A 57,671-nucleotide genomic window follows, 5' to 3' on the forward strand; every position below is an offset into this window, starting at 1 on the left:
CCCACGGATTTCCCGGTCCTCCCGGGCGCGGTCCCGGCGGCGGACTCCATGGACGGCGCTCCTGCGCGGTCAGATTCGGCTCATCCGCCTCCCACACCATATATCCAGCGTTTCCGCCCTTCTGTTCGCCCCGAAGTGGTCCATACCATACATCATTTCCAGGAAGATGCGGCTGTATGCTGGTTCCCGCCAGATTCTCTTCTCTTTCTCCACCAGGAGAATCTATTTTCAGGGAATTTTCCACCATCGCCGTTCCTTCTTCTGTGGATACGGTGCCCACGTCCGCCGCCTTTATATAGTTCGTCAGTGTATCCGTCCTTTCCGTTCCAGCCGGATAAACCTTCTGCCATTTTTCCAGTGCCCGTTTTGTCAGTTTTTCCAGAAAGATCCGATCCGGATATTCATCATAGATGGGACTCCCCTCATACTCCAGCTCATCACAGACCGCTTCCACGCAAAGCTGCATCTGCTTACATGCAGCCGGATAAAGACTCTTAAAATATGCAAAATCCTGCATCGGACTGCCATTCCCCCTTAATTCAAGGCTTACATGGTATCCTATGCAGGATTTATGCGTATCATGTTATTCTCACGTACCGTTTTTCACGTTATCCTCTGCACAGCCGAATCAGCTGCACCATTTCGCAGTATCGTTCTCATGATGTTTTATCTTTTCAAATAATTCTGTTTCTTTAAACTGTTCCTCAAATTATCAAAACAGTTTTTCCGGGTACACGCCATCACGGATCAGCGCCCGGATCGACTCCGTCACGCTCTCCTTATCCTCACGGTAGGTCACACCAAACCAGCAGTCGTGCGTCTCCAGAAGTTTCACCCTTGCGCGCCCGTCGTGGATCATCTGATCGATAATCGTCGGAAGCAGGTACTCCGACTTCACGTCGCCCTCTTTCAGCCCCGCAAGAAACTCTGGAAATCCTTTTTCCAGCTCCTCCACAAAGCCCGGTGTGAGTCCCCACATATTCATCGATACATGCTGGTTCTCCTGAACCGAAACCGGATTCCCCTCTTTGTCCGTCGCCGTCATGCCGTCCGCTGTCTTCTGGATATTGTAGGTTTCGGTTACGCGTTTTAAAATCTCTCCCTCGCCCACCTCACAGACGCCGCGTGTCACGCCGCCGTTCTCGCTGAGCGTATTTGCCAGAATAAAGCCGCCCATGCAGATATCATACACCGGTGCGTTCACGTCCATCTGTTCCACCATGTATGTATGAATCTTTCGGAACACTTCTTTTCCATAATAATCATCCGCATTGATCACCAGAAATGGCTCTTCGACCAGTCCGCGAATGCTCAAAATCGCCTGTCCAGTTCCCCACGGTTTTTTCCGGTCTGCCGGGACACTGAATCCCTCCGGTACATCCGAAAGCTCCTGGAATGCGTATGTCACCGGCGCAATCTTCTCAATCCGGTTCCCGATCACTTCTTTGAAGTCCTCCTCCAAATCATGACGGATCACAAAGATAATCCGGTCAAATCCAGCTTCCAGCGCGTCATGGATAGAGTAATCCATAATGATCTCCCCATTCGGACCCACCGACTCCAGCTGTTTGATCCCTCCGCCAAAACGGCTTCCGATTCCGGCTGCCATAATGACAAGTGCTGTTTTTTTCATCTTCCCTCTCCTCGTCCGTATATTTGCTGCCATCTGAACATTATGTAAACAACAACATTTTTACTGCAATCGTATGTCCAGTATAGCACAGAACCCCTGTGGTTGCAATCATCCACAGGGGTTTCCATTTCCCCAACAAGGTATCATGGTTACCGTTCACGGGTAGGCACTTTGGGAACCGAAAGTGCCGTAAGAAAACGTGGTGGCAGCAGGAATTTGCCGTATTTAAATGCGAAGCCACGGCAAATTCCGTTACTGGGCACGTATGCGTGAACAGTAACTATCTGGGAGCACTTAATGGAACAGCGCCGTCACATTCGCCACTTCCTCCGCTGCCGCCGCACGCGTCAGGGACGATAAATCATAGAAGCAGTAACCGCTCACCTGTCCGGTTGCCCGTCCAGCCTGCACCTCGCGCTTCATGATATCATGATACCGCTGCCACTCCGGCACCTCGTTGCCGTCCACTGCATCTGTTCCGGTCTTATAGAGCGCCAGACCGACATACAGCTTCACATTGCCCTTCTTTTTCAGCGTCACCCACTCATTCAGGCAGTTTGCAAACGCATAGCCCGCTGCCTGGCCGTTCTGCTTCGCCTCAAATCCCCAGTAAATCTGCGGCATCAGGTAATCCACATAGCCGCTCTGGGTCATCCACGCATCCACATCTGTAAACTGGCGGGTATCTTTTCGGAGGTTCTGTAAATATCCCTCCGGGCTGATACCGAACAATGCCTGCGGACGGATCGACTTGACCGCACTATAAACGCCCCTTACCAGCTCATTGACATTATTCCGTCTCCACGCCGCCACACTCAGCGATGTGCCGCCCGCCTGGTACTCTGGATAATCAAACCATGTTTCCGCCTTGCTGTCATCGAGATTCGGATAGAATAATCATCAAAATGGATGCCGTCCACCTCATAATTCGTCACGATCTCTTTCACACCGTCAATAATCAGCTGGCGCACCTGCGGAATCGCCGGATTGTAATAATACTCACCATTCTGGCACAATACCCACCGGTCATTCGAACTGTCCCCGTCCTTCGCCCACGCGATCGCCGGATTTGACGCACACAGATCCGAATAACGGTTCAGATACCCCGTGATCCGGTACGGATTGATCCACGCATGAAGCTGCAAGCCCCGCTGATGCGCCGCCTGCACCGCATATGCCAGCGGATCATACCCCGGATTCTTTCCCTGTTTTCCAGAGGCAAATTTCGACCACGGGAAATACTGTGACGGATACATCGCATCTCCATCCGGGCGAACCTGTAGGAAAACCGCATTTAACCCCTTCTGTACACAGAGGTCCAGTGTCTGATCCATCGCCTTCTTATATCCAGCCTCATCCTTCGCCCATCCATTCCAGTCCAGATACGAAACCCAGACACCTCTCATCTCTCCACTTCCAGGACTGCCGCCCGATACCGGACCCGCATACGCCTTCGAAACCGGCAGGAACAACATCCCCACCGCCAAAAGAAATGCTGCCACCCAGCCGATCGCCCTCTGTACCTGCTTTGCCATGCAAAATTCCTCCCCTCATTTCCTCCTATTCTACCAAATATTTCCAATAAATACTTTACTTTTTTCTGTCTCTTTTATTTTTCCAATACACAGGGACGAGCCCGCGAGGTCCGAACCGCCTTTCATATATCTTTGTACGCATCTTGAACACAGGTGTCCGAACAGGGCGGACGCAGTCCGTCATGGGCGAACATCTGTAGTGAAAGCAAGCGAACAAAGGTATATCGAAAGGGCGGTTCGAACCTCGTGGGCTCGTCCCGTCATTTTCACAACTATGTGCAAAAAAACCTCCCCTGACAGCCCTAAAGCCGCCAGAAGAGGCATTTTCATCATCACGAACAAAGCTCCCGCTTCTCCTTATAATGATGCTTCTCCTCCAGCATCATATCCTTTACCTTCATCAGGCGGATCTGCGTGCTTCTCTCATTTTCATCCAGCTTCATCGTGATATATTTGATATTTTTGCGCGCCTCCGGAATAATTACGTGCTCCAGCGCATTGACTCTCCGGCGCGTTTTCTCGATCTCGGCTGCCATGAGCTGGCAGGCTTTCTCTGTCTCGGACAGCCGCAGCATATCCGGCAGAATGTCCGCCAGCGACTTGACTGCCCCGTCCAGATCGCTCGAAGTAAACGCAAATCCATACGAGTAAATATCGTTCTCATCCGCCGTCCGGGTCTTATAATGGAACACCGGAATATCGACGCTCATTACGTTTTTCTTGTCTGCTTCCAGATAAACCGCCTGTTTCGGCGCGGCAAGCGCGGTATTTAACGCCTGCTCGGACATCCCGGCTTTAGCGATGACGAAATTCACATTCGCACTCCGGATGCCCGCCTCCACTTTCTGGCGCAGCGCCATATTTCCCGGACCAGATCCAGGAACTGCGCATCAGCTCATCCCGCTTATCCTTCAGCAGTTTATGTCCCCGCGTGGCTGTCGCCAGCTTCTTTTTCAGCCTCGTAAGCTCCATTCGGGTCGGGTTGACCTGTGTCGATGCCATGCGTACCACCTCTCTCCTGCAATCACTTTGTCACAACAGATCCGCCAGCTCCCGCAGCCGCGTTATGACACGCCGCTTTCGTTTTCAAGCGCATCCGCCATGCACAGGCATTTTTACTCTTTCCCATAATACAGATCCAGATACTTCTCATCGATACGTTTCAGCTCGCTTCTCGGCAGGATGGAAAGCAGTTTCCAGCCAATCCGCAGCGTCTCCTCGATATCGCGGTCCGTATTGTAGCCCTGGGAAACATATTCTTTTTCAAAGGCGTCCGCAAATTTTGCATAGATTAAGTCAACATCGGACAATGCCGCCTCGCCCAGGATCACCATGAGTTCCTTTGCTTCCTTGCCGCGCGCATACGCCGCAAAGAGCTGGTTTAAGGTGTTCGAATGGTCGGCACGCGTCTTGCCCTCGCCAATTCCCTTATCTTTCAGACGGGACAGCGACGGAAGTACGTCAATCGGCGGTGTGATGCCCTTGCGGTACAGATCACGGCTTAAGATAATCTGTCCCTCGGTAATATATCCGGTTAAGTCCGGAATCGGGTGCGTCTTGTCATCCTCCGGCATGGTTAAGATCGGAATCATCGTGATCGAACCATTCTTGCCTCTCTGGCGTCCGGCTCTCTCATACAGGGATGCAAGATCCGTGTACATATAACCCGGATAACCACGACGTCCCGGAACTTCCTTGCGGGCAGCCGAAATCTCTCGCAGCGCATCCGCGTAGTTTGTGATATCCGTCAGGATAACGAGAACGTGCATATTTTTCTCAAATGCCAGATACTCGGCAGCCGTCAGCGCCATACGCGGGGTCGCGATACGCTCAACCGCCGGATCGTTTGCCAGGTTGATAAACAGGACGGTACGGTCGATCGCGCCCGTCTCCTTAAAGCTCTCGGTAAAGAAATGCGCTTCCTCAAAGGTGATACCCATCGCCGCGAAGACAACGGCAAACGGTTCGTCCGTGCCGCGCACCTTCGCCTGTCTCGCAATCTGGGCTGCCAGATTCGCATGCGGCAGACCGGACGCCGAGAAAATCGGCAATTTCTGACCGCGAACCAGTGTATTCAGACCATCGATCGCGGAAACACCCGTCTGGATAAACTCCTGCGGATAGCTTCTCGCCGCCGGGTTCATCGGCAGACCATTGATATCGCGGCGTTCCTCCGGCAGGATCTCCGGACCGCCGTCGATTGGATTGCCCAGACCGTCAAAGACGCGTCCCAGCATATCCTCCGATACGCCAAGTTCCATCGTTCTGCCTAAAAAACGCACCTTACTATTTGAAAGGTTGATACCCGTGGAACTCTCAAAAAGCTGTACCAGCGCATTGCCGCCGTCGATCTCCAGCACCTTGCAGCGTCTCTTTTCGCCGCTCGCCAGCTCGATCTCACCCAACTCGTCATAGGTAACATTTTCCACGCCCTGCACCAGCATCAGAGGACCTGCAACCTCCTGTATGGTTCTATATTCTTTCGGCATTTAGAATGCCCCCTTTCCAGCCGCATCGGCAACCTCTTTCGCAAGTTCATCGAGGACCGCCTGATACTCTTTCTCCACGTCTTCTGCTTTCGTATATTTAAAACGTCCGATCTGCTCGCGCACCGGCATCTTGATGAGATTCTGGATGGAAGCGCCGCCTTCCAGCGCTTTCTTCGACTGCTCATAGAACGCCAGCACCAGCTTCATCATGCGGAACTGTTTCTGCAATGGTGTATACGTGTCAATCTCATGGAAGGAGTTCTGATGCAGGAAATCCTCACGGATCGAGCGCGCCGCTTCCATTTTCAGGCGGTCGATCGGGGATAATGCATCCATGCCGACCATCTTTACGATCTCCTCCAGCTCTGCCTCTTCCTGCAGAAGGCTCATAAGACCCTGGCGGCAGCTCATCCACTCATCCGATACATTCTCATCAAACCATTTTCCCAGATTGTCCACATACAGGGAATAGCTGGTCAGCCAGTTGATCGCCGGGAAATGGCGCTTGTATGCCAGCGCTGAATCGAGTCCCCAGAATACCTTGACGATACGCAGCGTCGCTTGGGAAACCGGCTCGGAAATATCGCCGCCTGGCGGGGATACGGCTCCGATTGCGGACAGGGCGCCCTCGCGTCCGTCCCTGCCAAGGCAGATGACATGACCTGCACGCTCATAGAACTGTGCCAGACGGCTTCCTAAGTAGGCCGGATAACCTTCCTCGCCTGGCATCTCTTCCAGACGGCCCGACATCTCTCGCAGCGCCTCCGCCCATCGGGAGGTGGAATCCGCCATCAGTGCCACCGAATAACCCATGTCGCGGAAATACTCTGCGATCGTAATACCCGTGTAAATTGATGCCTCGCGGGCTGCTACCGGCATATCCGAAGTATTGGCAATCAGCACGGTCCGCTGCATCAGGGAGTGCCCGGTCTTTGGATCCTTTAACTCCGGGAACTCATTTAAAACATCCGTCATCTCGTTGCCGCGCTCACCGCAGCCGATGTAAACAACAATGTCCGCCTCTGCCCATTTCGCTAACTGATGCTGGATGACGGTCTTGCCGCTTCCGAACGGTCCCGGCACAGCTGCCACGCCGCCCTTGGCGATCGGGAAAAATGCGTCAACGACACGCTGTCCGGTGATCAGCGGTTTTATCGGCGGCAGCTTCGTCTGGTACGGACGTCCGCGCCGAACCGGCCATTTCTGCATCATCGTAAGCTCTTTTTCGCCGTTTTCCGTCTCAATGAGCGCTACGGTTTCCTCCACCGTAAATTCACCGCTCTTGATCTCTTTGACCGTACCTTTTACACCATACGGCACCATAATTTTATGCTCAATGATCAGCGTCTCCTGCACGGTACCGATGATGTCGCCTGCTTCCACGCTGTCGCCCGCTTTCACGGTCGGCACAAACTGCCATTTCTTATCACGCTTTAAGGACGGAACCTCAACGCCGCGCTTTAAGTTGTTGCTGCCCGTCTCCTTCATGATATCGTCCAGCGGTCGCTGGATTCCATCGTAGATACTCGTCAGGAGTCCCGGTCCCAGTTCAACCGAAAGCGGCACATCCATCGACTCTACCGGCTCGCCAGGTCCTAAACCGGAAGTCTCCTCATATACCTGAATCGACGCTTCATCTCCGTGAATCTCTATGATCTCGCCAATCAGACGTTCGTCGCTGACGCGGACGACGTCAAACATATTGGCATCCCGCATCCCGCTGGCGATAACCAGCGGTCCTGCTACCTTCTTTATCGTTCCTTTGCTCATTGGAAGGTTTCACCCACCTTTCTATCATGCATCTCCAAACAGAATATCCGATCCAACTGCCTGTTCCACCGAATGCTTGACCGACTCCACGCCTTTTCCCGTATTCCCGGAAATCCCCGGAATCAGGATCACGGACGGAAGCGGCTGTTCCCGGTAGCGTCGATGGCTGTCTCAATCCCGGCAGCCGCCGCCTCGGTGATATAGATCACCGCGTAGGAACCAGAAGCCAGTTCCAGAAATACTTTCTCCGTCTCATTTACATCGGACACCGGAAATGTCTCCAGTCCCAGCGCCGCAAATCCGTAGATGCTGTCGTAATCTCCGACTACTGCAACCTTATACATACATCTCCCTTATCCTTTCCCGAATCTGTTCCTCCTCAAGACCGTTCAGACGGGCGGTCAGGATGATACGGACCGTTTTGATCTCATTTTCCTTCGCCAGTATATAGGCAACCAGCGGTCCCGCCGTAAACGGGTTGTATTTCTGCGGCTTGATCGTCTCGATCAGCTGATTGTCACACCACCGCTCAAACGCCGACGGCGATTCCTTTAATGCCTGCGCGCCGCCCCCATAGCGGGTTCCTTCCAGATACTCGCAGATCGCGCCGACACCGCCAAGAGCCGCCTGTGACAGGCGCTCGATATTCAAGCTATCGCACGGTGCCATCGCGCGCCGCATAAAATCCAGATGTTTTCCCGTCTTCTGGGAGCGCACCGCTATCTTGATATCCGCCACCGCGACCGTTGTCTCGGCATAATCGCGGATGATCGCGTCGGACGCATTCTTTCCGCACTCATAGATAGCTGCGAGCGCCGACCGGTCAACAATGATATCGCAGAGCTGCCCGTCGCCCGTGTGCAGAAATGTCTCGCTGGCTTCCTTCGCCGCCTCCCGCATATGTGCCGGAAGCGCCTGCCAGTCCTTCTCCGCCACGATCTTCGACATCCGCGCGCCGTCCACCTCGCAGTCGTCAAAATAGACATTGCCGTGGCTGCCCGGCGCCGCTGCATCCTTGATCGCCGCCTTTAAATTGTGGTAGAGATCCCCGTAGGAAAGCACTGCCAGGATCGCGTCGTCGCCCTTCAAAAGGTCGCGGACCGTCTCCCAGGATTTCGCCTTCTCCCGGGTCAGGATCGCCTCCGCGCTGAGCGGTGTATCTGCATCCCCCCAGCCGTGTTCGGTCAGGAAACGCAGCGCCCCCTCGTAGCTTTTTACGGACAGCAGCTGTTCAATCTGTGCGGAGGAAAAAAGCCCATTTTCCAGTGCCCGGATCCGGGCGACCGCGTAGGCATATTTTGTATCAGACATATAAGCCCTCCTTACCTTCTCCCGCCGTTATCCAAACAGCATCGCATGTACCTTGTCCGCCAGCTCATCCCGCTGCGACGCAAACAACGCCCCGGCAGAACAATTTTCCTCGACACCGCCATACACCAGAACAAAGCCCCCGTCGATCTCCCTCGGTTCTTTTTTCAGTACCAGGCTTCCGCCCTTTTCCTGCGCTGCCTTCTCTATCTTTGCCGGAAAATCATCCGGCATCCGCTCTAAATCACGTTTTGAAACATAGATTTCTCCTGCCCGATCCGTCACGAACCGGGAAAGAAGCTGCTCCATCCATGCAAAATACGCCTCATCCGGCTTTGCCAGCAGCTCCTTGTGTGCCGCCGCAAGCATTTCCTCGATGATCGCCTGCTTTTCCGCAAGGATCGCCTGGCGCTTCTTTAGCGCCGCCGAAGAACGAAGCCGTTCCTCATAGCTTTTTTCACGCTGCGCCGCCGATTTCGCCTGCTCTTCCTCCAGCTTTTTTACCTTTTCACCGGCTGCCGCAAGAGTCGTCTCCGCTTCACCGGCTGCTTTTTCCCGAATCGCAAGGGATTCCTGCTTTGCATCGTCAAGGATCTGAGCAATAATCTTATCTAATCCATTCATACGCTTCACTCCTTAACTGATTTTGATTCTTTCCGCCGTGCCAGATTACAGTGCATTGATTGCCAGAATCGAAACCAGAAGTGCCAGAATCGCATAGGTCTCAACCATCGCCGGGAACAGCATCGCTTTACCAAACTGTTCCGGTTTCTTCGCTACGATACCGATGGAAGCAACCGACGTTCTTCCCTGATGTCTCGCCGATACCAGACCAACCACGCCGATCGGAAGGCATGCTGCCAGATATAAGAGTCCCTGGGAGATCGACATGCTCATGTCAGCGCCGCCGCCAAGAAGACCAATCTTAGAAAGAGCGATGAAACCAACCAGCAGACCGTAGATACCCTGGGTACCCGGAAGCAGCTGGAGCAGAAGCACCTTCGCGAATTTATCCGGATCCTCGGTTACGACTCCGGCTGCTGCCTGACCTGCCACGCCTACGCCGTAGGCTGAACCCATACCTGCAAGAATAACCGCCACTGCAACTCCCAACAATGCAAATACAATTCCGCTCATATTTAATCCTCCTTGATTTCCACGTATTTTGTTATCTGCTTAAACGGACGGAACGCCTTTCCGCCACCCTCATAGAACTTTCCGAAAAACTCGACGTACTGCAGACGGCAGGTATGCACATACGCGCCGAGCAGGTTGATCGCCAGGTTAAACAGGTGTCCGAAGCAGAATACCAGTATAAATACAATCACGCCAAATACATTATTTCCAACCATACTTCCCATCTGGTTGATAACCGATGCGATAACGCCGGTTGCCAGTCCGAGCGCCAGAAGGCGCGAGTAGGAAAGCACATCCGACACCCATCCGGTAATATTGTACAAATCATATGCGCCAAGCGCCAGCCGCAGGAGCGGATTCTTCTTGTCGCGCGCCGACATCACCAGAATTCCCAGCGCGCCCACGATCGCCATTCCCTTTGCCAGCGAATTAAGCACCGGCGGGAATACGATATTCATCTGCGCGATGGAACCAAACAGTTCCGTCGGAAGCAGCATCAGGATCAGCCCCAGAAGCAGGAGGTACCAGAGTACCACGTCGCAGATAAAATCCACAACCTTGCCATCCTTTAAGAGCATATATCCTTTCAGTCCCAGCCCCAGGAATAAGTGAATCACGCCAAATAACATCGAATAAACCAAAAGCTTCATCGGGTCATTTAGCGGGACAAACCAGAGCGCCGGTATCGTCACCGTATGTCCAAAATACGTCCGGCTCACGATGTCCACCGCATCTCCGAAATAACCGCCGAACATGACGCCCCAGAACAGGGTCGAAAGTCCGCAGTACATAAAGAGCCGCAGTGATTTCCGCAGGTTTTCTTCCATCCTTGGGAATTTCTTAAGTGCCAGGAAACACATCAAAAATACAATAAATCCGTATGCCGCATCTGAAAGCATCAGACCAAACAAAAATACATAGCACGCTGCCATGATGCCGGTCGGGTCCATCTCCCCCTTCGCCGGTAAGCCAAAGGACGCGGTCACGCCCTCCGCCGACGCCGCGAAGGTTCCGTTGGAGAGAAGCACCGGTGCTTCCTCATCCTCCGGCACATCTGAACTTTCCACTGCAAGTTCAAACCGGCTATTCAGCTTCTCCTCCAGTCCTTTCGCATCGCGCTTCGGGATAAATCCCGTGATCATACACGTTTTTTCCGACTGTAAGATCTCGCCGAGCGCCTCATACTTCTGTGCCCTCAGGCGGTAATAGTCGGATAACAATTTCAAATCTTCCCTCGCCGGAGCGCACTGTTTCAGTTCTTCTTCCGTCGCTGCCGCGCGTCCCTCATGCTCTGCCGCTTGCGCTTTGAGTTTCTTAGCGTAAGCTGCCGGAACTTCCTCCACCGGACGCGCCGGACGGGCAAATCCAATCGACCGGAGTGCTGTCTCCAGCTTCTCCTCGTCCTCTTTCAGGCAAATTACCGCAATGCAGGTCTGGTCGGCATCGCTTCCGACAACCTCCAGCTCCCATTTTTCAAGCTGCGGCTCCTGTTTTGCCACCGAAGCGTAAATTTCTTCCTGCGTATAAGCGCCTCCGCCGACCGCGCCAGCTAAGATAGCACACCGTTTCGTCTCCTGATACGCAAGTGGAATCTCCAGCTTCTGCCACGGTTTCAGGCTTTCCGCCTCCGCCAGCAGTCTAAGCGCCGCAGTCTTTTCCTCCGTGATCTGCTTTTGCAGGTTCAAAATGCGTTCCGCCTGACCTAAAAGCGCCTCTGCGTTCGCCTCCGTCTCCCGGTACGCGCCTGCCTTTGCAAGCGGCTTTCCGGCAAGCCCAGCAAGCATCGATGTTTCCTCCGGAACCACCGCGGCAAGCACTTCCAATGCGCGGTCCGCCGTCGCCGCATTTCGCTCAAACTTCTGCCGATCCTCCAGCGTGTCCGTCCGCTTAAATACCTCGTCCGGCTCCGCCTCCGCAGAGAGCTCCAGCACTCCGGCAGCCTGCAGAAACTCCATCAGGGACTTACGGTCCTTCTTCAGGGCACAGATACATAGCTTTTGCATCTGCAATACTGCCATATCTACATCCCTCCATTCACTAGACCAGTTCCGCTATGAGCCGGTCAACCACCTCCGGTTTCCGTCTGTCCGCCGTCTCTCTGAGCGTCTGACACTCCGCCTCGGCTTCTGCCAGTGCCTGTTTTACGTACTCCTCCCCTCTGAGAGTCAGTTCTTCTTCCTGCTTCACAGCTGCTTCTTTCCCCCTTTTCTGTGCATCTGCGAGCATTCGATCCGCTTCTGCCTCCGCCTCCGCCTTAACGCGGCGTGCATCCTCCGAAGCCTGCGCGACCAGTTCCGATGCCTTCGCCTCTGCGTCCTCGACCGCCTGGATCGTCTCCTTGATCATTGAACCACCACCTTTTCCCCTAATTTTTTTTCAACAATAATGCAATATCCTTATTATGTTTCACATCCTCCCATTCCATACAATTCGCTGATTCGAAGCATCAAAAGCACATGGAAAATAAATAAGTTTTCTCGCATTTGTATACTATTATAACTTTTTCAATCAGTTTTGTCTATTAAATGTTTTAATTTTGAAAAGATTATACATACATCTTAATTTATGAAAAAAAATTTCGGTTCTCATGAAAAACAGTGTTTGTTTCCACAAAAAAAGCTGCCAGACAATTGTTGCTCTTCCACAAACCACTGTCTGGCAGTCCCCTATTATATATTTATTTTTATGCGAGCCACCCGATCGAATTAAGGAAATAGACCCACAAAAAGATCGTCACAACCGAGGCGACCGTGCTCAACACGACAAACTGTCCCGCCAGCTCGCCGTCGCCGCCCATGTTCTGCGCCATCGCATAGGACGCCGTCGCAACCGGAGTCGCGTACATTTCAAAGTAAACAAAACGTTCCACACCGGAAAAGCCGAGCAGCGTCGCAACCGCCAGAATCACTGCCGGCAGGATCACCATCTTGACGGTCATCGACGGAACCACATATTTCAGATTGCCGCCGATCGCATTGAAATGCAGCGTTCCGCCCAGTACGAACAGTGCCAGCGGCGTTGTCAGATTGGCAAACTGCTTGATCGGTCCTTCCACGGAAACCGGAAGTTTAATCCCTAACATATGGAAGATAAAGCCCATGAGCGCGCCGCGGATCATCGGATTTTTCAGGATATTCTTAATCAAAACGAAAACCGGGACCTTGCCGCCCCGGAACAATTCCAGAATCACGACCGCCGTTATGTTGTAGACCGGAATCACGATCGCCACCATCATCGTCGCCAGCAGTGTTCCCTCCTCACCGAACACGCTGGTTGCCAGCGGAATGCCGAACAGGACGAAATTGCTGCGGTAAATCGCCTGGATGATAACGCCGCGCCGCTCATTTTCCTTTACCAGACGCGGAACCACAGCAAGCAGAACCGCCTGCAAAAGCAGCACGCTGATAATGGCGACTGCCACCAGGCGCAGATTTAATGTCATTCCCTCCGGAATGGAATACAGGTTGTTAAACATCAGAATCGGAAAGAATGCCTGAAAGATCACCTTATTCAGGCGCTTCATAAAATCCTCATCCGCCAGCCCCGACATCCTGACTCCATATCCAAATGCGATATAGAGCAGAAACGGAAGGACTGTATTAAGTGCAAATAAAAAATTTTCCATATAATTCCTGCCACTTTCTTCTTAATTGCTTTGTTCTGGACGCGGTTTCTATCCAGTCAGGCCGCACCCCTTTAATCACCAGATTTATTATATACCCCATCCAAGAAATCGACAAGAAAAATTCAAGCGTGCCAGCCTCATAAACACTTCCGAAAAAGTTTCGAATTATGTAATACTCGTTTAGATTTATTTTAGATATTGGTCAAAATATGGACACAATTATCCAGTATTATAATGGCATAACATCAATGAGGCAGATGACACTACAAGATGCGCGCAATCGTTATCTGGCTCGACTAACAACAATTTCCTTTATATAGATATTTCTTCGCAGTCTTTTATCCCCCTTCGGCTGTGAAGAACCCCCACCTTGGGTACAAAAAAGAGACGGTTTGACGCCGTCTCTTTTTATGTACTCTGCAAACTACCAGGAAAGCACCTCATGGCCATCCTCGGTTACCAGCACCTGAATCTCCCACTGGCGGATGCTTTTCCATCCTTCGTGTATACACTCCAGTCGTCATCGCCGTCCACGAATACTTCCTCGGTTCCCTCATTGATCATCGGCTCGATCGTGAACATCATGCCCGGTGCAAACATCATGCCGGTGCCTCTCTGGCCAATATATCCAACCCACGGATCCTCATGGAACTCGATGCCGACGCCGTGACCGCCAATCTCACGAACCACAGAATAGCCATTTTCTTCCGCATGCTTCTGGACCGCTTCCGCCATATCGCCCATGAAGCCCCACGGTTTTACCTGCTCCAGACCTAATTCCACACACTCTTTGACAACATCCACCAGTTTTTTATGTTCCGGGCTGACATTTCCGATGCAGAACATACGGGAAGAATCCGCATAATAGCCGTGATAAATGGTCGAAACATCCACGTTGATGATATCTCCATCCTTTAATACGACATCCGCTGACGGAATGCCGTGGCAGACCTGATCATTGATGGATGTGCACACGCTCTTCGGGAATCCTTCATAGCCAAGCGGCGCCGGGATTCCGCCCATGCGGGTCGTCTCATTATATACCCACTGATCGATCTCCTCGGTTGTGACGCCAGCCTTGATATGCTCAGCCACATAATCCAGAACTGCCACATTGATTTTGCAGCTCTCGCGGATCCCCTCGATCTGCTCCGGGGTCTTGATCATGTCGTGATCCGGAATCTGGTGTCCGGCATCCGCCGCCTCCATCAGCTTCTCGTCAAACGCCTCATGGCAATGTTTGTACTTCTTTCCACTTCCACACCAGCACAGATCATTTCTTCCTAATTTTTTCATCTTACTTTCATTCCTTTCGTCCTGCACTCCGGCAGCCCGTTTGTCACTTTCTAACAGGCGGGTCAGCCTGCTTCCCTCATTCGGGAGACTGTTTGGAGTTTAACACACCGACGCTGAAAATGCAATGAAATCGCCCTTATCCAGCCAGATTCTCAATAATTGTGTTACTGTTTTTATCCCAAATTTTCACGATTTTTTCAACTTTTTAACAGTCTTCCTCTCTATTTTTCAGAAGAAACATTGTATAATAGAAGCATCCATATGAATTTTTTGAAAGGAGACTTTCTTTATTTAAATGAAACATTCAAGTAAACCTTCTGTTTCTGGAACTTCCAATGAAACTTTCCTGAAAACAGAATCAGCCAGCAGCCTTCAAGGTTCAGCCGAACCCAACTCTCCGGATACCAGCACTTCCAATGGCAGCGAAACATATCCACACAAAATTGACGCCTTAAAAAATTGGTTCCGGACCCGCCCGATCGTTGAAAAATTCTGTGCACTTCCGACATACATACAGAGCTGGGGACTTACCCTGTTTTTCATGGGTACCGCCACGATCATCGCGTTCTGCTTTTTTCATGCGCTCAAAAATCCGACTGCCAACATCGCGCTAACATACATTCTGGCGGTCTTTTTGGTAGCGCGTTTTACGGACGGATACAGCTTCGGTCTGTTCTCCTCCTTTGTCGGCGTTGTCTGCGTCAATTTTCTGTTCACGTATCCGTATTTCGCGCTGGATTTCACGATGGCCGGCTATCCGATTACCTTCGTGGCAATGTTTTCAATTTCCAGCATTACAAGCGCCATCACAAGCAACATGAAAACACAGGCGCGCGTGCTGGCAGAACGTGAAAAGATGCTGATGGAAGCGGAAAAAGAAAAGATGCGGGCGAACCTGCTGCGGGCAATCTCCCATGATCTCCGCACCCCGCTTACCAGCATCATCGGTTCCAGTACCGTATATCTGGAAAATGGAAGCAGCCTCCCGGAGGTTGAGAAAAATGCGCTGGTGCGCCATATTCTTGAGGACTCTAACTGGCTCTTAAACATGGTTGAAAACCTGCTCTCCGTCACGCGTATCAACAATGAGACGGCAAAGGTAACTAAGACCTCAGAACCGGTCGAGGAAGTTCTCTCCGAGGCGATGATCCGCTTAAAAAAGAGACTTCCAGATGCCAATATCCATGTGCGCGTGCCGGAGGAATTCCTGATGGTCCCGATGGACGCCGTCCTCATCGAACAGGTTCTCATCAACCTGCTGGAAAATGCCGTTGTCCATGCTGAAAGCACCGAGCCGATCGAGTGCTATGTGGAATCACTTTCCGACTATGCGATTTTCCACGTGCGCGATTACGGCGTCGGCATCCCGCCGGAGAAGCTGGCAACCATCTTTGACGGCTCTTCTTCGACGACCAGCACTTCGCCGGATGGACGAAAGGGCATGGGAATCGGGCTTTCCATCTGTAAAACGATCATTCTCGCCCACGGCGGCGAAATCAAGGCAATCAACCACACGCGCGGTGCCGAATTTTACTTTACCCTTCCAAAGGAGGACAAATAACATGACACATAAACTTTCTATTTTATTAGTAGAAGATGAAAAAAACATCTGCGACTTCATCTCCACCTCCCTGTCCGCACAGGATTACCGCATTTCCACCGCACACACGGGAAAAGAAGCACTTCCGATCATCACGTCCCAGTGCCCGGATCTGATTCTCCTCGACCTGGGGCTTCCAGACATGGACGGCATAGAGATCATCCGCCAGGTCCGCACCTGGTCCAGCGTCCCGATCATCGTCCTCTCCGCCCGCACGCAGGAACAGGAAAAGGTACGTGCGCTCGACCTTGGCGCGGATGATTATCTGACCAAGCCGATCGGCACCTCCGAGCTTCTCGCGCGCATCCGGACTGCCCTGCGCCACAGCAACCGCTTAAACACAGCTTCTCCGCTTTATAAGCGCCCATTCCATGCAAAGGGACTGACGATCGATTTTGAAAAACATCTGGTATCGGTTGATGGAAGGGATGTCCATCTGACGCAGATCGAGTTTAAGATTATCTCCCTGCTGGCACAGAATTCCGGCAGAGTCATGACGTATGATACGATTATTTCGAATATCTGGGGGCCGTATGCGGACGATGATAACAGTATTCTGCGCGTGAATATGGCACATATTCGAAGGAAACTGGAGCAGAATCCAGCGGAACCGCAGTATGTGTTTACGGAGATCGGGATTGGGTATCGGATGATTGAGGATGAGATGCAGTAATAGATAGATTGATTGATTGTCGTGATGCAAAAAGAGGCGTCCGGGAATCTGCGCCGCCTGCGTCTCCAATTATCATTGTTCGCTTGCTTTCGCTACATCTGTTCGTCTGGATCGGACAAAAATGTCCGCCCCAGCCGGACAGCTGGCGTGGGATGCGTACAATCGATAATTGGAACGCTGGCTCTACAGATTCCCGGACGCCACTTTCCTCTTGTTATGTTATGGATCGCTTTTGCCTGCCAGCCTTTGCTTTGCTCGGCTGGCTTTTGATTGTCTATTTTTGTTTTTGTCTGTTTTTTATTCTACTTCGCTTTCAATGACTCCATCGTATAAACCAATTAAGTCTTCATAGCCATCCGTGGATGGAAGTGTCACTACGACCGGCTCGCCCGGGTTCTGGACTTCGGTCTCCATCAGAGTAATGCAGGTCATCGGCTGGTCGAGGACTTCCATGTTGTATACGATATAGTTTGTCATATAGATAATGTAATCGTTGTCATCCAGCACGTAAGCGCCTTTCATTTCCTGGATGTTCATGTCCAGATTGACATCGGTGCCGAGTGTGTTCATCACGGTTCCGAGGGCTTCTTTGACGTTCTTGTTTAGCTTCTTTGGATTTGCCTCATATGCCAGCACACGTTTTCCATTGACCTCGTTTAAGGAAATGCCCTTCATATAGCTGGATTCCATATTGCTGGTGTTGACTCCGGTCTGGACGGAGGATATGATCTGCTCTAATGGCATCGGGTATTTCAGTTTGACACCGTTGGCATCTACGTAATAGTAGCCGTCCGTATAAAAAACCTGTGAATAGCTGTCCTGTCCCAGAATCGAGGAAGCGACCTGTGCCAGGTACTTGAGATCGGTGGTATCCTGCATATCCATCTCTGCATGCATCGCCATATCAACTTTCATCTGACCGTCCGGAATGACATCCTTTGCAAGTATGACCGAATGGACGCCGCTCTGAATCTCCGCGGACTGAATCGTATTGTTCTTCTCCATCACCCGGTCAAATACCTCCGCCGGATTTTCGGCTGCAAATGCGGTTGTTGACATTGTCATAATGGCTGCTGCACTCACAAGTGCGGTTGCTAATTTTTTCATTCCTATTCCCTCCTGTAAACCATTTTTCGAACCATGTCGGCAATCCACTTTATTCCAGAACTTTATTCTCTGAAACATGGAACTCACACCGGCTTTATCTCCAGTATATATAATTTGACAACGCTTGTAAAGCGTATCTACGGGCACTTTTCCTTCCGATTGTTATACACAAACATGAAAATTGCCATCAGGCAGATAATTCCATATCCTAGGAAACTCCAGCCGTCCGGCACCTGCCCGAAGATGAAGAAACCGAGCATCGTCGAGAAGATCAGCTGCGAATAATCGTAGATGGAAATACGGCTCGCCGGGGCATAGCGGTATGCCGCCGTGATCGCAAACTGTCCGCCCGCCGCCGCGCAGCCCGCCAAAAGCAGGATCCCCATCTGCTGCCAGGTCATCGATGATAGTCAAAAATCAGCCACGGCAGCACAACCACACAGGAAAATACCGAGAAAAACAGCACGATCACCGGTCCCTTTTCTCCTGCCTCTCCCAGTTTCCGCACCATCGTGTACGCCGCGCCCGCGCAGATGCCGCCGAAAAAGCCCAGCAGCGACGGCACAAGTGCCAGATTGGAGAATGTCGGCTTTACCACGAATATACTGCCGAGAAACGCACCGAAGATCAGCGAAAGCTGAATTGGCATAACTTTTTCCTTTAAGATCAGCCAGCTGAACAGCACTGTAAAAAACGGCGACATTTTATTTAGAATCGATGCGTCCGCCAGCACCAGATGATCCACCGCATAAAAGTTACACAGCACTCCCATCGTGCCGAAAATTGACCGCATCAGAAAATACGGCAGATCTTCCCTGCGGATACGAAACGGCTCTCCCGCCCGCAAAAGCAAAACAACCGCTGCCAGCGCCGCCACAAGATTGCGAAAAAAACTCTTCTGCATCGACGGCAGATCGCCCGCCAAATGTACAAACATACTCATCAGCGCAAAACAGAACGCAGACAGCACCAGGCAGGCAATTCCGCGGTATTCCTGCTTCCGGGTGTCCGGATGATTTTCTACCATGTTTTCATTCCCCTTTCCGTCTTCCTATCTTCCAGTATACGCACATCCCACATTTTTGTCTATTCTTGACACAAATTTGTTTCCATACTAAAATAGAGAAACCATTAACAACACTATCATTTGTAAGGAGCCTGTTATTTTGCTGAAATTATTCCATTCCCTCGATTTAAAACTAAAATCCTGCCTGATTGCACTGTTTGGAAGTGCATTTCTGGCATTTGGCCTGTACCATGTCCATTCCTTTTCCGGTGTCACCGAGGGCGGTGTCTTAGGAATGACGCTTCTGCTTGATCACTGGTTCCATATCTCCCCATCCGTGTCCGGCTTCATCATGAACCTCGCCTGCTACGCGATGGGATGGAAACTTCTGGGGCGGCAGTTCATCGCCTACTCCATTCTTTCCAGCGCCAGCTTCTCCCTGTCTTACCGGATCTGTGAGCAGTTTCCGCCCCTGTGGCCGCAGCTTGCCGATATGCCGCTTGCCGCATCCCTGCTCGGCGCGGTCTTCGTCGGCGTCGGTGCCGGGCTCTGCGTGCGGATCGGCGGTGCCCCGGGCGGGGACGATGCGCTTGCGATGAGCCTTTCCCACGTGACGCACATCAAAATCCAGTGGATCTACCTCCTGTCCGATTTTGCTGTACTGGTGCTTTCACTGAGCTACATTCCGTTAAACCGCATGGTATATTCCATCCTCACGGTACTCCTGTCCGGACAGATCATCGGGTTTGTGCAGACCGCGGGAACACATCCAGTGGAAAATATGGAACTTGATCGTTTTCATACGGTTCTCCCGGTTTCAAACGTGCCTACCCGTGAACAGTAATGAATTTTCTATATTTTTTGATTTTTTTAAAAAAACGCTTGCCAAATCAACCGACCTATGATATTATATAACTCGTTGAAGCGATGCTTCAGAAATGCGCGAGTGGCTCAGTTGGTGGAGCGCGACCTTGCCAAGGTCGAGGCCGCGGGTTCGAGTCCCGTCTCGCGCTCTTTTTATTTATAGCGGAAACCTTTTCATTTTCATGAGGGTTTCCGCTATTTTCGTTACTGGTCACAGTTACACTTTTTCTTTTCAAGGGAGTATTTTACCATGATACAAAAAGTAAGTTCTTTTCTCAAAAAGGATACCGTTTTAACCATCGCCCTGGCTCTGGCTGTCCTTTCCATGTTTATCATACCACCGTCCGCCGGATACCTGAAATATCTGGATCTGCACACACTGATCCTGCTCTTTGGCCTGATGACAGCAACCACAGGCCTCCAAAACATCGGTTTCTTTCGACAGCTCGGGGAATTACTGCTGCTTCGAATCCATTCACTCAGGCAGCTGGAACAGCTTCTGATTCTTCTGTGTTTCTTTTCCAGCATGCTGATCACCAACGATGTGGCCTTAATTACCTTCGTTCCATTTGCTCTGGAACTACTGCGGATGGTAAACCGCAAAGACCGGATCGTTCCGGTTGTCGTCTGCCAGACACTGGCAGCCAATCTCGGCAGCATGACAACTCCGGTGGGGAATCCCCAGAACCTGTATCTGTATTCCCACTTTGAGCTTTCACTTGATACATTTATCCGGAGCATCGGTCCATTTTCGCTGCTTTCATTGGTTTTGCTGCTGCTCGTCACAATGTTTACACCAAGGGAGACTATCTCACTAGATACAGCCGGTAGAGATACACCTCCGATGAGACCTTTCCTAAACGCTGCCTTTTCTGCTGTCTGGGAATGTTTTTCCTGTGCCTTTGCACCGTAGCCGGTCTTCTGCCGCTTCCAATCCTGTTTATCTGCATTCTGGCGATTGGCTGTCTGGCAGACCCGAAGATCTTCTGTCAGGTGGATTACTCTCTCATCCTGACTTTTATCGGATTCTTCATCTTCATCGGGAATCTGAAACACATTCCTGCGGTAAGCTCCCTGCTTTCCAGTATGATCACGGGACACGAAGTGATAGTCTCCGTTCTGGCCAGCCAGGTAATCAGCAACGTTCCGGCCGCCATCCTGTTGTCCGGATTTACCGAAAAAGGAGTTTCCCTTCTGATCGGAACTAACCTCGGCGGTCTCGGCACCCTGATCGCATCCATGGCGAGTCTTATTTCTTACAAATATATCGTCCGCTCCTGCCCAGAGAAAAAAGGAATCTACTTCCGCTGGTTCACGATTGCAAATGCGGGATTTCTAGCAGTCCTGATGGCGGTATATTTTCTGGTTTTTTATAGCATCTGATAAAAAAGAATGTGCCTTGGCACATCCGGGCGTCTCGCGCGGTCGCTTGCGACATGTTCCTGCTTCGCGCGAGTGCACATCCTCGCGGAGCGTTTTTTGTTTCATAGGACGTAATTTCCTATGAAACAAGAAAGCCCCCAGAGCGGCAACTCTGGGGGCTTTCTTAATTTTAAACAACAAAAAAGCGGGTGATGGGAATCGAACCCACGTATCCAGCTTGGAAGGCTGGTGTTCTACCATTGAACTACACCCGCATGATAAATTATGAAATTGTAATGCCCAGAACCGGAATCGAACCAGTGACACGAGGATTTTCAGTCCTCTGCTCTACCAACTGAGCTATCTGGGCATCCTGAGGAATCCTGTGATTCTCATGTTCGCTCTTGTTCAGCGACATGAGTTATTATACTAGAGAGTCTTTTAAATGTCAACTATTTTTTTCTACTTTTCTAAATTTTTTCAAAAACTTTTTCAACTTGCTGTTCCTGCCGCACAGCCAGCGTCCACATCTTCATCTCCAAATTTTCCGTAAACAATGGAAAAACCGACTCTTTTTCATTTTCCTGCATCTTTTTGATTTTGATGGTTGACAAATCCTTTTGGGTGTGTTTATAATGCATGTAACGAAGAACACAGATAAACCGATGAGGAAGAGGAGTATCTGACCTATGTATCGCCACAGAGAGTTCCGGATGGTGGAAACGGAACGCCTTACCGTCAGTGAATGGACTTCCGAGGGCAGCCTTGAACGATTGTTTCAGTAGGGGCTGACGGGACCCCACCCGTTATCCATCGGGGCACGTATGATGGTACGTGTAAGCGAGTGGACATTTTCACAAATGTCAATTTGGGTGGTATCGCAGAAGTTTACGCTTTTGTCCCATGTATGGGGACAGAGGCGTTTTTTAGTTTCTGGAAACATTCTCAGTAAAATCTTTCATCACGGCGCGCGGCGCCAAACCAAAGAGAATCTTCTTTCCAGACACATTCTTTACTCTGCTCCGGCAAGGCAGACTGATACATCTGCCATCCAAAACAAATATCAAAATAAGAATAAAGAATGGAGAAAATGACTATGAAAAAGAATCTGAAAAAATTATTTGCACTTGGATGCACCGCAGCCCTGACACTGACAACCGCAGGATGCTCTTCCAGCACATCCAGCAACGCTTCCGAAGCAGACACCACCGCTGAAACCTCTCAGGAAGCTTCCGCGGACAAAGAAATTTATAATGTAGCGATTGTCAAACAGCTCGACCACGCTTCCCTTGATGAGATTGCAAATGCAGTCGAGGCAGAGTTAGATAAAATCGCCGAGGATAACAATGTAACCATTCACTACGAGCTGTACTCCGGCCAGAATGACCAGACAACCTTAAAGCAGATTGGTGATCAGGCGGTTGCTGACGGTGTTGACGCCATCATCCGATTGCGACCCTGGCTGCACAGGTAGCGACCGTATCCGCACAGCAGACCCAGACACCGGTTGTCTACGCCGCTGTTTCCGATCCGGAAGCCGCTGAGCTGACCGGCATCGACTATGTAACCGGTACCAGCGATGCGCTGAACACCGAGAAAATCATGGATATGATTTTTGCCGCAAACCCAGATGTTAAAAATGTGGGGCTTTTATATTCCTTATCCGAGGCAAACTCAACCAAACCGATCGCGGATGCAAAGGCATACTTAGACGAAAAAGGCATCTCCTACACCGAGCAGACTGCAAATACCAACGACGAAGTAATTACCGCTGCCTCCTCCCTGGTTGCTGACAAAGTAGACGCTGTCTTCACTCCTACCGACAATGTCATCATGGCAGCTGAGCTGGCTATCTTCAAGGATCTGGCCGATGCAGGCATCCCGCACTATGCCGGCGCTGATTCCTTCGTCCGCAATGGTGCATTTGCCACCTGCGGCGTCAACTACACGGCTCTTGGTACACAGACCGCTGACCTTGCTTATCAGGCAATCACCGAAGGCATGGACGGCATGGAAGACTACTACACCGCAGAAGGCGGCATCGTAACCGTAAATACCGAGACTGCCAAAGCCTGAATATCGACACAGCTGTATTCAAAGATTTTGGCGATGTTGTAGAGGTTACGACCACCGAGGACTAATACCCCTCATCCGGCGGCACTTTGATTTTCATTTGACTGACTTTCATGTACTCTCAGAACCGTAAGACAGACCAGACGCCAGCCGCATCCCCCGCTTACCACGCGGCTGGCGCATCTGCCTTATGAACGCTCTGGGAGTACAAATCATTCTACGGAGGTAATTTCCCATGCTTCATATTTTACAAACCGCTCTGGAACTGGGATTTCTGTATGCGCTGGTGCCGATGGCGCTGTTCTTGAGTTTCCGCATACTGGACATCGCGGATATGACGACGGACGGCTGTTTCGTCCTCGGCACAGCGGTATCCGTCACAATGGCTGCGGCAGGGCATCCATTCCTCGCGGTTCCGGCTGCCATGCTTGCAGGCATCTGCGCCGGATTTGTTACCGCATTTCAGCAGACCCGTCTCGGCGTGCCGTCCATTCTCGCCGGTATCATCACCAATATGGGACTCTACACCATCAATCTGATGGTAATGGGCTGGAGTGCAACGTGAGTCTTTTAAAGACAGAGACCATCTTTTCCCTGCTTCAGAAAACCGGTATCGGGGGTGACTGGTATGAAGCACTTCTGGCAATCTGCGTAACTGTGCTTGCGGGCGCACTGCTCGTCTATTTTCTCGGTACCCGTCTGGGACTCTCCATCCGGGCAACCGGCAACAACATTGACATGGTGCGCGCCTCCTCGATCAACCCGACATTTACCATTACGGTCGGCTTATGCATCGCCAATGCGCTGACCGCACTCTCCGGCGCAATGGTCGGTCAGTACCAGAATACCGCCGACATCAACGGCGGCACGGGTATCGTCGTGATCGGTCTTGCCTGCCTGATCATCGGTGAAACCGTCCTCGGACGCCGCGGCGTGGCAAGAGGTGTCATCGCCACCGTCATCGGTTCGATTATTTACCGTTTTATCTACGCTATCGTCCTGTATACAAAAATCATGCCTGTACAGGGGCTGAAACTGGTCACCGCTGTGATCGTAGCGCTGGCAATCGCATTTCCGACGATCCGGAAATGGGCGGCATTCCAGACACGTAAAAATGCAGCGGCACGCCGGAAGGGAGGACACGGAGCATGTTAAATATTCAGTCGATATCAAAAACCTTTAATCCGGGAACTGTCAACGCCAAACAGGCGCTCTCCGGGCTGTCCCTGCATCTGGATCACGGCGATTTCGTGACAATCATCGGTTCCAACGGCGCCGGAAAATCGACCCTGTTCAATGCGATTGCCGGCAGCTTCTACGTCGATGACGGCTTTATCGAGCTGGACGGCGAGGACATCACCTATATGCCGGAGCACAAGCGCAGCCTGATGGTCGGCCGCCTCTTCCAGGACCCGTTAAAGGGAACGGCGCCGGGCATGACGATCGAAGAAAATCTTGCCCTCGCCTATCTGCGGACCGCAAAGGGGAAATCGCCATTTTCCCGCATTTCCAAGAAAGATAAGGATGCGTTCCGCGAACGCCTCTCCCTCTTAAATATGGGGCTTGAAGACCGGATGACCCAGCCGGTCGGACTTCTCTCCGGCGGTCAGCGCCAGGCGCTCACCCTGCTCATGGCAACCCTCATCACGCCGAAGCTTCTGCTGCTCGATGAGCACACTGCCGCCCTCGATCCGGGAACAGCTGAAAAAGTACTGGAGCTGACGAAAAATATCGTTGCTGAGGAGAAAATCACCTGCCTGATGATCACCCACAATATGAACCAGGCTCTGGAGCTCGGAAACCGCACGCTCATGATGGCAAACGGAAATATCGTGCTCGACGTCGGCGGCGCAGAGCGCGCTTCCATGACTGTCGAGGATCTGATCGCCCGCTTCAAGACCGGCGCAGGCCACGCGCTGGATAATGACCGGATTTTATTGTCGGAATAATTTTAAAAAAGCAAAAAATTCAAAAAGTCCCATCCTTTCAGATTTGAATCTGCATAAGGATGGGACTTTTTTATATTTCTCTTATCCAATTTCTATTTCCCAAGCACATCCGAAAGCGCTGCAAACTGCGCCAGCGTCAGCGTCTCGCCGCGCACGGACGGGGAAAGTCCCAGCGACTCGATTGCGGCTGCGATCTCTTCCTTGCTAAAGGAGAGATCCTGCGCGTTGGAAAGCCCGTTCTGCAGGGTTTTCCGGCGCTGGTTGAAGGACGCGCGGATGAGACGGAACATTAAATCTTTATCCTTTACCTCCACCGGCGGCTTCGCATGGCGGGTCAGACGGATGACCGCTGAGCCGACATTCGGACGCGGAATGAAACAGTTCGGCGGCACATTTGCCACGATGTATGGCTCGGCATAATACTGAACCGCCAGCGACAGCGCGCCGTAATCCTTCGAGCCCGGACCAACCTGCATCCGGTCTGCGACCTCTTTCTGCACCATAACCGTAATATTGTCGATCGGCGCGCCGCTCTCAAACAGCCCCATGATGATCGGGGTCGTGATATAGTACGGCAGGTTCGCCACGACCTTAACCGGACGTCCGCCGCCTTTTTCTTCCGCCATTTTTTTTATGTCAATCTTTAAAATATCTTCATTGATAACAGTTACATTTTCGCAGTCCTGAAGCGTATCTTTTAAGATCGGAATCAGATTTGTGTCGATCTCCACGGCGATGACCTGTCCTGCCGCCTGTGAAAGGCGCTGTGTCATCGTACCGATGCCAGGACCGACTTCCAGGACGGTGTCCTCCTTGGTCATGCCCGCCGCTGAGATAATCTTGTCCAGCACGTGCGTATCAATCAGAAAATTCTGACCGAATTTTTTCTGGAAAGCAAAATTGTATTTCTGTATTACTTCGATTGTATTCTTCGGGTTTCCAAGATCCATTCCGAAAATCCTTTCCCGGGTGTCCGGGACACCCCTTTTACGGTAACCGGTACAGCCTCCGCGCATTCTCTTCAGTCGCACGGACGATCTCTTCCGGTGTACATTTCTTGATTTCTGCCAGCTTTTCCACCACATATGACAGGTTCAGTGAGGAGTTGCGTTTGCCGCGGTTGGGAACCGGAGCGAGGTAGGGGCAGTCGGTTTCGAGTACCAGACGGTCGAGCGGCGCCATCTCGGCTACTTCCAGAAGCTTTTTCGCGTTCTTGAAGGTCAGTACGCCGCCGATGCCTAAGTAAAAGCCCATCTTTAAATACTCTGCCGCCATCTCTTTTCCATAGGAGAAGCAATGAATCACACCGCCTATCTCCCCGGAGTGCTCTTCCTTCATGATATCGAGCGTATCTTTCGCCGCGTCGCGGCTGTGGATGATGACTGGAAGTTTTAATTCCCGCGCCAGATTTAACTGGCGGTGGAACCATTTCTTCTGGGTCTCATGATCCGGCTCTTCCCAGTAATAGTCGAGACCGATCTCGCCGATCGCTACGATCTTCCCGGACTGTGCCAGCACACGGAGTTCGGCAAATTTTTCCTCGTCAAGCTCCGCCGTGCTGCTGGGATGAACACCGGCCGCACCGTAGATAAAGGGATATCTCTTCGTCAGTTCAATGGTGGTCTTTGTGCTCTCCATATCGGCACCCACATTGACAACCGTTCCGATCCCGCCTGCTGCCAGACCGGAAAGCAGCGCCTCCCGGTCCTCATCAAATGCCTCATCATCATAATGGGCGTGTGTGTCAAATATCATATAACTTATATTTCTCCATTTCCATTCAAGAATGTCTCAATATTCTTGCTGCAAGATGGGAGTCATCTCACATCTGATATTAGCAGATTTCTGCGCCCGCCGGCATATCCTTCTCGGTGGTCATCAGAGACAGCTTGCCTTCTGCATCCTCTGCACAGAGAATCATGCCCTCAGACAGGATACCTGCCAGCTTCGCCGGTTTCAGGTTTGTCACAACCATAACTCTCTTACCTACCATCTCCTCCGGAGAATAAGAATGTTTGATTCCGCTGACAATCTGACGTACCTGGCTTCCGACCTGAACCTGGGAGCAGAGAAGCTTCTTGGACTTCGGAACAGCCTCGCAGGAGAGGATCACGCCAACCTGGAACTGCAGCTTTGCAAAATCATCGTAGGTAATCTCTGCTTTCGGCTCGATATCGATGCCCTCGGCTTTCTCGTCCTCTTCCTTCTCCGGCTCTGCCTTTGCAGCAACTGCCTTCTTCTGCTCTTCCTGGATAACTTTGACTTTCTTCATCACATCGTCGAGTTTCAGGCGGGCAAAGAGAACCTCCGGCTCCTCAGTCACCTTATTTCCGGACGGATAACGGCCAAATTCATCCATCTGTGGCAGTTCACGTTTTACGGTATTTAATTCTTTTAAGATCTTCTCCGAGGTCTCCGGCATGAAGGATTCAAGCAGGGACGCACCGATCGTGATAGACTCAACCAGGTTGTAGAGAACAGTCGCAAGACGATCCTGCTTGTCCTCTTCCTTTGCCAGAATCCACGGGGTTGTCTCGTCAATGTATTTGTTGCTGCGGCGGAAAATATTGAAGATCTCGGTGATCGCATCGGCAACGCGCAGCTTATCCATCTTCTCATCGACCTTGCGGACTGCTTCCAGCACTACCTTCTTCAGATCCTCGTCCACCGGCTCCGTCACGCCCTTGTCGGCTACCACGCCGCCAAAGTACTGGTTCGTCATCGATACCGTTCTCTTTACGAGGTTGCCGAGGATATTTGCCAGATCCGAGTTCAGTCTCTCTACCATCAGCTCCCAGGTAATAACGCCGTCGTTCTCAAACGGCATCTCATGCAGAACGAAGTAGCGGACTGCATCCACGCCAAAGAAATCAACCAGTGTATCGGCGTAAATCACATTTCCCTTGGATTTACTCATCTTGCCGTCGCCCTGTAACAGCCACGGATGACCAAATACCTGCTTTGGAAGCGGCAGGTCGAGTGCCATCAAAAAGATCGGCCAGTAAATGGTATGGAAACGGATAATATCCTTGCCAATCAGATGCAGGTCTGCCGGCCAGTATTTCTTGAACAGCTCGCCGCTCTCGCCGTCGCAGTCATATCCAAGACCGGTGATATAGTTGGTCAGTGCATCCAGCCATACATATACAACGTGCTTCGGGTCGAAATCAACCGGAATCCCCCATTTAAAGGAAGTACGGGAAACACACAGATCCTGCAGGCCCGGAAGCAGGAAGTTGTTCATCATCTCATTTTTACGGGAAACCGGCTGGATGAACTCCGGGTGCTCATTGATATAATCGATAAGTCTCTGCGCATATTTGCTCATACGGAAGAAATATGCCTCTTCCTTCGCCGGCTGTACCGGGCGTCCGCAGTCCGGGCATTTGCCGTCTACGACCTGGGACTGGGTCCAGAAGGACTCGCACGGGGTACAGTAAAGTCCCTCGTAGCAGCTCTTGTAAATATCGCCCTGATCATAGAGCTTCTTGAAAATCTTCTTTACCTGCGCCTCATGATCCTCGTCGGTGGTGCGGATAAATTTGTCGTAGGATGTATTCATCAGATCCCAGATCGTCTTGATCTCACCCGCCACGTTATCGACAAACTGCTTCGGCGTGATGCCAGCCTCATCTGCCTTTAACTCGATCTTCTGACCATGCTCATCGGTGCCCGTCTGGAAACGCACATCGTAGCCCTGCGCTCTCTTGTAGCGCGCAATGCTGTCCGCCAGCACGATCTCATAGGTATTTCCGATATGCGGTTTGCCCGATGTATAGGCAATCGCAGTTGTTATATAGTAAGGTTTCTTACAGTTCTGACACATTTATCATGCCCTCCTTATTAAAATTGCGCTTTAAATTATGTTCTTCACAAAAAAAGCCTCTAACCGCCCATGGTTTTCCATCTGCGATTAAAGGCAAGCCACCTTCTTTTCTCTGCCTTTTCTTCATATATAAATATATAGATTAAGTCTATCTGTTTTGCATCCCTTTGTCAAGTATGGTATACTTGCAGACATATATATTTGTTTTGGAGGTATTATATTATGCAGAAACGCTTTTCCTTCCCGCCCCTGCCGCGCACAGCGCTCGCGATCGCTGCAGCTGCTGCCCTGGCGCTCTCCGGATGCGCTGGTTCTTCCGGCTCAGGAACCCCCGCCGAATCCTACGCCGCTTCCGGGCAGACTGGTTCTCCTTCCAATGCATCGTCCGATGCTGCCAGCGAACAGGCGCGTTTTGATGCGTTTCTGGCACACCAGTTTCAAGAAAGCGTGCAGGACGATCCGCTCTCCCTTCATTTTCTTGTCCGGAATCCGGAAAATTACGGTATCACCGAACCGGAGATGAAATTTCCAGAATATTCCCTGGAACAGCTTCAAAAGGATTCCGAGGAAAACGCGGCCGTTCTTGAGGAACTTTCTTCCTTCGATACCTCTCTCTTGACCTCCGACCAGCTCTTCACCTACCGGATGATGAAGGACACACTGGAGACGGAAGCCGGCTCGAAGGGACTGGAACTCTACAATCAGCCGTTAAGCGCCCTGATCGGCACGCAGGCGGAACTTCCGACCTTATTAGCCGAATACACATTTTACAACCGTGCCGACATCGACCATTACCTGGCACTGCTTTCGCAGATCGACACATATTACAAGCAGCTCGCAGCGTATGAACAGGCGCAGGCAGACGCCGGTCTCGCACCGTCCGACGACACCATCGACCGGATTTTAAAATCCTGTAAAGCTACCTCATCCGCCCGGAAAACAGCCTGCTGACGGAAACATTTGCCTCCCGCTTAAATGCGGTTGAGGGCTTAAGCGATGCAGAAAAGGCGTCCTACAAAGCAAAACATCTGACCATTTTAAAGGAACACTTTATCCCGGCATATACAAACCTCTCTAAAGCACTGGAATCGCTCAAGGGCTCCCATCCGGAGGCAGGAGGACTTAGCACCTACGAACACGGCAGGGAGTATTATGCCTATCTTGCGGCGGCGCTGACCGGCACAGATTCTTCGGTCGATGCGCTCAAAACGCGGATTGAGAAGCAGATGCAGGCAGATTTATCCGAAATCCGCGTCCGCTTAAAGGAACATCCGGAACTCGTCCGGCAGATGACCGACTCTGCCATCACACTCTCCGATCCGGATGAGATCCTTCAGAATTTACAGGTGCAGATTCAGGATGATTTCCCGGCGCTTACAGATACCTCCTACACACTCAAATACGTCCCGGAAGCGCTGGAATCTTCCCTGTCCCCGGCGTTTTTCCTCGTACCGCCGATCGATTCCGACGGTTCCAACACCATTTACATCAACGAAAAAGCAAGCACTGAGCAGAACCTCTACACCATGCTGGCGCACGAGGGCTATCCGGGGCATCTCTACCAGTCGGCTTATTTCAATGACCGGGAGCCGGTTCCGGTACGGCGGCTTCTTGCCTGCGGCGGCTACAACGAAGGCTGGGGACTCTACAGCGAACTGTACGCCTACTCCTTCGACAACGGACTGCCGGAAGCGGTCAAACCGCTGATGCGCTGCAGCGAAGCCAGCAGCTACGGGCTGTACGCGCTTCTCGACATCTGCATCCACTATGATGACTGGGATCTCGCCACAACCACCAGTTATCTGGAAAATTCCTACGGATTTACGGATCCGGAATCCGCGCGCGAGATATACCTGGCAATCATTGATAATCCGGGCAATTACCTGAAATACTATACCGGCTATCTGGAAATCCTGACCATGCGCCAGGAAGCCGAGGAGGTACTTGGGAACAAATTCAACGCCAAGAGCTTCCACCAGTTCATCCTGAACATGGACGGCGCTTCCTTCCGGGTCATCAAACCGTATTTTCAAACATGGCTGATGACGGAGAAATTACACGTATAAGAGAAAAAGAGCGGTATCTCCCTGTATGCATCCGCAGACTTCAGGGATCCCGCTCTTTTCGCATTTTCATGCTTTAGTTTACTTTCTTGTAATTCTTCTCAAAGCTCATCGGACCGTCGCCGATCTTCTCGCCTGCTACGCTCAACTCCAGCGTCTTTGCCTCGTAGTTCTGGATAAATGTATTGGCAATGGCCATGACAACCAGCTTGTCAGAGGACTCCTTTAAGGAGGAGAGATCCAGCGTCAGGGCGCCGTCCTTCTGCTCAAATTTATCCACGGTGATTCCCTCTTCAATGACGCCCACCTCTGCCATCTTATCAAGCAGTTCCTGTGCATCCAGCTCATCGCCGTCAATGCCATCCATATTCTGTTTTAAGCCGCTCTTATCAGATTTTACAGAATATACGCAAACCGTTACCGTCGGATCTGCATCCGTTACCACCATGCTTTCTTTCTCAGCCACGCCGTCTACAGTCTCCTGCTGCGCCGCACCTGCCGGGGCAGTTCCATGTTCGCTGGTCTCTCCTGTATTTCTTGCCGTCGGCGCACATGCGCCCAGAACAGCTGCCATCATAAGACCAGCTGCCATTACCATAAATTTCTTCATAATGTACCTCCTTGTATTCTCCTCGCAGCAGTTGCTTCACGGTTTTCGCAACCGTTTTTGTCTTTCACACCTGTTTCCATCCAGTGCAGACTACATCCATTCTTTTTACCGCTGCCCATCCTTACTCCTAAACCACTGATTCAGCTTCATCAGCGCCTTTACCAACGTCTGCATCTCATCTTCCGACAGATCGCTTGTCAGGCTCTCGATCATCTCCCGGTGGAACCGGGCGTGATGCCCATACGCTTTTCTGCCCCGCTCTGAAAGAGAAATATATACGACCCGCCGATCCTCGAGTCCCCGGCTTCGTTCCACATAGCCTTTTTTGACCAGGCTGTTCATGGCAATTGTGAGCGTTCCCACCGTAACGGACAGTTCTCTGGCAATCGATGACATATTTTTCGGTTCACCAATCCCGATCGCTTCGATCACATGCATATCGTTATTCGTGATGTCTTTAAACTCCGGCGTAATGATTACCTTCTGTTCTATGTCCATCACATCGCGGAACAGCGTCACCAGAAGCTCATTCAGCGTCTCATAATTTCCCACAGTTTTCCCTCTCATCCTTGGTTTCAGCGCGCAAAACGGCAATTTACCCTACCGATTATACAATATTCTGTGCGGCAAGACAACTAGCAAATTTCTTACATCTTCTCTTATAACATGGCACTTGTTACTGTTCACGCACACGTGCCCAGTAACGGAATTTGCCGTGGCTTCACATTTAAATACGGCAAATTCCTGCTGCCACCACGTTTTCTTACGGCACTTTCGGTTCCAAAAGTGCCTACCCGTGAACAGTTACCATAGCACTACATAAGATACTCGCCACAAGCCCCGCGAACGTTGCAATCAGCGCCCCCGCAAGCGTCCATCGCGTCTTTGAGATCCGCACGGTCAGATAGTAGACACTCATCGTATAAAAAACCGTCTCCGTGCAGCTCTCAAGAACCGACACCATCATGCCGAGCCGCGAATCGGGTCCATACGTTTTAAAAACATCTAAGAGCAGCCCCGTCGCCGCCGAACTGGACACCAGACGCACCAGAAGCAGCGGAACCACCTGCGCCGGTATATGCAGTAATGCCGCCGGTCCCGCCAGCACCCCGGAGAGGAAATCGAGAAAACCGGAGGTCCGAAGCACGCCGACCGCCGCCATCAGTCCCACCAGCGTCGGCAGGATTCCAGCCACCGTTTTAAGCCCCGCAAGCGCCCCTTCGATAAAATCATCAAAAACCGGGCGTTTCTGAAGCACCGCAAACCCAACGATATAAAACAAAACAACCGGAACCAGGTATTCAGAGAGGTAATTGATGCAGCGCATTTGACGGCTCCCGTGTCTATACTTGTTTTATATGTATGGTTTGAATCCGCGTTCTATGATAACGGATCTGTTTCCAGAGCCCCTTATTTTAACAAGGGCATTATAGGGGATAAATTTGTTTTTTGTGTGAAATTTTCCCCCTACATGACGCCAAATTGCGTTTTCTATTTCCAGCCATCCTTTTTTATTGATTTATATTGCTTTCTCCTGCACATCACGCGGCACACCGCCACTCCTGCCAGGGTGCTGATACAGGTTGCCAGGAACGCCGGACCGGCCACGGCCAGCGGATGCGCCGATCCGTACTGGCTCCGGTAGGCGATCATATTGATAGGAATGAGCTGCAGCGATGAAATATTTACGACCAGAAACGTACACATTTCATCGCTCGCCGTTCCCTGTGTGACCGCCGCCGGATCCCCCTCCGCTCTCCGTTCCTCCTCCAGTTCTTCCAGCTCCTTCATCGCCGTAAGCCCCGCCGGGGTCGCCGCCCAGCCAAGCCCCAGCATATTGGCAATCATATTGGCGGCCATCGAAGAAAGCGCCGGGTGACCCGCTGGAATGCGTGGAAAGAGGAAATGAAGCACCGGCCGCATCCCCGCCGACAACTGCTCAATCAGCCCCGCCCGCCGTCCGATCTCCAAAATTCCCGTCCAGAACGCTATCACCCCCAGCATCGTGATTCCCAGCGAGACTGCATCCCCCGCCGCTGCAAGCATTCCCTCCGTCACCGCCCCCAGCGTCCCATGCACCGCCGCCCAGCCAAGCCCCATAAGCATCATAAACGCCCAGAGTGCATTTAACATGCATCTACCTCCCTGCTGTCATATGGTACGCTCAGAACATTTTATACTCAGACAAGTATAAAAAGACGCCAAACATACACCATAAATAAATACAATTATATCATTTCTTTTCGTCCATTCCGCTTGCATTTCAGAATTTGGATCTTTAAAATAAGAACTATCATCTCCTTCACATGACAGACATTCTTTGAAAAAGGCCATTTTATATGGATTCTCCTGCCAAAAACCGTGAAGACATTGAAATATGATTTAATATTATGAAAACGAGGTATTCAGAATGAAACAATCCGCAGATTTAAAGCGTCTCCTCACCTCCATCGATCATAAAAGCTATCCGGCTTACAAGGATGTGCGCGGCGCTTATGATTTTAATACGTATATTTTATCCATCGACCATGTACAGGGTGACCCGTTTGCGTCCCCTTCCAAGGTCAGTATCCAGGTCCGCCACGCGAAAGCCGGATTTCCGGCAGAACTCTTTGATACGCCGTGGAAAAAAACAGCGCTTGAAGATTACCTGCTCCGCTGTTTTTCCCGTGAGATCGGACGTCTTTCTTTCAAGGCAAAAGGTTCTGGAAAAAGTGGTCTGATCGCCACCAGCCGCCCCGGTCAGGAGGTTCTCTCCCGGACCGCCTGCGAAATCGGGAGAAATGAGATTACAGCCCGTTTTGAGGTTGGTTTCCCGGCATTCGGGCGCACCATCAACTCAGGTGAACTGATCCGGATTTTCTTTGATTTTCTTCCAGGCTGTGTCGAAAACGTCTTTTTCTACCGCCGCCAGAACACCTCTGAAATCAAAAAACGCATTACGCTGGCAGACGATCAGCATTTTATCCGCAATGAGCTGAAACGCTTAGACCTCATCTCCTTCGTCGCAGACGGCTCAATCCTGCCGCGTGAAACCGGCGTCTCCGACCGTCCGATGAAGGGCAGTGTGGCGTTCCATTCCCCGGATTCCTTAAGAATCACTCTGAATCTTCCGGGACACGGTCCGATCTCCGGCATGGCAATCCACCGCGGCATCACCCTGATCGTAGGCGGCGGCTACCACGGCAAATCCACACTGCTAAAAGCGCTGGAATCCGGCGTCTACAACCACATTCCGGGGGATGGACGTGAATATGTCATCACCGATGAAACCGCGGTCAAGCTGCGCGCCGAAGATGGACGCAGCATCAACCACGTTGATATTTCCCTCTTTATCCGGGATCTGCCGAACAAAAAAGACACCACCTGCTTTTCCACCGCCGATGCCAGCGGCAGTACCTCCCAGGCGGCAGCCGTGATCGAAAGCATTGAAGCGGGAACCCGCGCTTTCCTGATCGATGAGGACACCTCCGCTACCAACTTCATGCTGCGGGACGACCTGATGCAGCGCATCGTCAGCCGCGATAAAGAGCCGATCACCCCGTTCATCGAACGCGCCCGCGATCTCTACAAGCAGGCAGGCATCTCCACCGTCCTCGTAGCTGGAAGCTCCGGCGCCTACTTCTTCATCGCAGACACTATTATCCAGATGGATGCATACCGCCCGTTTGATATCACGGAGATGGTAAAAAATGCCTGCGAACAGGAGGCTTCCAAACCCGCCATCCAGGCGCCTGGGTTCAAGCTCCCGACGGCTGGACGGAAGCTGGCGGCTGGCGGAACAGGGCGGGCTGTGGGCGCGATGGCGCTGAATTTTGGCGACAGCCGCGCAGAAGCAGGCGGTGAATCTCAGGAAGAGGGCGAAAACAGCAGTCGTTCTGGACGGTTTGGCAATCGCGGCGGCAGCGCCTCCGATGCAGGACGCTTTGAACGCGGTCGCGGAGGACGCCGCGAAGCTGATCGAAATTCCGACCGGAACACGCGTATCAAAGTCCGTGTCCACGACAAACACTCTTTCCAGGTTGCCAAAGAGCCGGTCGATCTGCGCTTCGTCGAACAGCTTGCCGACAGCGAGCAGACCGCCGCACTTGCCCAGATGGTGCGCTACTGCCTGGAAAAAGGCCTTCTGGAGCGCTGCACCGTACAGGAAACGGTTGCCACACTCTTAAAAGCCTATGAAGCAGACGGGCTCTCTGTGTTCAGCGATGCTTCATATGCCGCCATGGGACTGGCAATGCCGCGCGTGCAGGAGATTTATGCTTGTTTAAATCGTTTTAGGGGATGATTGGATACACAAAAGAGGGCTGCATTTTGCAAGCCCTCTCTTTATATTTTTGCATTTTACACTGAACTATTTGCAAATTTCATCTTGGCTCATCCCTGAACCCTGCCAAAATCTATCCTACCCTTCGCACAGCGCCCGCATCACGCCCTCAACCGTCTCTATCTTCTCTGCTCTCCACGCATTTCCGCCGCAGAAAATCAGAGCATGATCTTCATCACCGCGGGCGGCATTGACGAGTGCCTGCGTGATGCAGTATGGGATCTTCGCCGGATCACAGTGTTCCAGACACTGGTAACAGTGTGTCACTGCCTGTCTTCCTTTTTCCAGTTCTTTTAAGAACGCATTCTTGATCGCACGTCCCGGCATGCCGACCGGACTTTTGACAATCACGATGTCCTCTTCCTTCGCATCCAGATATGCCTGCTTATATGCCATCGGTGCATCGCATTCCTCGGTTGTCACAAAACGGGTTGCCACCTGCACGCCGTCCGCGCCAAGCTCCATTTGGTGCATCACATCCGCATGGTCGTAGATGCCGCCAGCCGTCACAACCGGAATCGATTTGCCATATTTCTGCGCGTATTTTTTAACCAGCGCGATAATTCCCCGCACTTCCTCGTCATATTCCGCCTGATGGAATGTCTCGGCTGCGTGCGGCGTGTCTACCTCCAGCTCGGTCAGCTTCTCACGGTCAAATCCCAGATGTCCGCCCGCCAGAGGTCCCTCAACGACCACCAGATCCGGTGCGGTCTGGTACTTGCGGTCCCACATCCGACAGATGACCGTCGCCGCCTTAACGGAGGAAACGATCGGCGCAATCTTCGTCGCCGTCCCTTTCACATACTCCGGCAGGGAAACAGGAAGTCCTGCGCCCGATATGATCAGGTCAGCGCCCGCCTTGACCGCCGTTTTAACGTACTCCGCATAGTTTTTCGTTGCCACCATGATATTAAAGCCCACGATGCCGCCCTTCGCGATCGCGCGCGCCTTCTGTAACTCTGAACCGATCGCGCGCAGGTTTGCCTCCTGCGGATGTTCGGCAAAATCCGGCTCCCGGAAACCGATCTGGGCAGTGGAAATAATGCCGATGCCGCCAGCCCCCGCCACGGCTCCTGCCAGCGAGGACAGGCTGATGCCAACCCCCATACCGCCCTGGATGATCGGAAGCTTCGCCGTCAGATCACCAATTTTCAGCGGTTTTAACTGTGATAAAATTGTACTCATACGATCTCCTATATTCACAAAGGGGACCGCCGCGCGGCAACCCCCTTTCAATATCTATTTTTTAGATTTTTCTAAAACGTTCATACCGCTGCTCCGCGATCTCATCCGGTGTCTTTTCCGCGCAGGACTGGAAGAACTCACGCATATGGCGGTCGATGATGCGTCCGATCTCCTCGATGTTGTCATCGGTTGCCGGCTCATCCTCGCAGATAATGCGCTCGATCATGCCAAGCTCATACAGATCCTCTGCCGTCATCTTCATGACCTTCGCCGCCTCGCTGGCTCTCTTGGCATCTTTCCACAGAATCGAAGCAAAGCCCTCCGGAGAAAGGATCGAGTAGGTCGCATTCTCCATCATCCATACCTCGTTGGAAACCGCCAGCGCCAGTGCGCCGCCGCTGCCGCCCTGACCGGTGATAATCGCCAGAATCGGCACCTTCATATCCGACATCTCAAAGAGGTTGCGGGCAATCGCCTCGCCCTGGCCTCTCTCCTCTGCCTCCATACCCGGGAATGCACCTGGCGTATCGACAAAACAGATGATCGGACGGTTAAATTTCGCCGCCTGTTTCATCAGACGGAGCGCCTTTCTGTATCCTTCCGGAGACGGCATGCCGAAGTTGTGCTTCATGCTGTCTTTCGGGGATTTACCTCTCTCCTGTCCAATGACCGTGACCGGCATTCCATAGAAGGATGCCACACCGCCGATGACCGCCATATCATCGCCATAATACCGGTCGCCGTGGAACTCGGTAAAATCGTCAAACAGGATCCGGATATAATCGCTGGCGTTCAGACGTCCGGCGCTACGGGACTGGCGTACTGCCTCCCAGGCGTCTCTCTCTCGGCCTGCGATCTTATTTAAGGTCTTCTGGCGCATGATACCAGAGAACGGTGCTTTCCGGCTCTTTAACTTGCCTTCCTCCACAGAAGCCGCTTTTTCTGCCTTGGATGCAGATGCCGCTTCTGTGTGGTTCTCCGCCTCGTCGTTCCATTTCTCCCAGCCATGCTCCTGGCTGTGAAGCTTCAAAATCTGTCCCAGAACACGCTTCTGATCTTTTCTTTCCACGATCTGATCCACAAAACCGTGTGTCAGCTGGAACTCGGCTCTCTGGAAGCCCTCCGGGAGCTTCTGGCCGATCGTCTGCTCGATGACACGCGGACCCGCAAATCCAATCAGTGCTCCCGGCTCTGCCAGGATGATATCGCCCAGGGACGCAAAGCTTGCCGTTACGCCGCCGGTGGTCGGATCCGTCATAAAGCTTATGTAGAGAAGTCCCGCCTCGGAATGACGTTTTAAGGCTGCGGAAGTTTTCGCCATCTGCATCAGGGAGATCATGCCCTCCTGCATTCTCGCACCGCCGGAAGCCGCGTAGATGATAACCGGAAGCCGTTCCTCGGTCGCACGCTCTACCGCACGGGCAATCTTCTCTCCCATGTTGTGACCCATGCTGCTCATCAGGAAACGGGAGTCGCAGACCGCGATCACAGTCTCATAACCGTGAATCTTTCCTTTACCAGTGACAACCGCCTCATTTAACTCGGTTTTCTCTCTGGCTGCCTCAACCTTGCCCTCATAGCCCGGAAATGCAAGCGGATTGACCACAGACATCTCCTTATCCCACTCTTCAAAGGTACCTTCATCGATCAGCATCTCAATCCGGCGGTACGCATGCATCCGGAAATATCCGCCGCAGCGCGGGCACACATACAGGTTGTCCTTGACATCCTGCACCAGAATTGGTTTCTCACATTTATTACACTTACGCCATAAAGAACGCAGACTTTCCGGCGTCATCGCCGTCGGACGGCTCGGAATCTTCTCCGGTTTTTCCTGTGCTGCCTCTGCCGCCCTTTTATCTGCTTTCGCGCTCTCCGCACGGCTTACGCCGGCAGAACCGTGGTCGTTTGTATTGATCGAAGTATACGATTTCTTAAACAGATTTTTAAACATCTCTTATTCAACCTCACTTATTAGCCAATCATAAACGTCAGCTCTGCGGAAACAGCCAGCTTGCCATCGACGGTTGCCGTCGCACTTCCGATGCCGACCGGTCCTTTTCTCTTGATGATATGGCACTCCAGCTTTAACTTGTCGCCCGGAACTACCTTTTTCTTGAATTTTGCGTTGTTGATTGCCCCGAAATATGCCGTCCTGCCCTTATTTCCTTCTTCACTTAAAATCGCAACCGCGCCGACCTGCGCCAGCGCCTCCACGATCAGGACGCCCGGCATGACCGGCTCCTGCGGAAAATGACCTGCAAACCACGGCTCGTTGTATGTTACATTTTTATATCCAACCGCGCCCTCGCCCGGTGTCACTTCCTCGATACAGTCGATCAAAAGAAACGGATGACGGTGCGGGATGATCTCCTGGATCTCTTTAATTCCCATCATAATTTCAGTTACCTCTTTCGCTTTCCCAGACATCATTTTTGTATGCTGCAAGTCTCTTCCGCCAGCTCCAGTGCGCTGCTTCCAATCATTCAATCATCCACACAAAAACGTCCTCAAATTATATTTAGTCCTCAAATTTCTTGATTACCAGGCTGGCATTGACACCACCAAATCCCAGGGAGTTGGTCAGGGCATAGTGGATATCCATCGGAACACCCTCGCCCATCGTGTAATCCAGATCGCAGCCCTCGCCTGCCTCTTTTAAACCTGCGGTTGCGTGTACAAATCCATCCTCAATGGATTTCACGCAGGCGATAAACTCAACACCGCCCGCTGCACCTAAAAGATGTCCAATCATCGACTTAGTGGAGTTAATTTTTACCTTGTAAGCGTGGTCGCCCAGCGCTTTTTTCACTGCCATCGTCTCGAAGAGATCGTTATGGTGTGTACTGGTTCCATGTGCATTGATGTAATCAATCTTCTCCGGTGCGATACCTGCATCCTTGAGCGCCATCTCCATCGCATACGCTGCGCCGCTTCCATCCTCTGCCGGGGAAGTGATGTGGAATGCATCGTTGCTTCCGCCGTAGCCGACTACCTCTGCCAGAATCTTTGCGCCGCGCTTCTGCGCGTGCTCTAAGGACTCCAGAACTACGATACCAGCGCCCTCGCCCATGACGAAACCATCGCGGTCCTTATCAAACGGACGGGATGCCGTCTCCGGGTCATCATTGGTAGAAAGAGCCGTCAGAGCCGCGAAACCTGCCATACCGAGCGGTGTGATCGCAGACTCGGTACCACCGGCTACCATCACGTCTGCCTCGCCGTACTGGATCGAGCGGAACGCCTCACCGATAGAGTTCGTACCGGTCGCACAGGCAGTTACCACGTTGATGGATTTGCCCTTTAAACCATACTGCATTGCCACATTGCCGACTGCCATGTTGCTGATCATCATCGGAACGAGCAGCGGGTTCACACGGTTCGGTCCTTTTTCCAGCATTTTTTTATGCTCACGTTCCATCGCCTGTAAGCTTCCGATACCGGAACCGATGCTGGTTCCCACGCGGAACGGATCCTCTTTTTCCATATCCAGACCCGCCTGTGCGATCGCCTCACCGGCTGCCGCTACCGCATACTGGGAAAACGGCTCCATACGTCTCGCTGCCTTCGGATCCATGTATTTCTTCGGATCAAAATCCTTCACCTCGCCTGCCAGCTTTGCCTTATAATCGGTTGTATCAAAATATGTGATCGGCGCGATACCGACTTTTTTATCCTTTAATCCCTGCCAGAAGCTTGCTACGTCATTTCCAATCGGAGTGATCGCTCCCAGACCGGTTACTACTACACGTGTCTTATTTCCCATCTAAAAACCTGCCTTTCTATCGTCACAGTTCACACGTTGTGCAAACTGCGACACGATTTTGCCGATGCTTCGCATTCCAAATCGGCAAAATCCGCTGCCACTACGTTATCGTACGGCACTTTCGGTTCCAAAAGTGCCTATCTGTAAAGCACCTTTTCCCTACATCGCCATTCCGCCGTCCACGCACAGAACCTGTCCTGTGATGTAGGCTGCGCGGTCAGAAGCCAGAAATACGGCTGCCTGCGCTACATCCTCGGTCGTACCGAAACGTTTTAACGGAATCTGCTCGCCCATCGCCTTCTTCACATCGTCCGGAAGAACGGCGGTCATTTCCGTATCAATAAATCCCGGTGCAATCGCGTTGACCGTGATACCACGGCTTCCAATCTCCCTTGCCACGGATTTGGTCAGTCCGATCACGCCCGCCTTGGACGCACAGTAATTTGCCTGTCCCGCATTTCCCATCACGCCGGAAACAGAGGAAATATTGATGATGCGTCCGCCCTTCTGCTTTAACATCTGGCGGGATACGTGCTTAATGCAGTTAAATGCGCCCTTTAAGTTCGTATCGATAACGGCGTCAAACTCTTCCTCAGTCATCTTCATCAGAAGATTGTCACGGGTAATGCCCGCGTTGTTGACTAAAATATCAATTCTCTTATAGCGGCTGATAATGTCCTTTAAGAACACCTCCGCCGCGCTGTAATCCGAAACATTGCACTGAACGGCTTCCGCCTGTCCGCCCGCCTCGGTAATTTCCTTTACGACATCCTCTGCTTTTGCCGCAGAGCCATTATAATTAACGATCACCACCGCGCCCTCTTTCGCCATCGAAATAGCGATCTGACGGCCAATGCCGCGGCTGGCACCTGTCACAACTGCTACTTTTCCATTTAACATCCAAGCGCCTCCTTTACTTTGTCGATATCTTCCAGTTTCTCTATATTGAACGCCTTCGCGTTTTTGTCGATTTTGCGCATGAAACCAGTCAGGGTCTTACCCGGTCCGATCTCAATAAATGTGTCCACACCGTCTGCTAACATCTTCCGGATCGTCTGCTCCCAGCGGACGGAGGAAGAAACCTGCTTCATCAGAAGCGGCTTTACATCGGCTGCATCGGTCACATAATCTGCCGTCACATTCGCAATATACGGAATCTCCGGTGTATGAATCTCAACGGTATCGAGTACCTTTCCAAGCTTCTCGCCAGCTCCCACTAACATCTTGGAATGGAACGGTCCGCTTACCTTTAACGGAAGAACGCGTTTTGCGCCCGCTTCCTTCAATTTCTCTCCTGCCTCGGCAACCGCCTCTGTCTTACCAGAGATAACAATCTGTCCCGGGCAGTTATAGTTGGCAATCTGCACGCCCTCGATCGGCGCGATCACCTCTTCGATCTTCTCTGCATCCATCGCCAGTACGGCAGACATGGCGCCCTGACCAACCGGGACTTCGCCCTGCATCAGGATACCTCTCTGCCGCACGGTACGGATGGCATCTTCGTCAGACATAACGCCTGCAGCCGCCATTGCAGGATACTCTCCCAGGCTCAGGCCCGCAGCCACATCCGGGCGGATTCCGGTACGTTCCATGAATACACGCATCATCGCAAGGCTGGCGGTTACCATCGCCGGCTGCGTATACTCCGTGATATTCAGACGGTCCGTCTGCGCCGGATCAAAGCAAAGATCGGTCATTGAAAACCCAAGGATCTCGCTTGCTTTCTCAAACATCTCGCGTCCCGTTTCCGTTTCCTGATAAAAATCCTGTCCCATGCCAGTGGTCTGTGCGCCCTGACCCGGAAAAATAAATGCAATTTTGCTCATAGCGTTACACTCACTCTCTACTTTCTGCCCAAAAGCGCCTCCGCCTGGGCCATCATTTCTTCAATCATTTCCTTACAGGTCTGCTCTTTCTTCACCATACCTGCAATCTGTCCAGCCATCACGGTTCCGTTGTCCACGTCACCTTCCATGACTGCCTTCCGAAGCGTTCCAAGTGTTAAATACTCCAGTTCCTCGAACGGGCGTCCCTCTTTTTCCAGCTTCAGATACTCTCTCGTCATCTTATTTCTAAGACAGCGGATCGGATGTCCGTGACTCATACCGGTTACGGTCGAATCAATGTCTTTCGCCTTGATGACTCTGTCCTTGTAAGCCTGGCTTACGATAGATTCCTTCGATACGACGAAGCGGGTTCCCATCTGGACCGCCTCTGCGCCCAGCATAAATGCCGCCGCAATGCCGCGTCCATCTGCGATACCTCCGGCTGCAATCACCGGAATCGAAACCGCATCGACTACCTGCGGAACGAGTGTCATCGTCGTCGCCTCGCCGATGTGTCCACCGGACTCCATGCCTTCTGCAACGACTGCATCTGCGCCGCTTTTCTCCATCAGACGTGCCTGTGCAACCGAAGCGACAACCGGAATCACTTTAATGCCGGCTTCCTTCCACATACCCATGTATTTGCCCGGAATACCGGCGCCGGTCGTTACAACCTTGATGCCTTCTTCCACAACTACCTTTGCCACATCGTCCGCATGCGGCTCATCAGCATGACATTGACGCCAAACGGCTTCTTTGTCAGCTCTCTCGCCTTGCGGATCTCCTCGCGGACAACCTCACCCGGTGCATTGGCGCCGCCAATTAAGCCCAGACCGCCAGCTTCAGAAACGGCTGCTGCCAGGTGATGTTCTGCCACCCATGCCATGCCGCCCTGAATAATCGGGTATTCAATCCCCAACATTTCTGTGATCTTTGTTTTCATTATGCCTCTACACCTTTTTCTTTTAAGTAGTTCATAACATCGCCTACCGTTGCCAGGTTCTGCAGATCCTCTGCCGGGATCTCTACGGAGTACTCATCCTCCAGAGCCATAACTAATTCAAACAGATCCAGGGAATCAGCGCCCAGATCATCCTTGAAAGAGGAAGCCTCGGTAATGGAATCTGCGTCTACGCTCAGCTGCTCTGCAATAATTTCTTTCATTTTCTCTAACATCGTTTCAATCTCCTTTTTAAATGAATTTTCTTTTTGTGACCGCAAAAATGCAATCACTGTTCTTATATTTTATCAAAAAATAGAATAATGTACATTAGTTTTGCTATATATTTTTTGCTTCTCCAGGCACCTACCAGGTCATCAATGCCGCGCCCCAGGTAAGACCCGCGCCAAAACCTGCCATCACCAGCGTATCGCCGCGTTTTAATCGTCCGTCCCGGTGCATTTCATCCAGGAGAATCGGAATAGAAGCCGCCGATGTATTGCCGTAGCGCTCGATATTGACCGAAATCTTATCCATCGGAACCTTCAGACGACGGGACGCCGCTTCCAGAATCCGGATATTCGCCTGATGCAGCAGATAATGCTGTACCGCCTCGCGGTCCGTTCCGGTCTCCTCCAGAATCGCATTCACAATCTCCGGTACCTTCTTCACCGCAAACTTGAAGACTTCCTGACCGTCCATCTGCATAAAACCAAGCTCCGGTCTGCCGCCCGTCAGGCAGTTTTCAAGACTTCTCGCCTGGCAGTACAGAACGTCGTTCTTCGTTCCGTCGCTGCCGACCAGCGTCTTCACCACACCCGTCTCGTCCGCCCGGACAACCGCTGCGCCCGCGCCATCGCCAAACAGGATGCAGGAACTGCGGTCCGTCCAGTCTAACACCTTGCTCAGTGTCTCCGCACCAATGATCAGCGCTGTCTTGTAGATGCCCGCCTGAATAAATCCCTGCACAATATGTAAGGCGTAAATAAATCCGGAACATGCCGCCGTGATGTCAAACGCCACCGCATGTTTCGCCCCGATGGCTCCCTGTACATCCGCCGCCGCACTCGGGAACGCCCGATCCGGGGAAGAAGTCGCCACGATCACGATCTCAATCTCCTCCGGAGAAATGCCCGCGTCCGCGATCGCGCGCTTCGCCGCCTCTGTCGCCAACGCCGAGGTTCCCTCGCTCGTCGAGATATGTCTGGCTCCAATACCCGTCCGTTCCCGGATCCAGGCATCATTTGTATCAAGAAATTTCGTCAAATCCTGATTCGTCACAACCTGCTCCGGCGCATACGCGCCGATTCCAATGATTCTAGCTGTCATTTTCTCGTTTAACTCCGCTTCTTCTATAAAAGATAGTTTTAATTTCAAATGGTTTGATATTCAAATTAATTTAGAGTGTAGCGGAGAATCTGGGGTTTGTCAAGGATAACTTGTAAATGAACGGCAGGATTCTGGTGAGAAGACGCAACCCGGACAGAGAAGAGCCGCCCCCAATCTTCCGGAAAACGCTCTCGCTCTTGCACTCGCTGCAGCGGACACTAAGCTCGAAAAAACCTCGCTAAGTGCCGGCGCGAGTGATGTTTCCTACAGATTGGGGGCGGCTCTTCTCCTGAAATACGCATCACTTGAAATACATAAAAATTAGGATACCGCGGTTTCCTTTTTCGTTGTATAATTATAAGACATAGGTATCTTTATTGTATCTATACAGAAATTTGTATACTATATTATCTATATATTACCCTATTAAAAGGAGGAGTTGCTATGCAGAGTATTCTTGTATGTGACGATGACAAACAGATCGTGGAAGCGATTGACATATACTTAACCGGTGAGGGATTTGAGGTTATCAAGGCATATGACGGCGCGGAGGCACTGGAACTTTTAAAAACGCACACCGTGAATTTGATGATTCTGGACGTTATGATGCCAGGGTTAGATGGCATCCGGACGACGCTGAAGGTGCGTGAAACCAGCAGCATCCCGATCATTATTCTTTCCGCGAAGTCTGAGGATGCGGACAAGATTCTGGGCTTAAATATCGGGGCAGATGATTATATCACGAAGCCGTTTAACCCACTGGAACTGGTCGCCCGCGTGAAATCTCAGCTCCGCCGCTACACGCAGCTGGGAAATATGAACAATCAGATGGGCAACCACGTATTCAAATGCGGCGGCTTGCAGATCAACGATGAAAATAAGGAAGTAACCGTGGACGGCGAACTCATCAAGCTGACACCGATCGAGTACAACATCCTGCTTCTGCTCGTTAAAAACGCCGGAAAAGTCTTCTCCATCGACCAGATCTACGAGGCGATCTGGAATGAGGAGGCGATCGGCGCGGACAATACAGTTGCGGTTCATATCCGCCATATCCGCGAAAAGATCGAAATTAACCCGAGGGAGCCGCGCTATCTGAAGGTTGTCTGGGGTGTTGGATATAAAATTGAGAAGCAGTAAAAATGTGAATCATCCATCTAACAGAAGTTAGGAGTTGCAAAATTTATGACAAAACTCTCACATATTCCGATGCAGATCCAGAAATGGATCGCCAGCCTCGCGCATCTGTTTTTCCTGATTCTGGGACTCATCGGTATCAGCCTCATGTATATCAATGGAAATTTCGGGCTGGGGCTGACCGGCATTGGCTCGGTTCCTTATGAGGACACCGCGGAATTTAACACACAATTTAATAACGATCTGAACGATATCTTCCTATATATGGAATATCAGGACGTCTTCGGTGCCGACAGCTCGATCGACCTCTCGCGCCGGATGCTCAAAATGACCTTTGGACCAAGCGAGACCGAAAATTTCTCCCTGTCCTCCCTGATTTCCTATCTGGAATCCATGGGGTACCAGCTCGACGACGACTTTAACTGCCAGAAGGTTTCTGAACCGGCAGACGGCGTCAAGAGCCGCGAAGGCTACGTCGAATGGTCGGTTCAAGAGCCGCAGCGGATCTACAGCTACCGTTCTGCCAGCCGGAAGCGCAGCACATTGGAGGATGCGGCGGTCGAGATCATGGACACACTGCATCGTTATTACACAGTGTATAACCGTTTCGTCGCCAATCCATCCAACCTGCATTTTAAAATCCAGTACACGGAGCCAGATTCGGATCAGAGCGAAACAACCCAGTTTACAAACACCGATTCCCTGACACCGGAAAATGTCAAGGAATACGGGCGCTACGCGTACCTGCCGGGCAATTCCGTTTTCTACGACACCAACATGAAAGCGATCCCGCTCAGCAGCATTTCCGCACTGGCATCCAATAACCCGTACACCGGCAGCGACTATTATCTGCTGATCGGAATCGATACAAATTATCCAGTCACTGACCTTTACGCGCGCACGCATACCGCATACCTGCACCGGCAGCACCTGTATCTGACCGGATTTGCACTGACAATCTTTGCAACGATCGGACTGCTTTTAAGCTTCCTGTTTCTGTTCCGGGTGTCCGGCTACCAGAGTTACCGCAGCTTCGACGTGACGCTGCACGGCTTCGACAAGAGCGGCACTGAAACCGGCATCGTCTTTTTTGCCGCCATGACCGCGATCGCCCTGGTTGTAAGCGACCTGATTCTCATCCGCATCCTGCATCTGGTCATTCCATCGCAGTATTGGTACTTCTCCGATCACAGCCTGCAGGCGCTGGTCCTGTATCTGGGCGGACTGCTGCTCTTTTTCAGCCTCCTGCGCCGCTACCGCGCCGGTACCCTGTGGACCTCCAGCCTGATCTGCCGGATTCAGAAGAAAATGTTGATCCTCAAAACACGGCAGAACTTCCGCAGCCGCCTAGGCATCGGATTTGTTCTCTATCTTGCAATCAACACAGCGCTTATCAGCCTTGCCTGGTATTTCTGGGACCGCGTGTATGCAAATTTATACGTTGTTTACCTGCTGACAGGTCTGACTGTGCTGGTATTTCTGCTGTTTAACCTGTGGATCTTTTACATACTGTTCCGGCAGGCAAGCGAACAGGAATCCATCCGCGATGCCGTCCGCCAGCTCTCCGCCGGGGAGACCAGCTATCAGCTTGATCTCGATGAATTTGACGGTCCGGAGCTCACGCTGGCAGAGGGACTCAACAACATCAGTTCCGGTCTTGAAACCGCCCTTCAGGAGAAAATGAAGAGCGAACGCCTCAAAACCAACCTGATTACCAACGTTTCACACGACATCAAAACGCCGCTGACCTCGATTATAAATTATGTAAACCTAATGAAACGGGAACATATTGAAGATGCGCGGATCAACGCCTATCTTGATGTGCTCGACCAGAAATCACAGCGTCTCAAAACACTGATTGAAGACCTCGTCGAGGCATCCAAGGCAAGCTCCGGCAATGTGAAGCTTGAATTTACCGACATTGACCTCGTCCAGATGGCATTTCAGACCAACGGCGAATTTGAAGAAAAACTGGATGCCAGACATCTGCAGCTCATCATCAATGCCCCGCGGGAACCGCTGATGATCCGCGCCGATGGACGCCGCCTGTGGCGCGTACTTGAAAACCTGTACAACAATGTCTGCAAATATGCGATGGAGGGCAGCCGCGTCTACGTAGACCTCGCCCGCGTTCCCGGAAATCCAGAAACCGGTACTGCTGGCCAGGCAGTCTTCACCATCAAAAATATATCTGCCAATCCGCTCAACATCCGTGCCGACGAGCTGACCGAACGTTTCGTGCGCGGCGACGTCGCCCGCACCACCGAGGGAAGCGGGCTGGGACTATCGATCGCCAAAGATCTGACGGAATTGCAGAACGGGCAGTTTAGTTTGTATATCGATGGGGATCTGTTTAAGGCGCAGGTAACGTTTGATTTGGTGGAGAAAACGACGGAGAAGGCGGTGGAGGACGCAGAAATAATAGAAGAAACCGATGCTTCCGAAGCGGCTGAAAAGCCGAAAAAGGACGATGAACTGAAAAAAACAAATATACCGGAAGAAGCTACTATTCAAAAAGAGGTAAACGGCGAATCTTCCGAAAATGCTATCAATGAAACCATAAACACTACGGAAAATTCAAGAAATGAATAAAAATTTATGAATTGAGGACTTTATCCTATGAAACGCACTCATATCATGATCGCAGTCTTCTTCGCCTGCATCCTCTCCCCCAACCTGCTGTTCCTATCCTGAAAACCACAGCCGATGAGGGCACCGGCGAAAACCGCAGTCTGGCGGCATTTCCAACTCTGTCGCTGGAAACCATCGATACCTTTCCATCCGGTGTTGAGGACTGGATCAACGACCACGCGGCGTTCCGCAACCGCTTCTTAAGCCTGAACGCCCGCTTAAACCTCTCCTTATTCCAGTTCGGAGACTCGCAGGACGTCATCACCGGAAAAGATGGCTGGTACTTTTACACGCTCGGAAGCTCTGTCGAGGACTTCCTCGGCACCAACCGTTTTTCCGCCGGGGAACTTCGTATGCTGGCCGAAAAACTCCAGACCGTTCACGATGCCTGGGAAAAACAGGGAACTGAATTTATCTTCCTGTGTGCGCCCAACAAAGAAGGTGTATACAGCGAATTCCTCCCGGATGGCTTCACCGCACCGGACGGACCTACCCGCCGCAGTGAACTGCTCGATTATCTGGAAATACACACAAATGTCCCAGTTGTCAATCCATACCCGGAGCTCAAAAACCGCCGGGACTATCAGTGGTATTTCAAAACCGACACCCATTGGAACGATGCTGCCGGATTTCTCGTCTCCGGGCAGATCATCGATGCCGCTGGCGGCACCTCCACGCCGATCGAGGACGTCACTGTCACCTATGAGCCACGCGATCCGGGCGATCTGGCGAACCTGTTCCACATGCCAGAATCCATGTGCGACGATACCAAAGCAGATGTATCCGGGTATCGAAACAACGTAACCATCCACTACGACAGTGCCTCTGACGATGGCAACATCGCCCACATCTCAGCAGTCCAGACGCCCGACCCGCGCCGCATCGCGATTTACCGCGACTCCTTCGGAACCGCCCTGCTGGCCGGACTGCCGAAATACTTTGCGTATACCGATTTTTACCACTGGCAGGTATTTGAGCCGGAATTTTTGAACGAAAATAAGCCGGATGTGCTGGTGTATGAGGTGGTGGAACGGGATTTGGGGAGAATGATGGAGGATTTGAAAAAATTGATGCCAACGCAAAAATAATATGTGCATTTTTTTATTTAAACAGTGCAAAAAACTTTCGAATTTAAAAGAAATGTGATACAATCAATCTATGGATGCCACCATAACACGGTAGGCGGCTTGGTCCTCTTTCAGAGGGCTGCGTACCCTCTGATTACATAGATACCTGCAAGGGAATCTACCTGAGAGGAGGGATGCCATATGGAAATCATTGGAATTGTACTAGCGATTTTGAGTTTCGGCGCAACTTGCTTCAAAGCCGGATATTCACTTGGCAAAGATGTAGAAAAAAGCGCAAAAAAATAGCCGCCCATCCTGACACGATTGCGGCTATTTTCTTGTCTTAATCACTAGGGAACCAAACCGTCTATCGGTGGCATCCTTTATATATAATATAACATTATAATCCGTAAGATTCAAGCGAAATTACAATTTTTTAGCAATTTAAAAATTTGCAATTTTCATTTCACCATTTTATCTGAATCAGCAGATAGCTTCCCATCTAATCTATGATTCCGAAACCATCCACCGATCCGGATAAAAATCAAAAATTCTCCTACAGCTCTTTCTTCACCAGCTCCAACGCCGAAGCAATCACCGCATCCATATCATAATACTTATACTCGCCCAGACGTCCGCCAAAGATTACCTTCTCTTCCTTCTTGGCCAGCTCTTTGTACTTCTCATACAGCGCACCATTCTTCGCATCATTGACCGGATAATACGGCTCATCGCCTAACTTCCACTCAGAACTGTACTCACGGCTGATAACCGTCTTTGGCAGATCATTGCCATCCGCATCCTTGCCAAACTCAAACCATTTATGCTCGATAATACGCGTCCACGGAGTCTCCGCATCTGTATAGTTCACTGCCGCATTGCCCTGGAAATTCGGGATATCCAGCACTTCGGTATCAAAGCGCACAGAACGATACTCCAGAACGCCCAGCGAATACTCAAAATACGCATCGATCGCGCCGGTGTAAACTACTTTCTTTGCCATCGCATCCCAATCAGCCTTATTCTCAAAATAATCCTCTTCCAGGCGAACCTCGATGCCGTCCAGCATATTGGCAACCATCTTCGTATAGCCGCCAACCGGGATTCCCTGATACAGGGCGTTAAAATAGTTGTTGTCAAAGGTCAGACGAACCGGAAGACGCTTGATGATAAAGGACGGAAGATCCTTGCACTCTCTTCCCCACTGCTTCTGTGTATATCCCTTGATCAGCTTCTCATAAATATCCGTACCAACCAGGCTGATCGCCTGCTCTTCCAGGTTCTTCGGCTCGGTGATGCCTGCTGCCTTGCGCTGTTCCTCGATCTTCGCCGCTGCCTCCTGCGGAGTCACGACACCCCACATCTTGTTGAAGGTGTACATATTAAACGGCAGGGAATACAGCTCGCCGTGGTAATTCGCCACCGGAGAGTTCGTAAAACGGTTAAACTCCGCGAACTGATTTACATAATTCCAGACTTCCTTATTATTCGTGTGGAAAATATGCGCGCCATACTTGTGAACCTGGATGCCCTCCATCGGCTCTGTATACACATTTCCTGCAATATTCGGGCGGCGGTCAATCACCAGAACCTTCTTGCCCGCTTTCTTCGCCTCATGGGCGAATACGGCACCGTAGAGACCGGCGCCTACTATTAAATAATCGTACATGTTGGTTTTCTCCTTGTTACGTGTTGTTATACTTGTGATTTATTTATAACATACAACGACAATTTAAACAAGAATATCCCGTCAGCTTCAAGCATTCCCCAAAACAAACTCTCAATTTGGACACAATACCTTATTAATACTCCATTAGGATACATGAGTCCTATGGAGTACAGACGTAGACTTGGATTGGCTGTTTAACCTGTCCAAGAAAATGTCCGCACCCTCCCCTCTCAGGGCGAGTCCAAAATCTTCAAGAACACTTTTACTATGTATTATCCTTCAACCCATAACACTGGTACAACATATCTGTCATTTTCTTCTTATCTGTTCCTCTTATACCCAAGGACTTTAAATCCACTGTTTCATCAGCTATTTCAGATAAGAACTTTTTCATATCCTCTGCTATTTCCGGACTGAGAACTTGCCTTGTATTGGCTGTGATTAACTGTGCTAATCGGAACACATCATTTTTATGTTTCTTTATATTTTTGCTGTCAACCTGCTCTCCATTCAGCTTGCGTTTCTTTAAATCCAGCCACGCTTTCGCCTTAAATGGTATCAGACAAGTCGGACTTAATACCGGAATGCCATCAACCATCAATTGTCCGGTTTTTAGCAATTCATAATACGCTTCATTTAAAAGGATTGCCGACAAGCTGGAGATTTCATCGTCTATCGGAAGCGGTGTGAGAACTGCATCATCTTCCAATATAACAAAATCCGGATTTCTGGAAAATATTTCTATCATATATGGATATTCTTTGCTTTTCGGAGATGTGAAACGATAAAACTGTGTATTTCCGGTACTTTTATTCAAATGCTCATATCCTGCTTCCTTGACATACTCCCAGAACTGCCTACCGAACTCCGCTGTTATGGATTCGACAATCAATACAATATCTACATCTTTTGTAGCACGAAACGGTAATTCTTCATTTTCCATAATCAAATCACAAGCTGTCCCGCCGATGATAACATATTGATTTTCAAAACCCTGAAATCTTTCCTTAAATTTTGTAAATCCGCTGACCATTACTCCTTCAACCTTCTTTCCTGCAATTCATCTACTGCTTCTTCAATTCTCTCATCGTTTGTATCTCCAAAAGATAAAACAATGGAAATATCGTCAGCACTGTTATCCTCTGAAAATTGTTTCGGGTTGTATGCCCATAATTCAAGTCTTACCTGCTTATCTGGGTCTATCAATTCATCGGTCAGTAAAGTTTTATCATAATCCTTCTCACTGATTGCATAGGTAGCAACTCGGCTTGGATTTAGCATTGTTTTTTCAGAAAGTGCCGTTCCCCCTGCAAAAACCATATTTTCTGTAACTTGCGTCTTATCTATATATCCTGCTTTGCGGACAGGTGTTGTCAAATATACTTTTGCTTTTTCAAATAATTCATCTCTGTTATATTTTGACTCAATAAACTTGTTGACACCGTCTTTTGCTACAAGAAACAAATCCGTCGCTTCCAACTGCTTTACTGCTCTGGTCAAGGTCATTGCTGTAAATGGAAGTACTTTTCCGGCTTCTGAAATATACAATCGTTTTTTCTTACTATACAGATAAAACAAAAACAACTGCTGTGTTGAGCAAACAAACTTATCTGTCAGCTTTTGGGGTTCTTTCTCATCAGAAAGCATTGTCCCAATGAAAGGAAGAAAGACCTGCTTATCAGTAATAAACGGTATATTATTTTCTATAAGGCTTTTTCTTCGATAATTAGATACCGACGCAAGTTCAAATACGACTGGTACATTATCAATCTGCTGTATTTTTGTAATCTGTTTTTTCAATGCCGGAAGTGTGGCAAGTTCTTCTGTCGGAGTAAGCATTATACAGCGTCTGTTTCCAATATATGCTGTGTGAAAATTATAACTTCCTGCAATATAAACAGGCAAAGAATCCTGATGATTCCATGCTTCATATTTTATAGAAATCCCGAATACGCTTGTAAGCATATTTTCCATTCCTCCTTAACTCAATTTCTTTCATTTTAACTTAGTCAATGTTAAAAATCAAGTTTTTGAGTTGTTTTAAGTTTATTGCTAATTTCAATCCTCAAAAAAAATCAACTAGGAGCAGCAAATTTTAAATATTTCCAAATGTAAATTTTTTTCCTAACCACATTTGTTAAGAAAAAAGCCTACCTTCACTCTCCTTCTCCCTTATCACACTCCCATACACCAAAATCATCCAAAACATCGGCTGCCGGTAATTCACCAAAAAGAAACTCTCCGCCAAAATCCCTGCCACCGCACACATCATCGCCGCATTCATATACCGCAGATTCCGGACCAGCCAGATAAGTAGGAAAACCGTCGGGATTATTCCATAGCAGAATAATACACTGAACAGGCAGCAATGAATCTCATTGATCTGGCTGGTCAGCGTGAAACGGTCAAATCCGCCCTCGCCTGCGCCGTATAACAGGTATTGTGGGTAAAGCACCAGCTTCTCCATGCCGCGATCCAGAAACAGTCCCAAAAGTCCGCCATGTGCAACTTTCCAGATCTTCTCCTGAATCCGGGTCAGCATATTGTAATCCACGGTCTTCACATCGAAATCCGCCGCTGGCCATATCCACCACAAAAACACGCCCAACAAAAGAAATCCACCACAGATTCCCACGATCCACACCTTCGACGGAACCTTTCTCCTGCATCCCTCCAGATAGAGTGCATGCGCTCCTGCCAGCAAGGTAAAAACCAGAAAGCCCAGCAGAATTCCCGTCGATTTCGATGCCGCCAGCACCGGTAAAGCCAGCAAGTAAAAAATAAGAAAGCTCCGATCGCCGAACCGACACCGGTACAGGTACAAAAGCAGCACCATCATAAATAAGAAAAACGCCAGCTGATTCGGATCATTAAACGTTCCCTGGTACCGCACCGCGCCCCAGTATTCATGAAAAATCCGTCCATGGCCCGATGCATATACCAGAAGCTGCAAAACGATATTTACCTTCACCACCCGGTTCATCCACAATAAAAACGTTTCATTCTCCTGATCCACCAGCTTCCGAAACGTCCATATCGCACAGGCATTATAAATCCAGAAAAACGTATACCGGAAAAACTCATTCCGCCCCAGCCGTATACCATAATATGCATTAATCCCTATCACAAACAGCAAAAACACATAGAAAAAACCATCTTCCCGAACCCGTCCGATTCGTTCCTTCTTTTTCAAGCATCCAGCCAGTAAAATAAAAAAAGAGAGCAGCAGACAAACATCCGCCGCTCCCATTCCTCCCGAAGGAAATAGATAAAACTGTTTCAAAAAAACAAACAATAAAAACAATACGCTGGCTGGCGCAAATACCATCTTCTCCTTCATGACTCCTTTATCCTCTCTCCGACTCTCTTCCCAGCAGTCTCTTGTAAATCTTCTCCATCTTTTCCCCCACTGCATCCAGGCCAAACAGACGGCTTCGCTTTCTGCACACCTCGCCCATCCGGTCCCATTCATCCATATGTTCCAGCATATACAAAAGTGCCCGCGCCCAGACTTCTTCATCCTGCATCTTCTCAATCATCATTCCGCCCGGACAGATTTTCTGGCTTCCATCCTCAGATAAAGTCCACTCCTCTCCCATCAGGTCCGTATTGCCCCGGATCTCCGAACAAACCACCGGCAGTCCGCTCGCCATCGCCTCCAGCATCGCACGCGGCAGTCCTTCCTGGAAAGACGGAAAAAGGAAGATATCCGAAGCACCAAAAATCTCCGCCATATCTTCCCTATAACCCAAAAATGATATATGATCCGCTATCCCAAGCTGCGCTGCCAGATCCTGCAAATACTCCTTCAATTCGCCATGTCCGCATAATAAAAGATGCAGCCGTTCATAGCTGCATCTCTCAACTCGCCTGCCTGTTCCAGCATCCTCCTGCTCATCTGCCGTTTCATTTCGTTCCAACGATAAAACTGACTCCTTTTCCGAATCCTTCAGCTTCGCCAGCATCCGAAACAGCACTTCCTGATTTTTCCTCGGAATCATCTCCCCGGACGTCAAAAGCACTACCCGTCCCGGCGGCACGCCCAGACTCTCTCTCTTCTTTTGACGTTCCTTTTCCCCCATTTTAAAAAAATTATCTTCCTCTATCCCCACACCCGGCACATAATCCACATACCTCGCATGGAATTTCCGTTTCGCAAGTTCATAATCCTCTCGGTTAATACAGATCTGCTGATCCGTATACCTCGATAAAAACTTTTCCATCGGATAATAAAACAGCCAGTTCTTCCACGACGCCCCTTTAAAAAAATGGAATCCATGCGCCGTATAAATCACCGGGCCAGTCCCCGTCGCATGGGCCGCCAGGCGCGCCATCACACCTCCCATCGGTGTGTGGCAGTGCACCAGCGAAAAATTTTCCCGGCGCATCAGCTCAACCATCTGACGGTACACCTGAAAATTCCGCTTATCAAACGGACTCCGTACAAAATCAATCTGGTGACAGATAATCCCGGTTCCATCCAGACGGTGATTATCCGTTCCATAGGACGGCGTATGAAAATTTGAGGCATAATGAACCTCGTATCCCATTTTCTGTAAAATATGGACATTGTTCATCTCAAACTGCGGGACAAAGCCGCTGACATGGGTAACCAGAAGAGCCTTCCTGCGCTGCTTTCCTTCCATTTCCTGTCTCTCCATTCAGGCACCCCCCAGACTTAATAGTGAACCTTCTTATGTGAATTAGAAGTATCTTTTACTTCTGTCCGTTCACTAATAATATATCTCGGCCGATGCTTGACTTCCATATAAATCTTTCCGATATATTCACCTAAAATCCCTAGACAAACCAGCTGCACTCCGCCAATCAAGCAAATAATACATGTCATGCTCGACCATCCGGCAACTACATTTCCCATGAAACGCATCACGATCGACCAAATAACTCCAAGAAAACTGAGTCCTGCAATCACCGTACCAAGCGCTGTAATAATTCGAATAGGTTTTATGCTCAAGCTCGTAATACCATCAAACGCAAGGCTCAACATTTTCGTTAATGGATAATGGCTTTCTCCTGCAATTCTTTCATGACGCTCATAATAAACACTTGTGCTCTTAAAGCCAACCAGCGGAAACATCCCACGCAAAAAAAGATTTACCTCCTTGAAATTAGCAAACTCCTTTAACACCCGACTTGAGACAAGGCGATAATCCGCATGATTATAGACAACCTCCGCACCCATCCAGTTTAAAAGTTTATAAAATCCTTCTGCTGTAAAACGTTTAAAAAATGTATCTGTATCACGTTTACTTCTGACGCCATAGACAATTTCACATCCCTGCTTATACTGCTCCACCATCTCGTCCATAGCATTAATATCATCCTGACCATCACAATCAATGGAAATTGTAATATCACATTTATCTTTCGCTTCCATCAAACCCGCAAGAACCGCATTTTGATGGCCTCGGTTACGGCTCTGAGAGATTCCTATAAAATGTTCATCTTGTTTTGCCAGATTGCAAATGATTTCCCATGTCTTATCCTTACTTCCATCATTCACAAAAAGGATACGGCTGCTGTTAGAAATCGTATTAGACTGAATCAAAGAAGTCAGCTTATCCAAAAACATCTTTGATGTAATTGGAAGAACTGTTTCCTCATTGTAACAAGGAATAATAATGTATAATATGGTATTCATTTTAAATTTTACCTTTCCGATCTTTTATATCGTTCTCTAAAAGTATTTAATCTTGATCTTATATATTGGAATCCATAGAGAGACAATATAATATATAGTGGAATATATGTGAATAAATATCTTGCACGTGCTTCGAAAATTAATTCAAACAGTGTCAGCCCTAAGATGCTTAACATAATCACACATACACGATTGTTTTTAGTTGCATG

General features: G+C 50.6%; 50 protein-coding genes, 3 tRNA genes, 6 pseudogenes and 1 other annotated feature (1 of these 60 running past the window's edge). Of the genes and pseudogenes, 16 read left to right on the top strand and 43 right to left on the bottom strand.

The features are described from left to right. The 15 genes and pseudogenes from DW085_RS15695 to DW085_RS15760 form a co-directional block, all read right to left on the bottom strand. Nucleotides 1-517, bottom strand: a pseudogene (locus DW085_RS15695) (hypothetical protein); the annotation flags it as partial. Between the two features lie 195 nt (nt 518-712). After that, nucleotides 713-1,633 (bottom strand): sugar phosphate nucleotidyltransferase, encoded by a 921-nt coding sequence (locus tag DW085_RS15700; protein ID WP_118493572.1) that lies wholly within the window; start codon nt 1,631-1,633, stop codon nt 713-715. 294 nt (nt 1,634-1,927) lie between these two features. Continuing rightward, a complete protein-coding gene (locus DW085_RS20240) occupies nt 1,928-2,446 on the bottom strand; it encodes a family 10 glycosylhydrolase (protein WP_284525758.1) in 519 nt (172 codons plus the stop codon). Nucleotides 2,447-2,448: 2 nt separating this feature from the next. After that, nucleotides 2,449-3,168: a family 10 glycosylhydrolase gene (locus DW085_RS20245; protein WP_284525759.1), complete on the bottom strand. Its 720-nt coding sequence runs from the start codon at nt 3,166-3,168 to the stop codon at nt 2,449-2,451. Nucleotides 3,169-3,500: 332 nt separating this feature from the next. Next, a pseudogene (locus tag DW085_RS15710) lies at nt 3,501-4,170 on the bottom strand (V-type ATP synthase subunit D). A gap of 113 nt (nt 4,171-4,283) precedes the next feature. Continuing rightward, nucleotides 4,284-5,657, bottom strand: a complete 1,374-nt coding sequence (locus DW085_RS15715; protein WP_022358662.1) for a V-type ATP synthase subunit B — start codon at nt 5,655-5,657, stop codon at nt 4,284-4,286. Next, nucleotides 5,658-7,427 carry a V-type ATP synthase subunit A gene (locus tag DW085_RS15720; protein WP_118493575.1) on the bottom strand — a complete coding sequence of 590 codons (1,770 nt, stop codon included), beginning with the start codon at nt 7,425-7,427 and terminating at the stop codon, nt 5,658-5,660. Between the two features lie 24 nt (nt 7,428-7,451). Next, nucleotides 7,452-7,771 (bottom strand): annotated as a pseudogene (locus DW085_RS15725) (V-type ATP synthase subunit F). Then, a complete protein-coding gene (locus tag DW085_RS15730) occupies nt 7,764-8,738 on the bottom strand; it encodes a V-type ATPase subunit (RefSeq protein WP_107000827.1) in 975 nt (324 codons plus the stop codon). Before DW085_RS15730 ends, DW085_RS15725 begins: the two are co-directional and overlap by 8 nt. A gap of 27 nt (nt 8,739-8,765) precedes the next feature. Beyond that, a complete protein-coding gene (locus tag DW085_RS15735; protein WP_118493578.1) occupies nt 8,766-9,359 on the bottom strand; it encodes a V-type ATP synthase subunit E in 594 nt (197 codons plus the stop codon). Between the two features lie 45 nt (nt 9,360-9,404). Further along, complete coding sequence (locus DW085_RS15740) at nt 9,405-9,872, bottom strand: V-type ATP synthase subunit K (protein WP_022358667.1); 468 nt, start codon at nt 9,870-9,872, stop codon at nt 9,405-9,407. 2 nt (nt 9,873-9,874) lie between these two features. Beyond that, nucleotides 9,875-11,890, bottom strand: a complete 2,016-nt coding sequence (locus DW085_RS15745; RefSeq protein WP_118493581.1) for a V-type ATP synthase subunit I — start codon at nt 11,888-11,890, stop codon at nt 9,875-9,877. A 19-nt stretch (nt 11,891-11,909) separates the two neighbouring features. After that, complete coding sequence (locus DW085_RS15750) at nt 11,910-12,218, bottom strand: hypothetical protein (RefSeq protein ID WP_107000830.1); 309 nt, start codon at nt 12,216-12,218, stop codon at nt 11,910-11,912. A 337-nt stretch (nt 12,219-12,555) separates the two neighbouring features. Further along, on the bottom strand, nt 12,556-13,497 hold the full coding sequence (locus DW085_RS15755) for an AEC family transporter (protein WP_022358670.1): 942 nt from the start codon (nt 13,495-13,497) through the stop codon (nt 12,556-12,558). Nucleotides 13,498-13,921: 424 nt separating this feature from the next. After that, nucleotides 13,922-14,793, bottom strand: a pseudogene (locus DW085_RS15760) (methionyl aminopeptidase). A 295-nt stretch (nt 14,794-15,088) separates the two neighbouring features. On the opposite strand from DW085_RS15760, the gene DW085_RS15765 reads away from it, so the two are divergent. Both DW085_RS15765 and DW085_RS15770 read left to right on the top strand, forming a co-directional pair. Beyond that, on the top strand, nt 15,089-16,354 hold the full coding sequence (locus tag DW085_RS15765; protein ID WP_118469030.1) for a DUF4118 domain-containing protein: 1,266 nt from the start codon (nt 15,089-15,091) through the stop codon (nt 16,352-16,354). A gap of 1 nt (nt 16,355) precedes the next feature. Next, nucleotides 16,356-17,066 carry a response regulator gene (locus DW085_RS15770; RefSeq protein ID WP_118469028.1) on the top strand — a complete coding sequence of 237 codons (711 nt, stop codon included), beginning with the start codon at nt 16,356-16,358 and terminating at the stop codon, nt 17,064-17,066. 297 nt (nt 17,067-17,363) lie between these two features. Here DW085_RS15770 and DW085_RS15775 read toward each other — a convergent pair whose 3' ends face one another. The 3 genes from DW085_RS15775 to DW085_RS15780 all read right to left on the bottom strand — a co-directional run bounded on the left by DW085_RS15775 (nt 17,364) and on the right by DW085_RS15780 (nt 19,200). Continuing rightward, entirely contained in the window at nt 17,364-18,173 is an 810-nt protein-coding gene (locus DW085_RS15775; protein ID WP_107000835.1) for a hypothetical protein, read from the bottom strand. Nucleotides 18,174-18,310: 137 nt separating this feature from the next. Then, nucleotides 18,311-18,574 (bottom strand): DMT family transporter, encoded by a 264-nt coding sequence (locus DW085_RS20690; RefSeq protein WP_347475123.1) that lies wholly within the window; start codon nt 18,572-18,574, stop codon nt 18,311-18,313. After that, complete coding sequence (locus tag DW085_RS15780; RefSeq protein WP_347475124.1) at nt 18,571-19,200, bottom strand: DMT family transporter; 630 nt, start codon at nt 19,198-19,200, stop codon at nt 18,571-18,573. Before DW085_RS15780 ends, DW085_RS20690 begins: the two co-directional genes overlap by 4 nt. A 139-nt stretch (nt 19,201-19,339) precedes the next feature. Here DW085_RS15780 and DW085_RS15785 point away from each other — a divergent pair, with 139 nt between their 5' ends. From DW085_RS15785 to DW085_RS19995, 4 genes are all read left to right on the top strand, one after another. Next, nucleotides 19,340-20,023, top strand: a complete 684-nt coding sequence (locus tag DW085_RS15785) for a YitT family protein (RefSeq protein WP_243034063.1) — start codon at nt 19,340-19,342, stop codon at nt 20,021-20,023. Between the two features lie 96 nt (nt 20,024-20,119). Further along, nucleotides 20,120-20,192, top strand: a tRNA-Gly gene (locus DW085_RS15790). Nucleotides 20,193-20,293: 101 nt separating this feature from the next. Next, the gene (locus DW085_RS19990) at nt 20,294-20,956 is read left to right on the top strand and encodes an SLC13 family permease (RefSeq protein ID WP_243034064.1); all 663 of its coding nucleotides are present in this window, start codon (nt 20,294-20,296) and stop codon (nt 20,954-20,956) included. Next, entirely contained in the window at nt 20,929-21,426 is a 498-nt protein-coding gene (locus DW085_RS19995; RefSeq protein ID WP_243034065.1) for a hypothetical protein, read from the top strand. Before DW085_RS19990 ends, DW085_RS19995 begins: the two co-directional genes overlap by 28 nt. Nucleotides 21,427-21,609: 183 nt before the next feature. On the opposite strand, the gene DW085_RS15800 is transcribed toward DW085_RS19995, so the two are convergent. Together DW085_RS15800 and DW085_RS15805 are read right to left on the bottom strand one after the other, a co-directional pair. Then, nucleotides 21,610-21,680 (bottom strand) — tRNA-Gly (locus DW085_RS15800). A gap of 22 nt (nt 21,681-21,702) precedes the next feature. Next, nucleotides 21,703-21,775 (bottom strand) — tRNA-Phe (locus DW085_RS15805). A 286-nt stretch (nt 21,776-22,061) separates the two neighbouring features. Beyond that, nucleotides 22,062-22,312, top strand: a binding site (T-box leader). A gap of 189 nt (nt 22,313-22,501) precedes the next feature. On the opposite strand from DW085_RS15805, the gene DW085_RS20695 reads away from it, so the two are divergent. The 4 genes and pseudogenes from DW085_RS20695 (at nt 22,502) to DW085_RS15820 (ending at nt 25,427) form a co-directional block, all read left to right on the top strand. Next, a complete protein-coding gene (locus DW085_RS20695; protein WP_347475125.1) occupies nt 22,502-22,879 on the top strand; it encodes a hypothetical protein in 378 nt (125 codons plus the stop codon). Continuing rightward, nucleotides 22,864-23,481 carry an ABC transporter substrate binding protein gene (locus DW085_RS20700; RefSeq protein ID WP_347475126.1) on the top strand — a complete coding sequence of 206 codons (618 nt, stop codon included), beginning with the start codon at nt 22,864-22,866 and terminating at the stop codon, nt 23,479-23,481. The genes DW085_RS20695 and DW085_RS20700 overlap by 16 nt, the downstream gene beginning before the upstream one ends. Nucleotides 23,482-23,713: 232 nt before the next feature. After that, nucleotides 23,714-24,633, top strand: a pseudogene (locus DW085_RS15815) (ABC transporter permease). Next, a complete protein-coding gene (locus DW085_RS15820) occupies nt 24,627-25,427 on the top strand; it encodes an ATP-binding cassette domain-containing protein (RefSeq protein ID WP_022358462.1) in 801 nt (266 codons plus the stop codon). The pseudogene DW085_RS15815 and the gene DW085_RS15820 overlap by 7 nt, the downstream one beginning before the upstream one ends. A gap of 92 nt (nt 25,428-25,519) precedes the next feature. Here DW085_RS15820 and rsmA read toward each other — a convergent pair whose 3' ends face one another. The 3 genes from rsmA to metG form a co-directional block, all read right to left on the bottom strand. After that, nucleotides 25,520-26,377, bottom strand: coding sequence for a 16S rRNA (adenine(1518)-N(6)/adenine(1519)-N(6))-dimethyltransferase RsmA (gene rsmA, locus DW085_RS15825; protein WP_118522242.1), 858 nt, complete (start codon nt 26,375-26,377; stop codon nt 25,520-25,522). Between the two features lie 37 nt (nt 26,378-26,414). Further along, a complete protein-coding gene (locus DW085_RS15830; protein WP_118493587.1) occupies nt 26,415-27,182 on the bottom strand; it encodes a TatD family hydrolase in 768 nt (255 codons plus the stop codon). Nucleotides 27,183-27,261: 79 nt separating this feature from the next. Further along, on the bottom strand, nt 27,262-29,253 hold the full coding sequence (metG, locus tag DW085_RS15835; RefSeq protein WP_118493590.1) for a methionine--tRNA ligase: 1,992 nt from the start codon (nt 29,251-29,253) through the stop codon (nt 27,262-27,264). Between the two features lie 222 nt (nt 29,254-29,475). Here metG and DW085_RS20250 point away from each other — a divergent pair, with 222 nt between their 5' ends. Both DW085_RS20250 and DW085_RS15840 read left to right on the top strand, forming a co-directional pair. After that, the gene (locus DW085_RS20250; RefSeq protein ID WP_284525760.1) at nt 29,476-30,204 is read left to right on the top strand and encodes a DUF885 family protein; all 729 of its coding nucleotides are present in this window, start codon (nt 29,476-29,478) and stop codon (nt 30,202-30,204) included. Continuing rightward, nucleotides 30,201-31,319 (top strand): DUF885 domain-containing protein, encoded by a 1,119-nt coding sequence (locus DW085_RS15840; RefSeq protein WP_284525761.1) that lies wholly within the window; start codon nt 30,201-30,203, stop codon nt 31,317-31,319. The genes DW085_RS20250 and DW085_RS15840 overlap by 4 nt, the downstream gene beginning before the upstream one ends. Nucleotides 31,320-31,392: 73 nt before the next feature. Here DW085_RS15840 and DW085_RS15845 read toward each other — a convergent pair whose 3' ends face one another. The 4 genes from DW085_RS15845 to DW085_RS15860 form a co-directional block, all read right to left on the bottom strand. Further along, complete coding sequence (locus DW085_RS15845) at nt 31,393-31,926, bottom strand: GerMN domain-containing protein (RefSeq protein WP_022358467.1); 534 nt, start codon at nt 31,924-31,926, stop codon at nt 31,393-31,395. Nucleotides 31,927-32,031: 105 nt separating this feature from the next. Beyond that, nucleotides 32,032-32,478 carry a MarR family transcriptional regulator gene (locus DW085_RS15850; protein WP_022358468.1) on the bottom strand — a complete coding sequence of 149 codons (447 nt, stop codon included), beginning with the start codon at nt 32,476-32,478 and terminating at the stop codon, nt 32,032-32,034. 238 nt (nt 32,479-32,716) lie between these two features. Further along, nucleotides 32,717-33,253 carry a spore maturation protein gene (locus DW085_RS15855; RefSeq protein ID WP_118493593.1) on the bottom strand — a complete coding sequence of 179 codons (537 nt, stop codon included), beginning with the start codon at nt 33,251-33,253 and terminating at the stop codon, nt 32,717-32,719. A gap of 164 nt (nt 33,254-33,417) precedes the next feature. Continuing rightward, the gene (locus tag DW085_RS15860) at nt 33,418-34,059 is read right to left on the bottom strand and encodes a nucleoside recognition domain-containing protein (protein ID WP_118493596.1); all 642 of its coding nucleotides are present in this window, start codon (nt 34,057-34,059) and stop codon (nt 33,418-33,420) included. 277 nt (nt 34,060-34,336) lie between these two features. Here DW085_RS15860 and DW085_RS15865 point away from each other — a divergent pair, with 277 nt between their 5' ends. Then, nucleotides 34,337-36,211 carry an ABC-ATPase domain-containing protein gene (locus DW085_RS15865; protein ID WP_118493599.1) on the top strand — a complete coding sequence of 625 codons (1,875 nt, stop codon included), beginning with the start codon at nt 34,337-34,339 and terminating at the stop codon, nt 36,209-36,211. A gap of 117 nt (nt 36,212-36,328) precedes the next feature. Here the strand turns inward: DW085_RS15865 and DW085_RS15870 are convergent, their stop codons facing one another. The 9 genes and pseudogenes from DW085_RS15870 to DW085_RS15910 form a co-directional block, all read right to left on the bottom strand. Beyond that, nucleotides 36,329-37,435 carry a nitronate monooxygenase family protein gene (locus tag DW085_RS15870; protein WP_107000849.1) on the bottom strand — a complete coding sequence of 369 codons (1,107 nt, stop codon included), beginning with the start codon at nt 37,433-37,435 and terminating at the stop codon, nt 36,329-36,331. A 61-nt stretch (nt 37,436-37,496) separates the two neighbouring features. Continuing rightward, nucleotides 37,497-39,389, bottom strand: a complete 1,893-nt coding sequence (accD, locus tag DW085_RS15875; RefSeq protein ID WP_118493602.1) for an acetyl-CoA carboxylase, carboxyltransferase subunit beta — start codon at nt 39,387-39,389, stop codon at nt 37,497-37,499. A 20-nt stretch (nt 39,390-39,409) separates the two neighbouring features. Further along, on the bottom strand, nt 39,410-39,832 hold the full coding sequence (gene fabZ, locus DW085_RS15880) for a 3-hydroxyacyl-ACP dehydratase FabZ (protein WP_022359380.1): 423 nt from the start codon (nt 39,830-39,832) through the stop codon (nt 39,410-39,412). A 124-nt stretch (nt 39,833-39,956) separates the two neighbouring features. Further along, a complete protein-coding gene (fabF, locus tag DW085_RS15885; protein WP_118493605.1) occupies nt 39,957-41,201 on the bottom strand; it encodes a beta-ketoacyl-ACP synthase II in 1,245 nt (414 codons plus the stop codon). Between the two features lie 159 nt (nt 41,202-41,360). Continuing rightward, nucleotides 41,361-42,101 (bottom strand): 3-oxoacyl-[acyl-carrier-protein] reductase, encoded by a 741-nt coding sequence (fabG, locus tag DW085_RS15890; protein ID WP_118493608.1) that lies wholly within the window; start codon nt 42,099-42,101, stop codon nt 41,361-41,363. Further along, nucleotides 42,095-43,027 carry an ACP S-malonyltransferase gene (fabD, locus tag DW085_RS15895; protein WP_022360535.1) on the bottom strand — a complete coding sequence of 311 codons (933 nt, stop codon included), beginning with the start codon at nt 43,025-43,027 and terminating at the stop codon, nt 42,095-42,097. The genes fabG and fabD overlap by 7 nt, the downstream gene beginning before the upstream one ends. 17 nt (nt 43,028-43,044) lie before the next feature. Continuing rightward, nucleotides 43,045-43,970, bottom strand: a pseudogene (gene fabK, locus DW085_RS15900) (enoyl-[acyl-carrier-protein] reductase FabK). After that, complete coding sequence (acpP, locus tag DW085_RS15905) at nt 43,970-44,203, bottom strand: acyl carrier protein (RefSeq protein ID WP_022360533.1); 234 nt, start codon at nt 44,201-44,203, stop codon at nt 43,970-43,972. Before acpP ends, fabK begins: the two are co-directional and overlap by 1 nt. Before the next feature lie 130 nt (nt 44,204-44,333). Further along, complete coding sequence (locus DW085_RS15910; protein ID WP_118493611.1) at nt 44,334-45,296, bottom strand: beta-ketoacyl-ACP synthase III; 963 nt, start codon at nt 45,294-45,296, stop codon at nt 44,334-44,336. A gap of 444 nt (nt 45,297-45,740) precedes the next feature. On the opposite strand from DW085_RS15910, the gene DW085_RS15915 reads away from it, so the two are divergent. From DW085_RS15915 to DW085_RS15925, 3 genes are read left to right on the top strand one after another with little or no spacing between them, the layout of a single operon-like run. Beyond that, nucleotides 45,741-46,436 carry a response regulator transcription factor gene (locus DW085_RS15915; protein WP_022360531.1) on the top strand — a complete coding sequence of 232 codons (696 nt, stop codon included), beginning with the start codon at nt 45,741-45,743 and terminating at the stop codon, nt 46,434-46,436. Between the two features lie 45 nt (nt 46,437-46,481). Next, nucleotides 46,482-49,025 carry a HAMP domain-containing sensor histidine kinase gene (locus DW085_RS15920; protein WP_118471600.1) on the top strand — a complete coding sequence of 848 codons (2,544 nt, stop codon included), beginning with the start codon at nt 46,482-46,484 and terminating at the stop codon, nt 49,023-49,025. Nucleotides 49,026-49,036: 11 nt separating this feature from the next. Continuing rightward, nucleotides 49,037-50,152 (top strand): alginate O-acetyltransferase, encoded by a 1,116-nt coding sequence (locus DW085_RS15925; protein WP_243034066.1) that lies wholly within the window; start codon nt 49,037-49,039, stop codon nt 50,150-50,152. A gap of 535 nt (nt 50,153-50,687) precedes the next feature. Here DW085_RS15925 and glf read toward each other — a convergent pair. From glf to DW085_RS15960, 7 genes are all read right to left on the bottom strand, one after another. Then, a complete protein-coding gene (gene glf, locus DW085_RS15930) occupies nt 50,688-51,800 on the bottom strand; it encodes a UDP-galactopyranose mutase (protein ID WP_107000857.1) in 1,113 nt (370 codons plus the stop codon). A 265-nt stretch (nt 51,801-52,065) separates the two neighbouring features. Continuing rightward, a complete protein-coding gene (locus DW085_RS15935) occupies nt 52,066-52,833 on the bottom strand; it encodes a hypothetical protein (RefSeq protein ID WP_118493614.1) in 768 nt (255 codons plus the stop codon). Further along, nucleotides 52,833-53,765 carry a MarR family transcriptional regulator gene (locus tag DW085_RS15940; protein ID WP_118493641.1) on the bottom strand — a complete coding sequence of 311 codons (933 nt, stop codon included), beginning with the start codon at nt 53,763-53,765 and terminating at the stop codon, nt 52,833-52,835. The genes DW085_RS15935 and DW085_RS15940 overlap by 1 nt, the downstream gene beginning before the upstream one ends. Nucleotides 53,766-53,937: 172 nt before the next feature. Continuing rightward, nucleotides 53,938-55,140, bottom strand: coding sequence for a hypothetical protein (locus DW085_RS15945; protein ID WP_107000860.1), 1,203 nt, complete (start codon nt 55,138-55,140; stop codon nt 53,938-53,940). A gap of 7 nt (nt 55,141-55,147) precedes the next feature. Further along, the gene (locus tag DW085_RS15950; RefSeq protein WP_118293319.1) at nt 55,148-56,461 is read right to left on the bottom strand and encodes a glycosyltransferase family 4 protein; all 1,314 of its coding nucleotides are present in this window, start codon (nt 56,459-56,461) and stop codon (nt 55,148-55,150) included. A 17-nt stretch (nt 56,462-56,478) separates the two neighbouring features. Further along, nucleotides 56,479-57,462 (bottom strand): glycosyltransferase family 2 protein, encoded by a 984-nt coding sequence (locus DW085_RS15955; protein ID WP_107000862.1) that lies wholly within the window; start codon nt 57,460-57,462, stop codon nt 56,479-56,481. An 8-nt stretch (nt 57,463-57,470) separates the two neighbouring features. After that, nucleotides 57,471-57,671 carry the 3' portion of a hypothetical protein gene (locus DW085_RS15960; protein WP_107000863.1) on the bottom strand. Its footprint extends 1,389 nt past the window's final position, so 201 of the gene's 1,590 nt are visible here — the last part of the coding sequence; its start codon lies off the right edge, out of view; it ends in the stop codon at nt 57,471-57,473.

It is taken from the genome of Clostridium sp. AF50-3, assembly GCF_003477445.1.
Taxonomy (GTDB): domain Bacteria; phylum Bacillota; class Clostridia; order Lachnospirales; family Lachnospiraceae; genus Otoolea; species Otoolea fessa.

Excerpts from the sequence above, each read along its gene's own strand:
- DW085_RS19990 (WP_243034064.1), top strand. The coding sequence starts at position 20,294 with ATGATACAAAAAGTAAGTTCTTTTCTCAAAAAGGATACCGTTTTAACC.
- DW085_RS15745 (WP_118493581.1), bottom strand. The coding sequence starts at position 11,890 with ATGGCAGTATTGCAGATGCAAAAGCTATGTATCTGTGCCCTGAAGAAG.
- metG (WP_118493590.1), bottom strand. The coding sequence starts at position 29,253 with ATGTGTCAGAACTGTAAGAAACCTTACTATATAACAACTGCGATTGCC.
- DW085_RS15780 (WP_347475124.1), bottom strand. The coding sequence starts at position 19,200 with ATGGTAGAAAATCATCCGGACACCCGGAAGCAGGAATACCGCGGAATT.
- DW085_RS15950 (WP_118293319.1), bottom strand. The coding sequence starts at position 56,461 with ATGGAGAGACAGGAAATGGAAGGAAAGCAGCGCAGGAAGGCTCTTCTG.
- DW085_RS15940 (WP_118493641.1), bottom strand. The coding sequence starts at position 53,765 with ATGCTTACAAGCGTATTCGGGATTTCTATAAAATATGAAGCATGGAAT.
- DW085_RS15945 (WP_107000860.1), bottom strand. The coding sequence starts at position 55,140 with ATGAAGGAGAAGATGGTATTTGCGCCAGCCAGCGTATTGTTTTTATTG.
- DW085_RS20250 (WP_284525760.1), top strand. The coding sequence starts at position 29,476 with ATGCAGAAACGCTTTTCCTTCCCGCCCCTGCCGCGCACAGCGCTCGCG.
- DW085_RS15870 (WP_107000849.1), bottom strand. The coding sequence starts at position 37,435 with ATGAGTACAATTTTATCACAGTTAAAACCGCTGAAAATTGGTGATCTG.
- DW085_RS15770 (WP_118469028.1), top strand. The coding sequence starts at position 16,356 with ATGACACATAAACTTTCTATTTTATTAGTAGAAGATGAAAAAAACATC.
- DW085_RS20245 (WP_284525759.1), bottom strand. The coding sequence starts at position 3,168 with ATGGCAAAGCAGGTACAGAGGGCGATCGGCTGGGTGGCAGCATTTCTT.
- DW085_RS15915 (WP_022360531.1), top strand. The coding sequence starts at position 45,741 with ATGCAGAGTATTCTTGTATGTGACGATGACAAACAGATCGTGGAAGCG.
- DW085_RS15820 (WP_022358462.1), top strand. The coding sequence starts at position 24,627 with ATGTTAAATATTCAGTCGATATCAAAAACCTTTAATCCGGGAACTGTC.
- DW085_RS19995 (WP_243034065.1), top strand. The coding sequence starts at position 20,929 with ATGTTTTTCCTGTGCCTTTGCACCGTAGCCGGTCTTCTGCCGCTTCCA.
- DW085_RS15765 (WP_118469030.1), top strand. The coding sequence starts at position 15,089 with ATGAAACATTCAAGTAAACCTTCTGTTTCTGGAACTTCCAATGAAACT.
- DW085_RS15775 (WP_107000835.1), bottom strand. The coding sequence starts at position 18,173 with ATGAAAAAATTAGCAACCGCACTTGTGAGTGCAGCAGCCATTATGACA.
- DW085_RS15755 (WP_022358670.1), bottom strand. The coding sequence starts at position 13,497 with ATGGAAAATTTTTTATTTGCACTTAATACAGTCCTTCCGTTTCTGCTC.
- DW085_RS15750 (WP_107000830.1), bottom strand. The coding sequence starts at position 12,218 with ATGATCAAGGAGACGATCCAGGCGGTCGAGGACGCAGAGGCGAAGGCA.
- DW085_RS15865 (WP_118493599.1), top strand. The coding sequence starts at position 34,337 with ATGAAACAATCCGCAGATTTAAAGCGTCTCCTCACCTCCATCGATCAT.
- DW085_RS15700 (WP_118493572.1), bottom strand. The coding sequence starts at position 1,633 with ATGAAAAAAACAGCACTTGTCATTATGGCAGCCGGAATCGGAAGCCGT.
- DW085_RS20695 (WP_347475125.1), top strand. The coding sequence starts at position 22,502 with ATGAAAAAGAATCTGAAAAAATTATTTGCACTTGGATGCACCGCAGCC.
- acpP (WP_022360533.1), bottom strand. The coding sequence starts at position 44,203 with ATGTTAGAGAAAATGAAAGAAATTATTGCAGAGCAGCTGAGCGTAGAC.
- fabG (WP_118493608.1), bottom strand. The coding sequence starts at position 42,101 with ATGTTAAATGGAAAAGTAGCAGTTGTGACAGGTGCCAGCCGCGGCATT.
- DW085_RS15830 (WP_118493587.1), bottom strand. The coding sequence starts at position 27,182 with ATGATATTTGACACACACGCCCATTATGATGATGAGGCATTTGATGAG.
- DW085_RS15955 (WP_107000862.1), bottom strand. The coding sequence starts at position 57,462 with ATGAATACCATATTATACATTATTATTCCTTGTTACAATGAGGAAACA.
- fabF (WP_118493605.1), bottom strand. The coding sequence starts at position 41,201 with ATGGGAAATAAGACACGTGTAGTAGTAACCGGTCTGGGAGCGATCACT.
- DW085_RS15855 (WP_118493593.1), bottom strand. The coding sequence starts at position 33,253 with ATGCGCTGCATCAATTACCTCTCTGAATACCTGGTTCCGGTTGTTTTG.
- glf (WP_107000857.1), bottom strand. The coding sequence starts at position 51,800 with ATGTACGATTATTTAATAGTAGGCGCCGGTCTCTACGGTGCCGTATTC.
- DW085_RS15720 (WP_118493575.1), bottom strand. The coding sequence starts at position 7,427 with ATGAGCAAAGGAACGATAAAGAAGGTAGCAGGACCGCTGGTTATCGCC.
- accD (WP_118493602.1), bottom strand. The coding sequence starts at position 39,389 with ATGTTTAAAAATCTGTTTAAGAAATCGTATACTTCGATCAATACAAAC.
- DW085_RS15935 (WP_118493614.1), bottom strand. The coding sequence starts at position 52,833 with ATGGTCAGCGGATTTACAAAATTTAAGGAAAGATTTCAGGGTTTTGAA.
- DW085_RS15715 (WP_022358662.1), bottom strand. The coding sequence starts at position 5,657 with ATGCCGAAAGAATATAGAACCATACAGGAGGTTGCAGGTCCTCTGATG.
- DW085_RS15735 (WP_118493578.1), bottom strand. The coding sequence starts at position 9,359 with ATGAATGGATTAGATAAGATTATTGCTCAGATCCTTGACGATGCAAAG.
- fabZ (WP_022359380.1), bottom strand. The coding sequence starts at position 39,832 with ATGATGGGAATTAAAGAGATCCAGGAGATCATCCCGCACCGTCATCCG.
- DW085_RS15910 (WP_118493611.1), bottom strand. The coding sequence starts at position 45,296 with ATGACAGCTAGAATCATTGGAATCGGCGCGTATGCGCCGGAGCAGGTT.
- DW085_RS15740 (WP_022358667.1), bottom strand. The coding sequence starts at position 9,872 with ATGAGCGGAATTGTATTTGCATTGTTGGGAGTTGCAGTGGCGGTTATT.
- fabD (WP_022360535.1), bottom strand. The coding sequence starts at position 43,027 with ATGAGCAAAATTGCATTTATTTTTCCGGGTCAGGGCGCACAGACCACT.
- DW085_RS15730 (WP_107000827.1), bottom strand. The coding sequence starts at position 8,738 with ATGTCTGATACAAAATATGCCTACGCGGTCGCCCGGATCCGGGCACTG.
- DW085_RS15860 (WP_118493596.1), bottom strand. The coding sequence starts at position 34,059 with ATGTTAAATGCACTCTGGGCGTTTATGATGCTTATGGGGCTTGGCTGG.
- DW085_RS20690 (WP_347475123.1), bottom strand. The coding sequence starts at position 18,574 with ATGACCTGGCAGCAGATGGGGATCCTGCTTTTGGCGGGCTGCGCGGCG.
- DW085_RS15920 (WP_118471600.1), top strand. The coding sequence starts at position 46,482 with ATGACAAAACTCTCACATATTCCGATGCAGATCCAGAAATGGATCGCC.
- DW085_RS15845 (WP_022358467.1), bottom strand. The coding sequence starts at position 31,926 with ATGAAGAAATTTATGGTAATGGCAGCTGGTCTTATGATGGCAGCTGTT.
- rsmA (WP_118522242.1), bottom strand. The coding sequence starts at position 26,377 with ATGGATCTTGGAAACCCGAAGAATACAATCGAAGTAATACAGAAATAC.